The following is a 57671-nucleotide window of genomic DNA, read 5'->3' as shown; positions in this document are numbered from 1 at the left end:
CGATTTTGTCTTTCATTGAAAACTCTCTCACAATTCTTCCTCCTTATCGTGTGGCTTTTTGTTTTCGTTTGTTTACGATGTTCATTATATCTTTATCTGAATAGGAAACATATCCAATTCTTGCTTGAAAACTATCAAAAATTGATATACTATTTATTTTGAATAGTTTTAATAGGGATTTACAGTGATTTTCATATATTTTAACGAGGTGATCATGAAAGAATATATTGCAAAGGAATACAAATATACACAATCAAAATGTAAGAAATTTCCGGCGACTACATATTATACAGTGTTTTTTATTACTGCCGGAAAATGTACATGCAGAAGCAGGGAGAAAACATATTTTTGTGCAACGGAAGAAATCATACTGGTCAATCCGGGTACATCGGTAGAAATTGAATATCCGGCGTCGAAAACTCCGCTGCATTTTCTTCAGATTTCGTTTTCTGCAGAACTGCTGAAACGTTTGTCTGATGAACAAACGGATCTGGAGTCCTACTTTCATGTGGTTCCATATCAGGTTGTAGTCATTCAGGCAGAATCAGAAATCAGTATGCTGATAAAAAATCTTTCGAAAAGGCTTCTGACTCTTCCAAAAGAAACGACAGATTTCGGGCATGCACTGTTTCAGGACAGTATTCTGTCAATGCTGATCGTGCTGCTTTTACGTGCCTGTATTCATGTGGAATTTCACACAAAAAGTAAAACACGATCCCGACTTGCACTGGATGACATTTTTATTTTTATCAAACATCATCTGTACGAAGAAATTTCACTGGAACGTCTGGAAAAGGAATTTTTTATCAGTAAATATCATATTTCCAGAGAATTTAAACGGCAGACAGGAATCACCGTTCATCAGTATATTGTCAAAGCGAAGCTGGATCTGTGCAAACGGCTTCTGGAAAAGGGATATCCTATGACGGAAATCTATAAAATATGTGGACTTGGAAACTATAATAACCTGTTTCGGGCATTTAAAAGGGAGTTTGGAATCACACCAGGAGAATATGTGCGTCAATTCCAGGAGAGACAAAAAACTAAATCTGATGTTCATTAAAATGATTGTTCTCCATAAAACGGGTGACGGTGTCAAGCATTTCCTGTGGTGTGTAGGACTTCACGGTTCCTTTTTTATTATGAGGGAGGGAGTCGCTGTTCATGTTCTTTTTGAACTCATTCGGAGTCTGCCCGGTATATTTTTTAAATGCATTATTCATATAGCGGTAGTCGGAAAATCCGCAGCCGTAGCAGATATCAATCAGAGAAAGTTCACCTTTCATCAGCAGTGCTTTTGCATTGAGATACCGGGTGTAGGTCAGAAATTCACTGAAAGAACGGTGCAGATTTTTCTGAATAAAATGTGATAAATAAGAGGCGGAGAGCTGCATGTGTTTTGCCAGGTCAGACAGAGTCACTCTTTCGGCAGAATGTTCCTCAATGTAACGAATGATTTCAGAGAGCTGGCTGTTTCTCTTGGTAGTGAGCGCAAGTTTGTCTCCATACATTTCATAGTAAGCGCAGCTCTGCAGGATGTCATGCACCATAATGTTGATCAGACCGGCACACTCCAGCTGGTAATAAGGCGCCTGCAGGAGATAAATCTTTAAAAGTTTGCAAAACGAGTAGGTGAACAGTCGCTCATTTTTACTCAAAAGTGTATTTTCCAGAAAGCTGATATGACTCATCTGCGGAAAATATCCTTCAAAATACTGTGGAAGAATATGAAGGGAGAGCAGGGTGGACGGCGCTTTCTCCGAAATAATCTCGTGGAGCTCGTTGGCGTTGATCAGGATGATATCTTTTTCAGAAAAAGACGTAGTATTGCCGTTGATGTTGAATGCCGGATCTCCTTTTAAGACCAGGATCAGCTCAATTTCCGGGTGCAGGTGGGCAGCACGGTATCCTACATCATAGACGGACAGATTCATATTTTTAATTTGGGGATGGTGGATATTTTCAATTTCCAGATGCATAAGAGAACTCCTTTTTTATTGTTGCTTCTATCATAATATAGTGCGCTTTATTATTCAATCAAATTCATAAAACAGCAGGAAAGTGATAGGAAGAAAGCTTAATTGACATATAAAAGAAAACAGGGGATGTGTATAGTAGAACATGTATTGAGCAGAAAGAAAATGTTAAGGAGAGGCTGATTATGAGATTATTAGAACCAATTAAAGTGGGAAAGATCGAGCTGAAAAACAGAGTGATGTTTCCGCCGATGACAACAGGATATGAAGGCAGAGACGGCACAATTGTAGAACAGAGCTTTAACTTCTATAAGAGACTGGCAGAAGGTGGCGTGTCCTATATTGTATTGGGAGATGTTGCTCCTGTAAATACAATCTCACCGACACCGAAGCTGTTCCATGACGGACAGATCGAAGCATTTAGAAAACTGGCAGATGCAGTTCATGAATTTGACTGTAAACTGGGAATCCAGATTTTCCATCCGGAGTATGATGTAGAGGCACTGGCTGAATTATTCCGCAAAGGGGATATGGAAGGCGGACGTGCAAAAATGCGTCATGATATGGTACATTTCATTCAGGAAGTGACGGAAGAGCAGTTGAACAGTATTTTGGATAAGATCGGGGAATGTGTAAAACGTGCACAGTCAGCCGGAGTTGATATTATAGAAGTACACGGAGACCGTCTGATCGGATCATTCTGTTCGACATTGATCAACCGCAGAACAGATTCCTACGGCGGAAGCTTTGAAAACAGAATTCGTTTTGCACTTCGCGTGGTGGATAAGATCAGAGAAGTGGCACCGGATATCTGTATTGATTATAAATTACCTGTAGTAACAGAAAACCCACTGCGCGGAAAAGGCGGTCTGATGATCGATGAGGCAGTAGAGTTTGCAAAAATTCTGGAGAGATCCGGAGTGGATATGATTCATGTAGGACAGGCAAACCATACAGGAAATATGAACGATACGATTCCTGCGATGGGAACACAGCCATATTGTTTCATGTCAAAATATACCAAACAGATCAAAGAAGCAGTCTCTATTCCGGTATCCTCAGTGGGACGTATCGTCACACCGGAGAACGCAGAAGCACTGATCGAAAATGGTGTCTGCGACATCGTGGGTCTGGGACGCTCTCTTCTGGCAGATCCGGATTATGTAAAGAAACTCGAAGCAGGAGAAGGAAGACGCATCCGTCACTGTATGATGTGCAATAAGGGATGTACAGATGCGATCCAGAACCGAAAATTCTTAAGCTGCGTACTCAATGCGGAAAACGGATATGAGTATGAGAGAACGATCACTCCTTCCGATGAGAAGAAAAAAGTAGTTGTGATCGGCGGTGGAGTTGCAGGTATGGAAGCAGCGAGAGTTGCAAGTGTAAAAGGTTATGAGGTTGTTCTGTTTGAAAAAGAAACGACACTTGGCGGTCAGCTCAACATTGCATCGGTTCCTCCGAGAAAATCTGAGATGAACCGTGCACTCCGCTATCTGACAAATGAGATGAAAGAGCTGCATGTAGACTTACGTCTTGGAAGAACAGCAGATGCAGAGATGATCCTGGCAGAGAATCCGGACAATGTGATCGTGGCAGCAGGAGCGCACAATGTGATTCCGCCGATCGAGGGAAGTAAAATGCCGCATGTATTTGATGCATGGAAAGTATTGAATCATGAGGAACTTCCGAGCGGGCGTGTGGTTGTGATCGGAGGCGGTCTGGTCGGAGCAGAGACAGCAGAGCTTCTTGCAGAGATGGGATGTCAGGTTTCTGTAGTAGAGATGATGGAAGAAATCGCAAAAGAAGAATCCAAGACAGTAAGACCGGTATTGTTTGAGAGCTTTGAAAAATATCAGGTTCAGCTGCTGACAGGAACAAAAGTAACAGCCATTACAGCAAACAGTGTGGAAGCAGAAAATGCAGAGGGCAAAGTGTCTCTTCCTTGTGATTACGTAGTACTCGCAGTGGGAGCAAGACCGAATCTGTTTGACGTGCAGGCACTGGAAGACAAAGGCGTACAGGTGAGCTTTGTCGGAGACTGCAATGAGAGAGCAGCAGATATCAATCGTGCAGTAGAAGAAGGGTATCTGGCAGCAAACGTTTTATAAAAAACGTACAGGTGGATGAAACATCCTTCTTTCGCATATACATGAAACAGAGTATATGCGAAAGGGGATGTTTTTTTGAGGTTCAAAAAGGCATTGGGGATACTGCGGACAAAGATTCGTCTGCTGCTGATGATCGGGGTACTTCTGGCGGTGGCAGCGGGATGTCAGTTTGCCGGAGAGTATCTGCACAGTCATTATATTCGGGAGGAAGTATCTGAGACCTCCGGAAATATATCAGAGAAAAAGACGGTTGTGATTGATTCCGGACACGGGGGAAAAGATCCCGGAAAAGTCGGGATCAACGGGGCGCAGGAAAAGGAACTCAATCTGCAGATCGCAGAAAAATTGAAGAAATATCTGGAGGAACATCAGATCACGGTGGTGATGACACGTACAAAGGATGAGGGACTTGCAGATTCTCAGGTGGAAGATCTTAAAGCCAGAGTAGAGTTGATCGACAAAGAATCTCCTGCACTTGCAGTCTGCATTCATCAGAACAGTTATCCACAGGAAAGCGTAAGAGGACCACAGATTTTTTATTTTGCGCACTCGAAGGAGGCAAAGAAAGCAGCAGAGGTAATGCAGACAGAGCTGAAAAATTTCGATCAGGAGCATGCCAGAGAGATTAAGGGAAATACTACATACTATATGCTGAAAAATACAAAGTCACCAATTGTGATCGTAGAATGTGGATTTTTAAGCAGCCCGGTGGAGGCAGGGATGTTGATCGATGAGGCGTATCAGCAGAAGCTTGCCCAGGCAATCGGCAATGGAATCCTGAAATATGTTGAGCGCTGATAAGAAAAATGGTATAATGAAAGCTATGGAAACGATAATTAAGAAAATAGACAAAAACCAAATAGACGAAGATGCAATACGAGAAGCGGGAGAGATTCTCAGAGAAGGAGGACTTGTTGCATTCCCAACAGAGACAGTTTACGGATTGGGGGCGAATGCACTGGACGAGGAGGCAGCGAAAAAAACATATGAAGCAAAGGGCCGTCCTTCTGATAATCCACTGATCGTTCATATTGCAGATCTGGAAGATTTAAGTGAGATTACGGAGAATGTACCTCCGGAGACAGAGCTTCTTGCGAAGCATTTCTGGCCGGGACCTTTGACGATGATCTTTGAAAAAAGTTCTCTGGTTCCATATGGCACGACAGGCGGTCTGGATACCGTTGCTGTGAGGATGCCAAGTGATCTGATCGCGAGAAAGCTGATCCTTGCGGCAGGCGGATATGTATCGGCGCCGAGTGCCAACACATCCGGACGTCCGAGTCCTACTACGGCAGAGCATGTGTGGGAAGATCTGAACGGGAAGATCGAGATGATCATAGACGGAGGAAGTGTAGATATCGGACTGGAGTCTACGATCCTGGATATGACAGTTTCTCCGCCGATGATCTTAAGACCAGGTGCGATCACTGCCGATATGCTGGAAGAAGTGATTGGCGTGGTAAGCGTGGATGAGACGATTCTGGGCAGTGAGAGCAGCCAGGCGCCGAAAGCACCGGGCATGAAATATCGCCATTATGCGCCGAAAGCAAAGCTGACGATCGTAGAAGGAAGCCTCAAGGAGGAAGTGTTTGCCATCCGGCAGCTTGCTTATGAGAAGAGTCGTCAGGGTGTTCAGGTGGGCATTATCGGGACGAATGAAACGGTTGAGTTTTATACCCATGGTCTGGTGAAAAATATCGGTTCCCGTGAAAATGAGAAGACCATTGCAAGGAATCTGTACCGCATTTTGAGAGAGTTTGACGAGGAGGATGTGTCAGAAATCTACAGTGAGTCATTTGCAATCCAGGGAATCGGCAATGCCATTATGAACCGTCTGGAAAAGGCGGCAGGACACTGCAGGATCCCCGCATCAGTTCTTACGAAAGAGCAAAAATACAGAAAAATCGTATTTGTCAGCAATACAGATACCTGTCGTGGGCCGGTTGCGGCAGAGATTTTCAGGCATCAGTCATTAGATCAGGAATATTGGATCGAATCCAAGGGAATGGTCGTTTTGTTTCCAGAGCCGGTAAATCAGAAAGCAGAAGCTATTTTAAAGAGCAATCAGATGACGCTGGAGGGATATACTTCCAGACCGTTTACGGAGAAGAACCTGAATCCGGAGACCCTGATCCTGACGATGGCACAGGCTCAGAAGGAGAAGATACTTTCTGAATATCCGAACGAATATACAGACAATGTATATACACTTACTGAGTTTACGGGAGAAACAGAAGAGATCCCGGATCCATATGGGCAGCCTTTGACTGCATATGGAGAGTGTTATGAGAAGATTACGTTGTTGATAGAAAAATTAGCAGAAATTTTAAATTCATTTACTAAAGGAGGACAATAATGTCAGAAGTACATGTTATGGATCATCCGCTGATCCAGCACAAAATCAGCTATATCCGCAGAGAGGATGTCGGAACAAAAGAATTCAGAGAGGTGATCAGTGAGATCGCGAGTCTGATGTGTTATGAAGCAACAAGAGATCTGAAGCTTCAGGATGTTACAATCAAAACACCGATCTGTGAGATGGTGGGAAAAGAGCTGACAGGAAAAAAACTGGCAGTTGTACCGATTTTAAGAGCGGGACTAGGGATGGTAGACGGAATGTTATCATTGATTCCGGCCGCAAAAGTAGGTCACATCGGTCTGTACCGTGATCCAGAAACATTAGAGCCGGTAGAATATTACTGCAAGCTTCCGGCAGACTGCAGTGAGAGAGAAGTATTTGTAGTAGATCCGATGCTGGCAACAGGCGGATCCAGTGCAGCTGCAATCCAGATGCTCAAGGACAAAGGAGTAAAGCATATCCGCTTTATGTGTATCCTTGCTGCACCGGAAGGGGTCAAGAAGATGCAGGAGGCACATCCGGATGTCGATATGTACATCGGAGCGCTGGATGACCATTTAAACGATCATGGCTACATTGTGCCTGGACTGGGAGATGCGGGAGATCGTATTTTCGGCACAAAATAAAGGAGTTGAAAATCATGTCAGATAAAAGAGAAGATTATCTGACCTGGGATGAGTATTTTATGGGAGTTGCCATGCTTTCCGGGATGCGTTCCAAGGATCCGAATACTCAGGTCGGATGCTGTATTGTGAGTCAGGACAACAAGATTTTGTCCATGGGATACAATGGATTTCCGAAAGGATGCTCAGATGATGAATTTCCGTGGGCGAGGGAAGGCGAAAATCCGCTGGAGACAAAGTATGTGTATTCCACACACAGTGAATTGAATGCCATATTGAATTACAGCGGCGGAAGTCTGGCCGGAGCCAAGCTGTATGTGTCACTGTTTCCGTGTAATGAGTGCGCAAAAGCGATCATTCAGTCGGGAATTAAAGAGGTCATTTATGATTGTGACAAGTATGCGGACACCCCGAGTGTCATGGCATCCAAACGGATGATGGATGCAGCCGGAGTCCGGTATCATCAGTATCATCGATCAAACCGGGAGATTAAAATAAAATTATAGACTGCGCATAAACTACCTTCTGTGGGAATAAGATATATCAGATGTTTCCACAGGAGGTAGTTTTGTTATGAAAAATAAAGCGGCAGCTGTGATTTTAAACTTTTTTCTGAGGGCAGTGATGGGAATCTGCCTGATATATTTTGTTAATCAATACGTCCTGCCGGATCAGGATTCCTGGAAGGTAGGAATTAACGGGCTGTCCTTTTTGACATCCGGAAGCCTTGGTATTCCTGGAGTCTGTATGCTTTATGGAATTCTGGTGTATCAAAGTTTGTAAGGTTTTCACAAAAAACTGCAATTTAGGAAAAGCGTATGGACAAGGCGGGAAACTGCGTTTATAATACATTTCACACAGCAGATCATTCGAGTGCTGTTTTTATCGGACCTGCTTCACAGGTCTTTTGTATCAGGAGATCAGAGGATTCTGATCGTCAGTTATTTTTATTCAGGCTGCGGTTCGCAGCGGTATTTTCATCCAAAAGATTGAATGAATCATACAGAACAGGAGGGATAGGTTGCATCAGAAAAATTTTGTAATCTGTGATCAGGAGGCAGATTATGCGAGAAACCTTATGCAGATGATCGGAGGCAGAAAAGAGCTTGGATTTCAGATGCATATGTTTCAGAAATTGGAACCACTGAAAAAATTCGCAGAACAAAAGCCAATCCAGATCTTGCTGATCGGAGAGGAATATTCGCAGGAAGAAAGACTGGAAATTCCGGCAGCAGAGCGATTTGTACTGGTAAAAGCAGAAGGGAGGTATCTGGCAGACGAAGAAAAGGAGCTTTATAAGTATCAGTCAGTTGATCAGATTCTGACAAAGGTTCTGGAGCTTTCTGTGGACAAGGAACGGGCTGTGGCAAAGACGCTCCGAAAGACAAGGGGAAGTCTGATCGGTGTTTATTCACCCATACACAGGATCGGGAAGACGAAGTATGCGTTGGAACTGGGAAAAGAGCTGGCAGAAAAAGGACCTGTTCTGTATCTGAATCTGGAAGAGTATGCAGGAGGTGAGCATTATTTTTCAAAAGAACAGGAACAGAATCTGGGAGATCTCTTGTATTATTCAAAACAGGAGACCGGAAATCTGGGACTTCGTATCAGCATGATGACAGGCCAGATTGGAAACATGGATTATATACGTCCGATTCCGGTGGTACAGGATCTGCAGGCGGTCACAGCAGAAGAGTGGCTGCAGCTGTTTGAGCAGATTGTGGAAAAAAGTATTTATGAAGTGTTGATCCTGGATTTGGGAGACAGTGTGAACGGACTGTTTTCGATTCTGGAAAAATGTGATTCTGTTCATACGCTTTCGATCGAAGAGCCGGCAGCAAAGGCAAAGCTGCAGCAGTATACGGAGAATCTTTTGCGGACCGGACATGAGAAAATCCTGGAGCATACGGTACAGAAGGTGGTAAGGTCGAGAAACGGCGGTACTGTCATATGAGAAACACAGAGCGATTATATGACCGGGTGATTGAAAAGATGGATATGACCTGCGATATGGAAGACGAGGAACTGCAGGAGCTGATTCATGAAGTGTTGGAGGAGGCTTCAAAAGAAGAGTTTATTCCGCTTCAGGAAAAGATACGGATCAGCAAAGAGTTGTTTAATGCGTTCCGGAAACTGGATATTCTGCAGGAGTTGATCGAAGATGATGAGATCACGGAAATCATGATCAATGGGACGGATCATATTTTTCTGGAAAAAGCGGGGCGTATTTTTGAGTCAGATCGCAGATTTGTGTCAGTTGCAAAGCTGGAAGATGTGATCCAGCAGATTGCGGCAGGTGCGAATCGCTATGTCAATGAAGCATCTCCCATCGTAGATGCGAGACTGGAGGACGGTTCCCGTGTAAATGTTGTACTGCGTCCGGTGGCATTAAACGGTCCGATCATGACGATTCGAAAATTTCCAAAAGAGGCCGTTACAATGAAACAGCTGATCGACTGGGGAAGTATCAGTCAGGAAGCGGTAAATTTCTTAAAAATTCTTGTGGAATCAAAATATAACATTTTTGTCAGCGGAGGGACAGGCTCCGGTAAGACAACATTTCTCAATGCGTTATCAGACTATATTCCAAAAGATGAACGAATTATTACAATTGAAGACAATGCGGAGCTCCAGATCAAGGGTGTTTCGAATCTGGTCAGACTGGAAGCGAGAAACGCAAACCTGGAAGGAGAAGGGGCGGTGACGATCCGTGACCTGATCAAGTCAGCACTTCGTATGAGACCGGATCGGATCATTGTGGGGGAAGTCAGAGGTGATGAAACAGTGGACATGATATCTTCAGCAATGCTTAACGGCCATAGTGGTTCAATGTCTACCGGTCATGCCAACAATCCGATGGATATGCTTCACAGATTGGAGACGATGATGCTGATGGGGATTGAATTGCCTCTGATCGCGATTCAGCAGCAGATCGCTTCTGCTCTGGACGTTATCATTCATCTCGGAAGACTCCGGGATAAGAGCAGAAAAGTACTGGAGATTACAGAAGTACTTGGGTATGAGAATGGAAGGATTCAGTTACAGACATTATATAAATTTCAGGAGGAGGGAATGGAAGATGGAAAAATTAAAGGAACTCTTATGAAGGAAAATGAAATCACTCAGAGAGAAAAACTGCTGGCAGCAGGATATTCAGAAACGGGAATACATGGCGGCAGCGGGTAGAGGAATTCTGATCACGGGGATGACGGCCTATCTGTTTTATGATCATTGGACAGCGTGGATCTTGATGGTTCCGATCGCATTGCTCTATGTGAAGAACTGGGAAGAAGAGTGCTGTAAACAGAAGAAAGAGGAATTCAGAGAACAGTTTCGCGAGAGCATACAGACATTGTCCGCAATTTTAAAAGTCGGGTATTCTGTGGAAAATGCAATCCGGGAAACGTGGAAAGAAATCTGCCCCATTTACAAGAAAAAAACACGAATTATAAAGGAATATGAAACAATGGTCCATCAGCTGGATCTGAATATGACAGCAGAAGAAGTGATGAAGCAGTTTGCCGATCGTGTGAAAGAGGAAGATGTGGAAAATTTTGTAACGGTATTTGGCGCTGCAAAACGTCTGGGAGGAGACAGTATTGCCATTATTCGGCATGCGGCAGACGCAATCGGAGAAAAAATGGAAGTTGAAAGAGAAATACAGGTGATGCTCACTTCAAAAAAGCTGGAATTTAAGATCATGTGTGTGATTCCGTTTGTAATTATTCTGTATATGAGAAGCGCATTTCCTGAGTTTATGGCAGTGCTTTACGGAAATCTTGCAGGCACTTTGTTTATGACAATCTGCCTGATGGTATATCTGACAGCTTATCAGCTGGGCAAAAAAATGACACAAATCGAGGTGTAAGGGGATGGTATGAAAACAGAAAGAAAAGGATATCAAAAGGCAGTACTGGTGATCGCAGTGTTTACGATTCTGGCGGGAGCCTTATATGCGACTGATAATTTTCGGAAAATTCCACAAAACAAATCCGGAAGCAGTATATTAAAACGGAATGAACACGGACAGGGGGAGAAAAATCAAAAGCTGGTCGCAAAAACAAAAGATCAGAAAGCGAAAATCACTGTGGAAATACAGGAACAGTCGTATACACAGGAAGAATTGCAAAGAGTATTTGACACAGCAGGGAAAAAGCTGGAAACGCTTATACTTGGGGAAAATAAGAGTCTGGATGAAGTGAGGTATGATCTGAATCTTGTAAAAACAGTACCGGATACGGGAATCGAGGTATCCTGGGAGTTAAGTGATTACCAGACAGTAAACATTCTTGGCGAACTGCAGGATAAAAATCTGTCGGAAGAGGGAAGGATCATTGAGTTAAAAGCATTACTCACATACGGAGATGCAAAGGCAGAGCATCAGTTTTCGGCAAGAGTGTTTCCGCCAAAGCTGGATGATTCCGGGCAGTTTCAAAGACAGCTGGAAAAGAAAATGAAGGAAGCAGATGAGACAGACCGTGAATCCGGGTATGTGGTGCTTCCGGATGAAATTGAAGGAAAAACAATATCCTGGCATTATGCAAAAGATATGAGAAGTGTGGGAATCTTTGTACTGGGGATTGTGGCAGCGGCCCTGATGCTGGTGCTGGAAAAACAGAATGAAATCCAGAAAAAGAAGGCACGCCGACATCAGCTGGCAATGGATTATCCGGAATTTATCAGTACATTTACATTGTATCTGGGAGCCGGAATGCCTGCACGAAGAGCGTGGTTTCAGATTGCATCGGTTTATCGGCAGCAGGAAAATACGAGATATGTGTATGAGGAGATGGTCTATACCATGCGGGAAATGCAGAGAGGAACTCCGGAGAGTGAATGCTATGAGCATTTTGGAATGCGGTGCGGGCTTCCGGTCTATCGTAAATTTGCGGTGATGCTGTCTCAGAATTTAAGAAAAGGAACAAAGGGACTGGCAGAATTACTTCAGAGAGAAGCGGCGGGAGCGTTTGAAGAGCGAAAAGCAGCAGCCAGAAAACTGGGAGAAGAGACCAGTACCAGACTGCTGGGACCGATGTTTCTGATGCTGGGAGTGGTGCTGATGATCATTGTTGTACCGGCATTTTTGACGATTCAGATTTAAGAAGAAAGGAAGAGGACGATATGTTGAGAAAATTTACAGAGAGCATGAGAGAACGGGTGCAGATGTTTGTGGCAGAGATGCAGGCAGAAACCGGGCTGTCAGTCGTGGAGATGATATTGATATTGGTGGTTATCATTGCACTCGTCTTGATATTTAAAACACAGCTGACGACGCTGGTCAACGATATTTTTGAAAAGATCACAAGTGAAAGTGCGGGAATCTAACGTGAAAAAAGGGGAGATCACAGCATTTTTAAGCCTGATATTTGTACTGATGATCTCATTTGTAACAGCAATTCTGGAAAGTGCATTTGTTCAGGCAGAGAAAAATCAGGCAAGGCTGGATATGGATCGTGCGGTGTATTCGGTATTTGGAGAATATCAGAAGGAATTATTGGAGGAGTATGGAATTTTTGCGGTGGAGGGAAGTTATGAGACCGGTAATTTCTCAGAGAAACAGCTGATCGACAGAATGCACTATTATGGAGCGTCAGGGGTCTGGCCGGAAGTAGAAGGGATTCAATTTCTCACAGATCAAAACGGACAGGCATTTCGGGAAGGAGCTGTCAAATATATGGAAGATCTGTATGGGATTTCGATTATTCAAGGATTGGGGGCCCTGGCAGAAAAGTGGGAACAGCAGGAAATTACCGGGGAACAGACAAAGGATGAGAGTAATCAGAGTCTGGAAGAACTGGATGATATGTTGAATCAGAATCAGAGCTCTCTTCCGATGGAAAATAATCCGCTTCCCCACATCGAACAGTTGAAAAAGTCGGGTCTGATCAGCCTGGTATTTCCGAAAGAAAAGCAGGTTTCCCAAAAGCAGATCCGAGGGGAAGAACAGGCTTCCTCCCGGGCGCTGCGGGTAGGGAGGGGGACATTTTCGGTCAGAAGCGATGTGGATGAGATTACAAAAAAGCTGTTATTTCATGAGTACATTCTTAAAAAATTCGGAAATGCTGTGGAAGAAGAAAAAGAAAAACGATCGCTTGCCTATGAAGTGGAATATCTTCTGGAGGGAAAGACATCTGATCAGGAAAATCTGGAGGCGGTGCTGAACAAGCTGCTTTTGATCCGGATGGGGCTGAATTTTGTATATCTGCAGACGGATACAGCAAAACAGGCGGAGGCAGGAGCTATGGCATTGGCGCTTGCAACGGCAGTAGCGCTTCCGATGCTGGAGCCTGTAGTCAAACAGGTATTGCTGGCAGCGTGGGCATTCGGGGAAAGTGTCATGGATTTACGTTCTCTGATGTCCGGAAAACGCGTTGCTCTGGTAAAAACAGCAGAGAACTGGCAGCTGTCGCTCTCTTCCCTGATGAAGATGGGAACCAGTGAAGATACACAGGAAGGGGCTGATGTAACAGATGGATGGGATTACAAAAGTTATCTGAGAATGCTGTTGTTTTTAGAAAATGGAGATCATCTTACCATGCGTACGCTGGATCGGGTGGAGCAAAATCTGATCTATGAAAAAGGACTTGCCTTTTTTCGTGCAGATGCATGTGTAACAAAGCTCAGACTGCAAAACCTTGTTCAGATCAGAAACGGGTTATCTTATGAATTTCCACTCTATTTCGGATATGAATAAACAACTCCCGCACCCGGCACAGGTGCCCGGATCTACTGCCGAAACGTCCCCTCTGGCAGAGACACTCACAAATTTTAAAGAAAGGAAAAATGATGACACAATCAAATCAAAAACCATCCAATAAGAATCTAAAACGGGCATCTGTGCCGGGGGCGGGAGGAAGTATTACTGTAGAAGCAGCGCTTAGCGTACCGATCTTCTTTTTTGCGGTAGTATGTCTGATCTATTTTATTGAAATTCATAATGTGCAGACAACCATTCGGGCAGCGGCAGTTCATGCGTCCAAGATCTGTACGGAAGATACAGCACTTGTTCCGGTCTTAAATACATCGAAGCTGGAATCGGAAATTGTCAGGAGTATTGGAGCAAAGCGTCTGGAGAACAGTATTGTGAGCGGTGGAAGTAAAGGGATACAATGTGCGGGATCATATTGTAATCCCAATGGGAATGAGCTGAATGTTGTTGTACGATACGGAATCCGGCTTCCGTTTTTACAGTTTGGAAATCTGTCTGCAGAATATAAGGAAGAAATGAAATTCAGCAGTTGGAACGGATTTCAGAAGAAAGGTCTGGAGTCAGGAGATGAACAGATCGTCTATATTACAAAAACAGGGCTGGTTTATCATGAAGATTATCAGTGTACGTATCTGCAGCTTTCTGTCAGGTTTATCCCTTATGCAGACCTGGACGGAATTCGGAACGAAGACGGCGGAAGATATTATAAATGTGACAAATGTGTCCATGGAAGTGCAATGGCAGGAGTTTATATTACAAATACAGGGGGCAAGTATCACAACTCACTCACATGCGGCGGTCTGAACCGGACGATTTATGCGGTTCAGAAATCAAGGGTGATAGGAAGAGGGGGATGTTCACGATGTACGAAATAGGAGAAATTTGTTTTGGAGGATATTTATGTGTTGTTTCCATGTGGGATATCAGAAAAAGAGAAATACCGGTTTGGCTTATTGCGGCAGGTGGGATTCTTTCGGCAAGTCTTGGATATTTTCATGGAAAAATTCCACTGGTACTAATGGTCACAGGCGCGCTTGTGGGCGGAGTGTTTCTTCTGATCAGCAGATTGACACAGGAGGCTTTCGGATATGGTGACAGTCTGATGATCGCGGTGACGGGGGTGTATCTCGGATTTTGGAATGTGTTGTATCTCCTTGTCTGGGCATATGTTCTGGCAGCAGTGTTTGCAGGATACGTGCTGATCAGGAAAGGTTTTCAAAAAGATGCGGCATTTCCGTTTGTTCCGTTTTTGCTGGCTGCGTATATAGGGATCGTCTGTCTGGGAGGGATATAAATGAGGTGTGTAAAAGGGAGTACCACAGTTGAAATGGCATATGTGATGCCGTTGATTTTTCTGGTATTTCTGATCATTGTCCGTACGACATTTTATTATCATGATAAAAGTATTTTAGACGGGATGGCATATGAAGCAGTTACGACAGCGGTTCAGACGGCACGGAATCCAAAAGCGAAAGAAGCGGATGTGGAGACGTTTTGCAGGGAACGGATCAGGTGGAAACTTATTTATTTTTCTATGCCGGAGGTGTCTGTGAATGTGACAGATGATGAGGCAGAGACGACAATTTCCGCGACCAGAGGGAAGATGTGTATCCGGGTAACAAGACAGGTAAAAATCCCGCATCCGGAGAAAAAGATCCGTTTGAAGAAAAAACTGGAAACAATAAAATAGGAGAAGTTGGAAGTGAATACAAAATATGAAAAAGAATTAAACAGAATCTGTCTGCATATTCATGTACCGGAGATTTATGAGGAAGATTATCAGATGCCGATGCTGAGAGCAAATAAAATTCCGGGCATTCTGGAAGTAAACGGCTGCGGAATCGATGGAGAGAGCCGGTATACATATGAAATCACAGGATTAGTTTCCATGGCGGTTTTATTTGAAAACAAGCAGGTTCAAAAAGGGGATATTGAGCAGTTTATCTATTGTCTTCTGGAGAGTATTTCGCAGCTGCAAAAGTATATGCTGCATCCGGGCTGTCTGTTGTTAGAACCGGAATATGTTTTTTGCAGAAAACAGAAATATTTCTTTTGCTATCTGCCTGGAGGGAAACAGGAGCTCTGTGAATCATTTCACCGAATGACAGAGTATTTTGTAGAAAAGCTGGATTATGAAGATGAGAAGGGGATCACGCTTGCTTATGAGCTGCATAAAGCAACACTTGAGGAGAACTATGATCTGGATGCCATTATGCAGGAATACCGTACAGAATGCGAAGAAGCAGAAGAGGAGGAGGAGCCGGATACAGAGGAAGCGTGGGAAGAAGAGGAAATTTCTGATTCTCTGTTTACGTTGGATACGGAAGAGGAATATAAACCAGCAAAGGATACGGAGGTCATCCGGGAATCCGGCGGTGTATGGAGTGCTTGGAAAAAAGCGGCGCATAAAATCAGCAGAGGGAGACTTGGAAGATGGGGAAGCTGGGATGATCTGATATTGGAAACAAATGGACAAGATGAATCCACTCACTTATAATAACTGTATTAAATTGCGCCTGATGAAGGGCGCGGAAAAGAGGGATTCAAATTGCAGAAAAACAAACAGACAGTCTGTACAGCGGCACTGATCGTGATCAATATGGGAATCTTTTTTCTATTGTCATTTCTGGGTAACCCGGAAAATGCGGTATTTATGATAAAATACGGAGCCATGTACCCACCGTTGATTTTTGAAGATGCCCAGTATTATCGGTTGATAACCTGCATTTTTTTACATTTTGGGATCGATCATCTGATGAATAACATGGTAATGCTCGGTGCATTGGGGTGGAATCTGGAGAAGGAGATTGGCAGTTTTAAATTTTTGCTGATTTATTTTGTGAGCGGGATCGGGGCAAATCTGATTTCTCTTGCCATGGATTTTTACACTGGAAATCTGGCAGTCTCAGCAGGTGCATCCGGAGCAATTTTTGGATTGCTCGGGGCACTTCTGTGGGTTGTGATTCGTAACAGAGGAAAGGCCGGAAGGCTCACCGGAAGAGGGATGCTGTTTATGGTACTGTTAAGTCTTTATTTTGGCTTTACCAGTACAGGCGTAGACAATGCGGCCCATGTGGGCGGGCTGATCTGTGGATTTCTGACAGCCGTGCTTTTGTATCACGGAAGGAACGTGCCTAGACAGGAAGTGTAACGGTAAATGTAGTGGATTCCTGCGGAGTGGAAACAGCAGTGAGAGTTCCTTCGTGAGCCTCTGCAATCTTGCGGGAGAATGCCAGTCCAAGTCCGGTTCCGCCCGGTTTGTAGGTGACAAATGGCTGGAAGATACATTCCATCTGCTCCGGAGTGATTCCGCAGCCGGTATCGGTACAGGTGATGGTAATGATATCTCCGCTGCGGGAAGCTGCCAGATGAATGGAGCCTTGTTCGGTGATGGCTTCCTCTGCATTTTTCAGCAGGTTCAGGACAAGTTCCTGCAGTTTGATCTTGTCTCCGGTAAATTCACCGAGAGAGTCGGAGATAGAAGAGGAAAATTCAATATCTGCTTCATTTGTGTCCAGCGAGATTGCAAAAGAGATTGCAACGTTTTTCAAAAGCTGTTCTATAGAGAAGACAGAATAATACAATTCATTGCTGCTGTTAAAGGCAGAAAGCTCTTCTAAAAGCTGAATAATAAAATCGACGTCACCCATTACCTGGCTCCAGTGCGGAATGTCTTTGAGCTCCGGATTTTGTTTTTCCATTACCTGCAGGGCAGAGGAAACAAGAGTAAGGGGATTGCGAATCTCATGTGAGATCGTGGAAATTGTATTTCGGTGATTGCGCAGAAGCTGCGGGATGATCTGCCGTGCATCTTCATTATTGCTCATCAATTTGTTCATTTTATTAATATCGATATTGTATAGCATAGTTATGTCCTCCAAAGTAGTTCTGTTTAAGTGTAGTCTATCATGCGAAAAAGGAGGGTTCAATAAAATAAGTATGACAAAATTCGACAAAAAAGGCGATTTCTGTAAGTAAAATATTCTTCTATTTTCTGGAAAAATGTTTTATACTACAAGTAAACAAAAAAGGAGATGCTTAGATAATGAAAGATGATAACTGTATTTTTTGCAAACTGGCATCAGGTGAGATTCCTTCAGTAACTATTTATGAAGATGCTGATTTTCGTGTAATTCTGGATTTGAGCCCGGCGTCAAAAGGACATGCACTGATCATACCAAAAGAACATTACCGCAATTTATATGATCTGGATGATGAACTGGCAGCAAAAGCGCTGGTGCTGGCAAAAAAGATGATCTGTAAGATGAAAGATATTCTTGGATGTGATGGATATAATATTGTTCAGAATAATGAAGAGCCGGCAGGGCAGACTGTATTCCATTTTCATATGCATTTGATACCGCGTTATGAAGGAGATCAGGTTGGTCTTGGCTGGAAGATGGGTGAACTGACAGAAGCAGACAAGGAAGAGATTCTGAATAAAATCAAGTAATTACTGGAGAAAACATGTTGACGGATAAACAAGATTATGATGAGATATACCAAAAATACAAAAATCTCGTTATGAAGGCAGCATATAAATATTCAGGGAATTACGATATTGCAGAAGATATTACACAGAGTACATTTCTGCAATTATATATGTATATCGATGAATTGAAGGATATCAATATCAAAGCTTGGATGTATACGACTGCAAAGCATATGGCATTGAATTATAACAAGAAAGCAGAAAGAGAAGTTCTCTCGGAAACAGGGGATGATCCTGTTATTTTAGATCTGGAGGACAGCGCAGAAGATACATACATGGAAAGAATGAAGGATGATGAACAGACCAGTCTGCATGAAGAGATTTTTGCAGCCTTGTACAAGCATAATCCACGTTGGTATGATGCAATTCGTTATGTATATTACTTGGAGATTCCGCAGTCTGCTGTTGCAGAAAGAATGGAGATAAGCATAGAAGTGCTGCACAGTTTACTCTACAGAGCAAGAAAATGGATCAGAAAAAAGTTTGGTGTAGAGTATGAGGAATTTTTGGAGCTGTAAACGAACAGGTGTCAAAACGACACCTGTTCAGCTGATTTTAGTGGTGATATAAAACTATCTGCGGGAATTCTCGATGAGATCGATGATTGTATCGATTGAATTTTGCTGATTCGAATCACGCATGGCATCCATAAAACGGCTGCGATCGTTATACAATTTCCGCACTGCCTCTAAAAGAGATTCTTTGGTCAGCTCTTCTTCTTCGAGAACCATGCTGAAGCCCTGACGTTCAAAGGAGCGGGCATTTAAAATCTGATCTCCGCGGCTTGCGTTGGCTGAGAGCGGGATCAGCAGATTCGGTTTTCTCAGAGCAAGAAGTTCGCAGATTGCGTTTGCACCGGCTCTTGAGATCACAATATCTGCAAGTGCAAAGATATCACGAAGCTCATCCTTGATATATTCAAACTGTGTGTAGCCTTTCATAGAAGTCAGAGAGTCATCTACCTTGCCTTTTCCGCAGAGATGGACAATCTGGAAATGCTCTAAAAGTTCCGGGAGTGCCAGACGAACAGCGTTATTTACTGCAACGGATCCAAGGCTTCCGCCGATGACGAGGATGACTGGCTTGTCAGCAGAAAAATGACACAGATCCATAGCCGCGATCCTGTTTCCGGATAATAGTTCCTGACGGATCGGAGAACCTGTTAATACGGCCTTGTCTTTCGGAAGATGCTCCAGAGTCTCAGGAAAGTTACAGCATACCTTTGTAGCAGATGGAATTGCGATCTTGTTGGCAAGTCCGGGTGTCATATCAGATTCGTGAATGATCGTCGGAACTTTATTGTGTTTGCCGGCAAGTACGACAGGAACAGATACAAATCCGCCTTTGGAAAAGATCACATCCGGCTGAAGTTCTTTGATCAGTCTCTTTGCTTCACCGAATCCTTTCAATACGCGGAATGGATCGGTAAAGTTCTGAACACTGAAATAGCGGCGCAGTTTACCGGAAGAGATTCCGTGGTAAGGGATGCCGAATGGCTCGATGAGCTCTTTTTCGATTCCCTGATAAGAGCCAATATACTGAATATCGTATCCGAGTTCCAAAAGACGTGGAATCAGAGCGATATTGGGGGTAACATGACCGGCGGTTCCACCTCCGGTAAGTATGATTCGTTTCATATAAAAACCTCCAGAAAAAATGTGTTAGTTAGTCGGCTGCAACGAAAATAGCCGAGGAAAACATATAATTTCATATTAACCTTATTTAGTGAAATGTCAAGACAAAAGTAGGAACCATAAATAGAATCGTGTAAGGGGTAGAACGATGAAAAAAAAGAACGTGCTTTCACTTCATGAAGAAACAGAAAAAGAAGCGGCAAAAATCGAAAAAGAGATTCTGAAAGACTCCAAACTGGAAGAAATCAAAGTCTCTGATGAAATGGAAAAAAGGCTGGCAGAGCAGATACAGGCATATGAAAAGACACAAAGTCAAAAGAAAAAGAAAGTGCATCGGCACAGTCCGCTTTTCAGAAGAAGAGTAATGGTGGCTGCCGCAGTGCTGATGATCGCGGCTGTTGCAACAAGCGTGACTGCGGTGGGGAGTAAATCTTATCTCAAGGAGATCATTGAGAAGTTTACCGGGGAGACAGGTCAGGCATCGGTGATCAATGTGGAGGATATGGATACGCAGGCAAGTGAGAGTGAAGATGAAACACGAGTATATAGAGAGATAAAAAAAGAGCTGGGAATTCAGGCTGTGAGAATACAGTATAAACCCAAAGGAATGAGATTACAAAAATATATTCTTGATAAGGAACAAGGGAGAGCACAAGTGTTTTATGAATATCAGGGAGAAGTGGTCTGGTATTCTATTTATATGAATGCAGAGGATTCTTCGTTGGGACAGAAAGAATCTGATGAGAATATAGATAAATTTGTAGTAGAGAATAATGGGAAGAAAATAGATGTTATCGAAAGTGATATTGAGGGTTATGAAACGCATCGGTATATTGCAGAATTTGAGAATTATGGTGTTCATTATCAACTGAGAGGAATCATGGAAAAGAAAGAGTTTGAAAAAATTTTAAAAAATTTGAAGTTTTTTTGAAAAAGTGCGTCAGTTTTTCCAGGTTCGATTGTTTACTTAATAGAGGGGGAAGGAGAGAGTTATGAGAATTAGAAAAAAAATGCTGTCTGTATTCTGTGCGGCAATGTTACTGGGAGTGATCACATCAGTCACAGTCCCTCAGGTGCAGGCATCAGATGAGCAGACGAAAAAGGTGGATGGTTCCTATCTAACCATGCAGGAGAGTGCATCGGGTACAAGTCAGAATGAAGATGCAAAAGGTCAGTACATCATGTTAGGAGAGTGTTCTATTACAAAAGCTGGGCGTAATCGAATTTATGTATATGCTGGAACAACGGCTAATCGAACAGTCAATTTTGTTTCTACAATTATATATGTGGATCAGTATAACGAAAAGGATGATGTTTGGGATCAGATTGATGCGTGGAGCAAAGATGCAGAGAATGACTATTTTGTAAGCACTTCGAAATATATTAAGGTGGATCCGGGATATTACTACCGGGTGCGTGCAGAGCATTTCGCAGGTATGGAGTATCCATATGAGGAGGACTATTCCTTCACAGACGGAATTATGATCAAATAGCCAATCACTTACCTTTTATAATTCCATAGTCTCTGAGTGGTTGAAGCAGCCGTCATAGTATGATGCAACTATAAAATAAATTATAAGAGCCTGTACGAAAACACCACAATGAACAGACATGCTTATGACGGCTGCTTCAACCACTCAGGGATACAAAATAATATTGATATGAAATAAGAACAGCAATCGGAATTACTTTCCGATTGCTGTTTTTAATGCTTGTGCGAGCTGATCCGGGCAGGAAGTTGCCTTGAATCCGCAGCGGATTCCTTCTACTCTGTCAATGACTTCCTGAACATCCATTCCTTCTACAAGGCGCGCAATTCCCTGAAGATTGCCGTTACATCCTCCGGTAAAGTGTACATTTTTTACTTTATTGTCTTCGATATCAAATTCGATGTTCTGAGAACAGACTCCAGTTGGTTTGTAATGCATAGTATCAGACCTCCAATTAAAAAATTCATTTGTATGTTATCAGAAGAATTATAACAGACCTGTTTTAGAAATTCCAGAGGAAGTTTATTCACTTTCGTATGTCAGGATTCGAGTGTTTTTGTGGAAAAACGACAATATCTGAAAGTGGACTGTGGATAACTTTCAAAAACGCTCACGCCTTGAAAATCAAGGGAAAGGTGAAGTTTAAAAGGGGAAAAATCCAGGCGGGAAATCAGAGAAAAGAAGCATGGAAACAGACCGAATGTAGAATTATGTAGAACGGTTTTGCGGGCATCCTGGGGAGACTTGTTTTATAATGGCCACAGGCACACAATTGAACGAATTGTGAAAAAGACCATAAACAGGAGGTTTAACTATGTGGAAAGAAGCAGTAGCGGAGACAGGCATCATATTTTATCTGATGCTGGGAGTAGGAATTGTTGGGATACTTGCAAAGGTAATGAATTATGTGACTTTGCGTAAGCTGGTGAATGCGGCCGGGAGTATGTCAAAGAGTACACACAAACTGATGAAGCTTGTTCGTGCAAAATACGAACATGCCTGTATGGTACATGACAGAGTAGAAAATGTGAATGCATTTGTAGAAAAATACATTTATGAGTACAGAGGGTTTTTCCTGAAAATACATACCTGGAGACAGATCCAGATTCAGTCGATCTGGTTTGCGGGAATTCTGGCGGCGATTGGAGCTGTGGGACATTTCATGGCGCATGGATTTTGTGAGCAGGTGTATCAGTATGGTGCGCTTGGGGCAGCAGAGATGGTAGCGTTGTTTGTAATCAGCCAGCTTTCCGATGAATCGTATAAAATCGAGGCGGCGGAGAATTACATGGTGGATTATCTGGAAAATGTGTGTGCGCACCGATACAAACGAATGCGTAAAAATGAAAAAAATCTGGAGGTAATCCGTACGGAGGCAGGAGAATCCCAGAAATTATCCGGCGCCCAGAAAGCATCGCAGAGAGCGGCGGCTGTAGTGAAGAAACAGGATGAGGAGCTTGCCATCAATATAGAGGAAGAACCGAAAAAATTCAAGAAAGAACTGGAGAAGACGATGGAAAAAGAGGATCTGGAAGAACCGGCGCTCAAAGAGGAGGCGATTCGTCAGATTTTGGAAGAATTCCTTGCCTAACAAAGTCAGATTTGATAAAATGGGCTTGTAAATTTATAGAAGTTAGAGAGGAAGGATAAACAATGGCTAATAAAGTAACATTTGATTATTCAAAAGCAGCTGGTTTTGTTCAGGAGCATGAAATGGCATATATGAGCGAGCTTGTGGCACAGGCAAAAGAGAAGCTTGTGGCAAAGAGCGGAGCAGGAAATGATTTTCTTGGATGGATCGATCTTCCGGTTGATTATGATAAAGAAGAGTTTGTACGTATTCAGAAAGCAGCAGAAAAGATCAGAAAAGATTCAGAAGTACTTCTTGTGATCGGAATCGGCGGATCTTATCTCGGAGCGAGAGCTGCCATTGAATTTCTGGGACATTCTTTCGCAAATGTGGTATCCAAAGAGATCAGAAAATCTCCGGAGATCTACTATGTAGGAAACAGCATCAGCAGTACATATATCAAACATCTGATCGATGTAGTGGGAGACAGAGATTTTTCTATCAACATGATCTCAAAATCCGGAACAACAACAGAGCCGGCCATTGCCTTCCGTGTATTTAAAGAGATTCTGGAAAAGAAATACGGAAAAGAAGAAGCAGCAAAGAGAATTTATGCAACAACTGACAAAGCAAAAGGTGCACTGAAGAACCTTGCAACAGAAGAGGGATACGAGACATTTGTAGTACCGGATGATGTAGGAGGACGTTTCTCTGTACTGACAGCAGTTGGTCTGCTTCCGATCGCAGTAAGTGGTGCTGATATCGAGAAACTCATGGAAGGTGCAGCAGCAGGAAGAAAAGAAGCTCTGGAGAATGATTTCGCAGAGAACGGAGCACTTCAGTATGCTGCGATCCGTAACATTTTGCTTAGAAAAGGAAAGACGATCGAAGTTCTGGCAAACTATGAGCCAAGCCTTCACTATGTATCTGAGTGGTGGAAACAGCTTTACGGAGAGAGCGAAGGAAAAGACCAGAAAGGAATCTTCCCGGCATCTGTAGATCTGACAACTGATCTGCACTCTATGGGACAGTTCATTCAGGATGGAAACAGAATCCTGTTTGAGACAGTTATGAATGTGGAGACATCCAAAGAAGAGATCATCATCAATGAAGAGCCTGTAGATCTGGATGGACTGAACTATCTTGCAGGAAAAACAGTTGATTTCATCAACAAGAGCGCGATGAACGGAACAATCCTTGCTCACACAGATGGTAATGTACCGAACCTGATCGTGAACATTCCGGAACAGAACGAATACTATCTGGGACAGTTATTCTACTTCTTCGAATTCGCATGTGGAATCAGCGGATATCTGCTCGGTGTGAATCCATTCAATCAGCCGGGAGTTGAGAGCTATAAGAAAAATATGTTCGCACTCCTTGGAAAACCTGGATTTGAAGCAGAGAGAGAAGAGCTGTTGAAGAGACTGTAATAGGAAAAGAATAAAGTAGGACAAGTAGAAAGCCTCCGGCGGGGAAGATAAGATTCTTTCCCCAGCCGGGGGCTTTTTCATTGCTGCATTTTAAAAATTCTGTTTTTATATTCTTTTGGAGAAATACCATATTGTTTTGTAAAAGCTTTGTAAAAAACGGAATAATCAGAAAATCCACATAGTTCAGGCAATTTTTTTAATGGTGTCTGACTGGAAATTAAATTTTTAGCTTCGATCAGGCGGCGTTGTGTAATATACCGATAAAGGCTCAAACTGATCTGTTTACTGAACAATTGATTGATAGAAGATTCACTGACCAGAAAGTGCGCTGCGATTCGTTTCGCACTTAATTCTTCGGAAAGATGATTTTCTATAAAGTGAATGATCTCGTCCAAAAGAATGGTTTTTTCCGGCTTTAGAGGATTTATTTCATGAGAATTTAAAAATTGATGAAATAAAGTAACGATTTGCGCAGACAAACCAATCTTATAGAGTTCTGCACCCGAAAAATCAGGAGGAATGTTTAACATTTTTTCGTAAAGTTCTTCTACCTGATATAGAATATTTCCGGATAGAAGGAATACATTTTGCGGTAGCAAACAGGACGATTTTTCGATTGGATCATTGTTCAAAAGGTTCATATATTGATGATAGATTTTATTGCTGATCCACATCACAGTTCTGCGGTAAGGTTCTGAAAGCTGTTCCAGATAAAGCGGACAGTGGCTGACACCGGGAGGAATGCATACAATGGAATTTTTAACCAGCTGATAACGGGTATTGCCGACCATATATTGTAAAGAACCACTTTGACAAAATAAAATTTCAAAAAAAGTATGGCTGTGTAAATCTACATTGTCTTTCGAGTAACTGATATCTTCATGTACATCCACATAGTCGCTGTCCATTTCTAATTCCTGATAAGTAATGGAATCGATGGAAAATGTGGGGTCATTTAATAATAATTTAGCTTCGTGAAGTTTCATAAAAATCCTCTCATGTTTTTGTGCAAATAATATAAAACGATAAAATTAAATGTTAGATTTGCAATGTAATTTGATGAATTTGCAATATAAATTGCAATTATTATAACTTATAATTAGGATAACACAAATCACGTGAATTGAAAAGAAAAAGAAAAGAGGACAAGCAGGATGAACAAAAAACAAATTCGCCCGTTCGGGGTGAAGGATGAAATCGGGTATGTATTTGGAGACATGGCGGGCAGCTTTGTAAATTTATTTGTAGATGCATATTTTCTGATTTTTTGTACCAATGTATTGGGAATCAGCGCAGGATGGATGGGAACGTTATTTTTAGTGGCCAGATTATGGGATGCGATCAATGATCCGATTATGGGATCTTTCCCAGATCGTTGGATGATTGGAAAGTCCGGAGATAAATTCAAACCATGGATTAAGATTTTTATGCTTCCACTGGCATTATCTGGTGTGCTTTGCTTTTTTAATGTTCCATTGGAAGGGATTGCACTTCATGCTTATGTAGCATTTGCATATGTTCTGTATGGAATGAGCTACACAGGAACTTCCATGCCATTTGGTGCGATGGCCAGCGTTGTAAGTGATGATCCGATCCAGAGAAGTAAGCTTTCCAGAGCAAGAAGTATCGGTGGAACGATCGTAGGAATCGTAGGACTTTCCATCGTTCCTGTTGTCTGCTTTGACAAGCAGAGCAATATTCTTCCGGAACGTTTTACACTAATCGCGGTAATCTTCGGTGTTTTAAGTATTATCAGCTATTTTGTTCTGCTGAATTTTACACAGGAGCGTATTCGACAGAATTCTGAAAAAGCAGAGAAATTTAATTATGGAAAAGTATTAAAAGCAACCGTACACAACAGACCATTGATCGGAGTTATGGTGGCAACATTAGGAAGTATGCTCTTTATCACTGGATCAAACCAGGTAAGAAGCTACATTTTTAAAGAGTACTATGCAAGAACAGATGTAATGTCTATTATCAGTCTTGCGACAATCCCGATTTTGGTGATCTGTTTCCCATTGGTTCCGAAATTGGTAGCAAAGTTTGGAAAAAAAGCAACTTTAATGGCAGCCATTGTTTCCAGTACAATCTTTAGTGTCATCCCGGTTGTCATGGAAATTAAAAATGTATATGTGTATTCGGCATTGGTTGTATTGGGAACGATCGGACAGACAGTATTTACAATGTTGATCTGGGCGCTTGTTACAGACTGTCTGGATTACAGCGAATGGAAATTTAATGAAAGAAGCGATGGTTCTATGTATTCTTTATATACATTTAGTAGAAAAATAGGTTCGACCATTGCCTCTACAGGAGTTTCTTTCGGATTGGCAGCAATCGGATTTGTTTCCGGTTCTAATGTCGTGCAGACAGCGGAAGCAGTGAATGGAATTTATTTCCTGGTCAATATCATTCCAGTGGTAACTTGCGCTTTAGAGTTGATTGGAGTAGGGCTGATCTTTAATTTGAATAAAGAGACTACAGAACAGATGTATGCAGAATTAAAGGCAAAATAAAGTACAGAAAATGAGGCTGAGTATGCTATGAAAAAAATAGATATTCATTTACATGCAGCGCTAGATCCGGTTCTGGGAACAGAAAAATTCAAGATATCAACAGGCGAAGAAATGCTTGCTCATCTGGAAGAGCTTCAGATTGAAAAAGCGGTTGTTATGTCATCCGGAGAGACAGAAGGAGCAATGGCTTCTGTCTCCGGAAACCAGAAATGCAGAGAACTGGCCAGAAGATTTCCTGAAAAATATGTATGGATGTGTAATCTGGATGAAAATTGTGAAGAAACCATTGAAGAGAGGCTCAGGGAATATCAAAGGCAGGGAGCTGTAGGAATTGGTGAGTTTATGATCTGTAGAAAAATAAACCATCCTTTTGTTCAGGCTGTATTTCAGGCGGCGGAAAAACTGGGAATGCCAATCCTGTTTCATATGAGTCCGCAGGAGGGATATGAATATGGCATTGTCGATGAACCGGGACTGCCGATGTTGGAAGAAGCTTTAGAAAAATATCCCGGATTAAAATTCATAGGGCACAGTCAGCCGTTCTGGCATGAAATCAGTCAGGATGCGAAGCCGGATCTGAAATCTCGAATGGAATGGGGCAGAGGTCCTGTCAGGGAAGGCGGCAGATTGGTCTGTCTTATGAGAAATTATAAAAACTTATACGCAGATCTGTCTGCAAACAGTGGTGGATGTGCTATTATGAGAGATGAAAAGTTTGGTTTACAATTTTTGGAGGAATTTCAGGATCGTCTGATGTTCGGTACAGATATGGTAAATACGGATATGGTATTTCCATTGGGAGAATGGCTGGACAGACAGTATCAGGAAGGAAAATTATCTGCACAGGCCTACCGGAAAATTTGTTTTGAGAATGCCAAAAAGATATTTCAGTTATAAGAGGAAAGGTGAAAAATGAGAACAAGAATTATACCAAAGATGTTGAATGATGAAGTGGAAGAATATCTTACACGAAATGATATTGTGATCGTTCCGGTCGGAACTGTGGAAATGCACGGGGGATTTCCTCTGGATTCGGAAACCGTAGTCAGTGAAGCGTTTGCACTTAAAATGGCGGAGGCATGTGACGGACTTGTATTAACTGGCCTTCCATATTTTTATGCAGGAGCGACTGCAAGTGGAAGAGGAACGGTTCAGGTCAGCATTCAGGAAGGAATTCGTTATCTGACAGGAATTGCGGAAAGTCTTTTACGCCAGGGATTTAAAAGACAGATTTATATCAGTGCACATGGTCCGGCACATATGACAGTGAGTCCGATGGTAAGAGATTTTATGGATAAAACAGGAACTCCGATTTTGTATATGGATATGATCATGCAGCTGATGAGAAATGGACAGGATGTTTTTAAATCTGCAGATACATTCCATGCAATTACGGTGGGCGCTTATGATATGCTGGGCAGATTGGAAGATGTACCGCTGACTACAAAATATGAGCATCAGGAGAAGCAGAGCTGTGCGGAGTTTGATGATGTATTCGCATTGGCATATCAAAGTGGTTCGATCGGATATTATTTTGGAGATCCGAAAGACCACATGAGTACACCGTCAATTCCTACGGAAGAAAGACGTAAAGAACTGGCTGAGGAAGGAAAAGAGACAATTCAGGTTCTTGTGGAACGGATGAATGTGCCTCATATTGCAGAACAGATGAAAAATCTGGAAGCATATAATCAGGAAATTGCAAAACGCTGTCCGTGGGTTCCTTTTGCGCAGTAGAGTGGATCGAACAAGATAAATTTTCTTCGTCTTTCGCTTGCCCTCATTCTGAAAGTATAGTAAGATACCTTCAGAGGAGTTGATAGGAATTATGTTGTATTGGGTAATTATCGGAATATTGATCGCAGCGATCATAGCAGTAATCTTCTTTACGATTTCAAAATTATTAAAAGAGAAAAAAGATTATAATCAGTTTGAACGGAGATATCATTCTGAAGATGATTATGATGATGACTATGATGATGACTATGATGACGAAGAAGATGATGATGAGGAAGAGGATGATTATGAACCAGAACCGAGATGTCGTCCGGTGAGAGAACAGGCAGAACGCCGTACATCTTCTGCCCCGGCGAAGAGACGCTGGAAGATCATTCTGGAAGATGTGGATCAGCAGGATCAGTATAGTTTTATTTTTTATGATTCGCTGGGAATCGGAAGGGTCAGTGCATCGTCAGAGTATGACAAGTTTTTGTCCCTGCCGGAAGATTTAAGAGTATCAAAGGTACACTGCGCGATCATCCGAAGTGGGGATAAGCTGTACTTGAGAGATGAAGGTTCAAAAAACCATACATATTTGAATGGAAAACAGATTCATAAGCCAATTGTGATCCAGAAAGAAGATGTGATCACGGTCGGGGAGACCAGACTGGAAGTTGTAAAAATTCTGCGGGAGACAAGATAATCCCGCAGAATTTTTTTGCAATTCCCTCTTTAACATGCTAAAATGATAAACAGTTAGTGAAATTATTGGAAAGACAAAGGAGGTTACCATGATTAAATTATATGATAACGGTGTGTACTTGTTAAACGGCACAGAAATCCTGGAAGATACGGGAAATGTGTCACTTCCTGTCTCGAAAGAAGAGGCTGCAAAGAATACGATTGCCTATGGAATCCTGGACAGTCATAATACTTCAGGCAATATGGAACGCCTGCAGATTAAATTTGATAAATTGACATCCCACGATATTACGTTTGTGGGAATTATTCAGACGGCAAGAGCTTCCGGACTGGAAAAATTTCCGGTACCGTATGTTTTGACAAACTGTCATAACAGTCTCTGTGCAGTTGGTGGAACGATCAATGAGGATGACCATATGTTTGGGCTTACCTGTGCGAAAAAGTACGGTGGTGTGTATGTTCCGCCTCATCAGGCAGTCATCCATCAGTTTGCAAGAGAGGTTCTTGCAGAGTGCGGCAAGATGATCCTTGGTTCTGACAGCCATACCCGCTACGGAGCATTGGGAACCATGGCAATGGGAGAAGGCGGACCGGAGCTTGTAAAACAGCTTTTGAATAAGACATATGACATCAAGAAACCAGAAGTGATCGGAATCTATCTGGATGGAGAGCCGGCAAAAGGAGTCGGACCTCAGGATGTTGCTCTGGCGATTATCGGAGCTACATTTGCAAATGGATATGTGAACAATAAAGTCATGGAGTTTGTCGGACCTGGAGTCTCAAAACTGAGCGCAGATTACCGAATCGGAATCGATGTTATGACAACAGAGACAACTTGTCTGTCTTCTATCTGGAAAACAGATGAGAAGATTCAGGAATTCTATGAGATCCACGGAAGAAGCGAAGGATACAAAGAACTGAATCCAGGAGCAGTGACTTACTATGATGGAATGGTTTATGTCAATATGAGTGAGATCAAACCAATGATCGCGATGCCGTTCCATCCGAGCAATGTCTATACGATCGATGAAGTAAATGCAAACCTGGCAGACATTCTTCACGAAGTTGAGAAGAAAGCGCTGATCAGTCTGGATGGAGCAGTAGATTACTCTCTCCAGAGCAAGATCGTGAATGGAAAACTGTATGTAGATCAGGGAATTATTGCCGGTTGTGCAGGCGGTGGATTTGAAAACATCTGTGCGGCAGCGGACATCATCAAAGGAAGAAATATCGGTGCGGATGAATTTACATTCAGCGTGTATCCGGCAAGTACACCGATTTATATGGAACTTGTGAAAAATGGAGCGATCGCAGATCTGATGGAGGCAGGAACCGTTGTGAAGACTGCATTCTGCGGACCATGCTTTGGTGCCGGAGATACGCCTGCAAACAATGCGTTCTCAATCCGTCATACAACAAGAAACTTCCCGAACAGAGAAGGTTCCAAGCTGCAGAACGGTCAGATTTCTTCTGTTGCATTGATGGATGCCCGTTCGATTGCGGCAACAGCGGCAAACAAAGGATTCCTGACACCGGCGACAGCAATGGATGTCGAGTACAAGGGACAGAAATATCACTTTGATCAGAACATTTATGCAAATCGTGTATTTGACAGCAAGGGCGTGGCAGATCCAAGTGTAGAGATCAAGTTTGGTCCGAATATCAAAGACTGGCCGGAAATGTCAGCACTTCCACAGAATCTGGTTCTTAAGGTTGTATCTGAGATCCACGATCCTGTTACGACAACAGATGAACTGATTCCGTCCGGTGAGACTTCTTCTTATCGTTCGAATCCGCTGGGACTGGCAGAATTTGCACTTTCCAGAAAAGATCCTGCATATGTAGGACGCGCCAAAGAAGTACAGGCAGCACAGAAGGCGATCGAAGCAGGAAAATGTCCGCTTGAGGTGCTGGAAGAATTAAAACCGGTCATGGCGAAGGTTCAGGAGAAATTCCCACAGGTCGGAGAAGGAAATGTAGGAGTCGGAAGTACGATCTTTGCAGTGAAACCGGGAGACGGTTCTGCACGTGAACAGGCTGCATCCTGCCAGAAAGTACTGGGCGGATGGGCAAACATTGCCAACGAGTATGCTACAAAACGTTATCGTTCAAACCTGATCAACTGGGGAATGCTGCCGCTTCTGACAGATGCGGATGACAAAGCACTTCCATTTAAGAATGATGACTATATCTTCATTCCGGATGTGAGAAACGCAGTAGAAGAAAAGGCAGATGTGATCAAGGCCTATGTTGTAGGAGATGAACTGAAAGAAGTAGAGTTCCGTCTGGGTGATCTGACAGATGCCGAAAGAGAGATTATTTTGAAGGGCTGTCTGATCAATTACTATAGAGGTTAGAGATTAAACAGATGAAAAAATCAGGGAGAAACAAAAAATCTCCCTGATTTTTTATTTTCCATGCAACAAAACTTCACTTGAAAGACTCTTATGTGTGACAAAAGAGTTATTGTGAACAGTAACACAAACAAAAAAGAAAGAGAGGGGATGCGGATGTACGATTATCAAAAAAGTGCGGAAGCAGTTCTGATACGACGTGCAAAGCGCGGGGACGTCAAAGCGTTTTCGGAGTTGTATTCCAGAATCTATGTGGAACTTTATAAATTTGCACTCTATACTCTGAAGCATCCGCAGGAGGCGGAGGATGCAGTCAGTGATACTGTGGTGACAGCTTATGAAAAGATATCCAGTCTCAAAAAGGAGGAGTCTTTCAGAAGCTGGATCTTTACCATATTGAGCAATCATTGTAAGAACCAGTTTCGAAAGAGAGCCCAGACACATGAGTTGGATGAGACTTATCCATCAAAAGAGTCAGACTATGCTGTCTCACAGGATGTAAAGAGTGCATTCTGGAAACTGGATGATGAAGAACGTCTGATTGTTTCATTTTCAGTATTTGGAGGATATCAAAGTGATGAGATCGGTCAGATGCTGGATATGAATCCGGTTACGGTTCGTTCCAGAAAAAAGAGAGCTCTGGAGAAGATGCGAGTGGTTCTTCAGGAAGTGGAGGTATAAGGATGGAAAATAAAAGAGACAGACATTTTACAGAAGAGGAAATAAAAGACAAGATTGTGCAGTCAGCAGAGGGGATGGAAGTGCCTGATTCTTTAAAACCTGAGAATATTGAAAAGAAACTGGCACAGAAAAAGAAAAAACGGACACCAGTTTATGGAATTGTGGCAGCAGCGGCATGTTGTTGTCTTGTTGTGGGGGTAGTTGCACTTTCCGGACGTGGAATGATGCAGGATAAGGAAGCACAAAAAGCAGCGGAAAAGGCTGCAGACGATACAGTCGCTGAGTCGATTGCTGCGTTGGCAAGTGCGAAGGATTATGATCAGATTTACAAGTACGTTCAGGCAGCGGCAGAAGAGGAAGAGATCATGTATGGCACAGGGGGAGCTGATGGAGCGGCTCTTTATACAGGGGAGAAAGCAGTCGCTGATCAGGCTGTATCACATTCCGATACGAATGTGCGGACAGAGGGGGTCGGTGAAGGTGATGTCGTCAAGACGGACGGAAAGTATCTGTATATCATGAGCATGGATAAGGTGCAGATCCTGAATATTGAATCTGAAGAGATGAAGCAAGTAGGAACCATTTCCATGGATGCAAATGATTATCTGATCGAGATTTATTTAAAAGATGAAAAACTGGTCTGTGTGTATGCGAGAACCACCGATGAGACAGACAGTCAGGGAGTCGTCAGAAGTGTGACACATACTGTGGCGGAAGTTTTTGATGTGAGCAATCCGGAAAAGCCAAAATCTTTGGGAGAGATGTCACAGAGCGGAAGTTTCCATACTATGCGTGTATCCGGAGATTACGTGTATCTGCTTAGTACGTTCTATGCCGATATTTCCGGGTCAAAGAATGATGTCAGCAGTTATGTACCGGAAGTGCAGGGGAAAGTGATGGACAGCAGTTATATTTTACTTCCGCAGCAGGAAAAGGGACGAGTTTATACAGTAGTGACTTCATTCAGTCTGAAAGACCCGACAGAGCAGATCGATCACCTGGCATTCTTCGGAGATGGCAGTCAGTGCTATGTAAGTGAGAATAATATTTATGTGTATGACACAATCTATGACGCAAAAGTCTCTCCGGTGACACAGACAGAGATTCGAAAAGTTTCTTATAAAAATGGAGAGCTGGATGGAACGGGCGATGTTGTGATCGATGGTATGGTCAATGATTCTTTTAGTATTGATGAATACAACGGATATCTGCGGGTTGTGACCACAATCCGTGAAAATGATGATACATCCGGCGGTGTGAATCCATTACTGAGGACGGATAGTGCAAGCAATACAGGCAGTCAGGGAGCAGATTCTACAAATGCACTTTATATTTTAGATAAAGACTTGAAAGAAACAGGAAAACTGGATAATCTGGCAGAAGATGAAAGAGTATATTCAGCAAGATTTATGGGAGATACCTGTTATTTTGTAACTTACAAGCAAGTTGATCCACTCTTTTCCGTAGATCTGTCTGATCCGAAAAAGCCGAAAGTACTGGGCGAACTGAAGATACCGGGATTTTCTGATTATCTGCATCCGTATGGAGACGGGCTGCTTCTTGGAATCGGAATGGATGTGGAGGAAGATGGGACAACAGTGAATGGCGTAAAACTGTCTATGTTCGATATTTCGGATCCGAAAGACGTAAAAGAAGTTGCGAAAACAGTGCTGGAGGAGTGCTATTCAACAGATGTATCCTATAATTATCGGGCAGCGTTTGTAGATACGGAGAAGAACCTGATTGGATTCCCGGGATACAAGAACCAGCAGGAATACTACATTTATTCCTATGATAAAGAAAAAGGGTTTACTTGTGTATTTGAGAAAAAGTTGAGCGGATATTCAGAAGTGAGAGGCTTGTACGCGGGAGAAAGATTTTATCTGGTGACAGAGGCGACAGTGGAGTCTTACAGATTGGATAATTTTGAAAAAGTGGATGATGTGGTGTTGTAAGAGGAGATAATTTCAAAGACCAGATATCAAGGTATACTTGCTGTACTTGATATCTGGTCTTTTATGTATGAAATTTTTTAGAGGATCTTTATGAAAATTTCATTGTATCCTCAAAAAATTTCAAGTATAATAAAATTCATCTTGAAAGGAATCCCTTTCAATTTTCAAATATGGCAGAGAGACTGCCATTCAAAAAATTATTCCCAGATAAAGAGTAAAGAGATGGATAAAAGAAGTTATTGATCGGGGTGAACAGTAACTAAAGAGCGGGAGTTTGTCTGTATTTGCGATTGTGAAACATCGCGTCAAAGGATATAATAAAATCAGAAATACAAGTACATGCTCATCGAAATATTTTAAATTCCATCAGAACAAAGGAGGAGCATGTATGGAGAATAAAAAACCAACACAATTTTTAATGAAGCCAAAAGTAGATTTCTGTTTTAAAGAACTGATGGAAGACGAAGAGGTGCGTAACGCATTTCTGGCAGCAGTACTTGGGATCAATCTGAAGGAAATCAATGAGAGTAAGATTTTGCCGTCCCATTTGCGTCAGAAGGATAAAGACGATAAGCTGGGGATTCTGAATTTTATAATGTTTGATGATGAAGAATATTATTGCCGTTTTCATTTCTGGTCAGATAAGGGGAGGAAGTTGTATAGTGATAAATTTGAGATTCATACACTGGAACTTCCGAAGCTGGCAAAACATGATTATCCAGAGACAGAGCTGCTGAAATGGCTTCAGTTCATCAATGCAGAGACAGAGGAGGAATTTGAAATGGCAGCAGAAAAAAGTGAATACATTAAGAAGGCATATGAGGATCTGAATCGGATCAGCGCAGATGAGGAAAAGCGTCTGGAATATGAGGAGAGAGAGCGTGCGATTCGGGATCACCAGTATTTTTCCACGGTTTATAAAAACACCGGTCTAAAAGAGGGACGACGTGAAGGCAGACAAGAAGGTAGACAAGAAGGCATACAGGCTGTTGTGGAGCTGCTTCAGGAAATGGAACTGGAAAAAGAAGTGATATGTGGAAAAGTTCAGGAAAAGTTTCACATTTCTTCACAGGAAGCAGCACAGGAAGTGGAAAAATATTGGAAGTAGGGTCAATGGGCGACTGGGAATATCCACATAAAATGTTCCAGGCTTTCATGTCAAACCAGTTCGCAGATTGCAGGGATACTAAGTGTGGTCTCACGTAGCGCCTAGTATGCCTGACTCAGTTTGATATCTTTGATAATCTGTAGAAACGTGCGTCCGATTTCGTAAATCATGTGAGATAATTGAGAGTCCTGCATTGAACATTTTCAGGCAGTATGGTATTATTTTAAATAGAAAACGGTAAGGAAAGAGGAGAGAAAACAAGACAGATTCTCTCCTTTTTCCGTATATCCGCGAAAAGAGGTTAAATGCAGATGATTTTTGATACACATGCACATTATGATGACAGACAGTTTGAAGAAGACAGAGAAGAATTGCTTGGTTCTATGCGGGAAAATGGCGTAGAGCTGATCGTAGATGCAGGTTCTGATATTGCGTCCTGGGACAAGATTGAGCAGCTGACAGACAGATATCCGTTCATTTACGGTGCGATCGGGGTACATCCGGACGAAGTGGGTGAACTGGACGAGGAGAAGATGAAGCGGATGGAACAACTGCTTGCCAGGGAAAAGATGGTCGCTGTCGGAGAGATCGGACTGGATTATTACTGGGATAAGGAGAACCGGGATTTACAGAAAATGTGGTTTATCCGGCAGCTGGAACTTGCGAAACAACTGGATTTGCCGGTGATCATTCACAGCCGGGAAGCAGCCGCAGATACGATGGAGATTATGAAGCAGTATGCAGGAGAATTAAGCGGTGTGATCCATTGTTTTTCCTATTCCCCGGAGCAGGCGAAAGAGTATGTAAAGATGGGATTTTATCTTGGAATCGGCGGTGTCGTAACCTTTAAAAATGCAAAGAAATTAAAAGAAGTGGTGCAGGAGATCCCTTTGGAGTCACTGGTTCTTGAGACGGACAGCCCGTATCTGGCTCCTGTTCCGAATCGTGGAAAACGCAATAGTTCCCTGAATCTTGTGTATGTTGCAGAAGAGATCGCAGGATTAAAGGGGATTTCTTACGAAGAGGTTGTAAGACAGACAACAGAAAATGCAAAAAAATTATATCGTTTCAAAAAGTAGAGAAAGAGGTGTGCAGATGAAAGAACCAACACTTGGAAATCCGCAGAATACGATCGCGGTGCTTCAGAAGTATAACTTTGTGTTTCAGAAAAAATTCGGACAGAATTTCCTGATAGATACGCATGTACTGGATAAGATCATCGGATCTGCAGAGATTACTAAGGATGATTTTGTGCTGGAGATCGGACCGGGAATCGGAACGATGACACAGTATCTGGCATGCGCTGCGGGAAAGGTAGCGGCAGTAGAGATCGATAAGGCATTGATTCCGATTCTGGAGGATACTCTGGATGGCTATGACAATGTGCAGGTCATCAATGAGGATGTGTTAAAAGTGGATATTGCTGAGCTTGCAAAACAGGAGAATGAAGGAAAGCCGATCAAAGTTGTGGCAAATCTTCCATATTATATTACGACTCCGATCATCATGGGATTGTTTGAAAATCATGTTCCAATGAAGAGTATTACAGTCATGGTTCAGAAAGAAGTAGCAGATCGGATGCAGGTAGGACCGGGAACGAAGGATTACGGAGCGCTGTCACTTGCGGTCCAGTATTACGCAAAACCATATATTGTAGCCAATGTACCGCCGAACTGTTTTATGCCGCGCCCGAAGGTCGGTTCTGCAGTCATCCGTCTTGACAGATATGAAGAACCACCGGTGCAGGTAAAAGATGAAAAACTGATGTTTCGGATCATCCGGGCTTCGTTCAATCAGAGAAGAAAAACGCTTGCGAATGGCCTGAAGAATTCACCGGAGCTGGATTTTACGAAGGAGCAGATCGAAGCGGCGATCGGACATCTCGGCAGAGGCGCGAGTATCCGTGGAGAAGCCCTGACTCTGGAAGAATTTGCAGAGCTTGCGAACTATTTAAGTGATCAAATCGCATAATGATTTCTGTGCAGGTCCAAACAGAATAAACAGCAATAGTTCATAAATATTTAATACACAGTTAATTGTATAGGAGCAAAATCTTTAGTATAATAAAGAAATATAAAACAAATGACGGAAGGAGAGGCTATATGCAGAGAGACATTGAGAACATCATTTTTGAAAATACACCCAAGATTCAGGAGCTGGCACATATTTGTGAGACGAATACAGCGATTGACAAAGAACTGTATACCAAGTATGAGGTGAAGAGAGGTCTTCGTGATTTAAATGGAAAAGGTGTACTTGCAGGTCTGACCAACATTTCAGATATTGTAAATACCAAAGTCGTAGACGGCAAAGAAGTTCCGTGTGAAGGAAGCCTCTACTACCGTGGATATAATATCAAAGAGCTGATCGGCGGATTTTTAAAAGCAGAGCACCCGGGATTTGAAGAGACAACATATCTCCTTTTGTTTGGAGAACTTCCGACAAAGGTGCAGCTGGATGAATTTCGGGCCATGATCGCAGAGCGCCGGACACTTCCGCCGAACTTTGTACGGGATGTAATCATGAAAGCGCCGAGCAGTGATATGATGAACAACATTTCCCGCTATATCCTGAGTATGTATACATACGATGACAAAGCGGATGATATTTCGATTCCGAACGTACTTCGTCAGTGTCTGAATCTGATCAGTCAGTTCCCAATGTTTATGGTATATGCCTACCATGCATATAATTACAGAAGAGGTGAGGATCTTTATATTTATGCACCTCATCCGGAGCTTTCCGCAGCGGAGAATATCCTGATGATGCTTCGTGAAGACAGAAAGTATACAGCGCTTGAGGCAGAGATCCTGGATATGGCACTTGTGCTTCATATGGATCATGGCGGTGGTAATAACTCCACCTTTACGACTCATGTAGTTACTTCTTCCGGTACCGATACGTATTCTACGATTACAGCAGCGATGGCTTCCCTGAAAGGACCGAAGCATGGCGGTGCGAATGTAAAAGTGACACAGATGTTTGAGGATATGAAGGCAACACTGACAGACTGGACTGATGAAGAGCAGATCCGTCAGTATCTGGAAGCACTGTTGGATAAGAAAGCCTTTGATAAAAAAGGTCTGATCTACGGAATGGGACATGCGGTTTATTCCATTTCTGATCCTCGTGCAGATGTATTTCGTGCGTTTGTAAAGCAGCTTGCACAGGAGAAAGGCTGCGAGGCAGAGTATGCGCTTTATGAGAAGGTAGAGCATATGGCTCCGGAAGTAATCGCCGAGAAGCGCAAGATTTACAAAGGTGTCAGTGCGAATGTGGACTTTTACAGTGGTCTGGTGTACAGTATGCTGGATCTTCCTCCGTCACTGTATACACCGATCTTTGCGGCTGCACGTATTGTAGGATGGAGTGCACACCGTCTGGAAGAGCTGAAGAATGCGGATAAGATCATCCGTCCGGCATATAAGCCGCTGGCTCCTCATCGGGAATATATAAAATTAGATGACAGGTAGAGAGAAAGATGAAAGATGAATTTTACTTTCCATCCAAAGATGGAAATACAGAGATTCATACAATTGAATGGAAACCGGAAGGACAGGTAAAGGCAGTCTTGCAGTTGAGTCACGGGATGGTTGAGTATGTTGACAGATATTCGGAGTTTGCAGAATATCTCTGCGAAAAAGGATTTTATGTAGTCGGCAACGATCATCTGGGACATGGAAAGTCAGTACAGAGTAAGTCAGAGTATGGATTTTTTAATGAAAAATATGGAAATGCATGTGTTCTTGGAGATTTACATACATTGAGACAGCGGACGATGAAAAAATACCCGGACGTGCCTTATTTTATGCTTGGACACAGCATGGGATCGTCTCTGCTGAGACAATATATTCAGATGTATGGCAATGGACTCAGTGGAGCGATCATCATGGGGACCATGTCAGAGCAGAATAAGACGGAACTCAAGCTTGGAAAAGATCTGTGCAGGATACTGGCAGTTTTAAAAGGATGGCATTATCGAAGCAAGCTGGTAGACAAGATGGTGAATGGACCTTTCTGTAAAAAATTCAAGCCGGCAAGGACGAGGGCAGACTGGGTGACCAGTGATACGGAAAAGCTGGATCAGTATGTTTCCGATCCGCTGTGTTCGTTTGTATTTACAGTAAATGCCTACTATCAGATGTTCTGCGGAATTCAGCAGACGCAGAAGCGGGAAAGCATCTATATGATACCGAAGACGCTGCCGATTTTTATGGTGTCCGGTTCGGACGATCCGGTCGGAGGATTCGGCAAAGGTGTCAGAAAGATCTATGAGAAGTATCGGGCGGCCGGAATACAGGATGTGACTTTGCGGCTGTATGCCGGAGACCGACATGAGATTTTGAATGAAACAGACCGGGAGCAGGTATATCAGGATTTATACGAATGGATGCAGAGTAAGATGGAAGTATAATCAGAATCCGCTGAAAGTGTTTCAACGTTGCACTTTCAGCGGATTTTTTATTTACCGGCATCCATATAGTTATATAATGTGAATTTTGAGATGCCGAGTATAGAAGCTACCTTATCTCCGGACTTCGTGATCAGAAAAGCGTCGGCATCATTTAAATACTGAACCACTTTGATTTTTTCGTCTTTTGTCATCAGTGCTGCCGGTTTCCCGATATTGGAGATAGCCTGTTCGATCAGGGTATCCAGAAGCTCGGTGACATTGTGTGTAATCTGAGGAGTCGCACTGCGGGAAGCGGATGGCTCGGCGGGATTCTGTGTCTGGATAAAGGACTGCAGGAACTGATTCGCTGCAGCCAGTGCGGTAATATCATAATTGATAGAAAAAATATAGGCAAGCGTTCCGGATTCGTCCTTAATGTAAAAGGTCGAAGACTTCAGCAGACGTCCGTCATTTGTTTTTGTCAGATAAGCGTACTGATCCTGCAGTGTGGACGGATCGGCTTTGATCGCTTCCAGTACGACATTGGATGCACTGTCACCGGATTTTCGGTCAGTGACATGTCCGTTTTCAATATATAAGATTGTGTTTTCGATTCCATGGCGTACATCGTGGATCACGATTTCGCAGGAATCACCGAACTGCTGTGCAAGTCCGTGCGCAATTTGTTTTAATAGATCTAAAGAGTATCCCATTGTTTACATCCTCTCCTGATAAATGTGTAATCGTCTTCTATGATATCATGATTCGTTAACGCTCATTATATCATAAAAAGAAAACAGAAGCTAAAAGAAATTTAGACATCTGAAAATATTTCAGAAATCAGGTTGAATTCATGTGCTGATAAGAGTATTCTATAAATATCAAATGAACAGATAGAAATGCCGGAAAAAGGAGGAGTCCTATGAAATTATTAGTAAAAAATGGTATGATCGCAACAGAGTCGCAGGTATTTCAGGGGGATATTCTGATCGAAGATGAAAAAATAAAGTCCATAGGAACAGTTTTGGAAGAGGAGGATGCCGAGGTGATCGATGCCACAGGCAGATATGTGATCCCGGGGGGTGTGGACGTACATACGCATATGGATCTGCAGTCAGGAAAGTATCGTGCAGTGGATGATTTTTATGATGGAACGGTGGCAGCAGCCTGTGGAGGAACAACGACGATCGTGGATCACATGGCGTTCGGCCCGAAGGGATGCAGCCTGTGGCATCAGGTGGAAGAATATCATCGTCTGGCAGATGGGAAATCAGTCATTGATTATGGATTTCATGGGGTGATCCAGCATGTCAATGCATCCATACTGGGGGAGATGAAAGAGATTGCCGAAAATGATGGAATTACAAGTTTTAAGGTATATACGACATATGATGACATGTTGACTGATGACGAGATTTTTCAGGTACTCAAAGAAGCAAAAAAGGACGGGATAGTGATCGCAGTGCACTGCGAGAATGATGGTGTGATCAATTATCTTAGGAAGACATACCGCGAGTCGGGATGTACAGAGCCAAAGTATCATCCGCTCAGCAGACCGGCGCGTTGTGAGGCGGAGGCAGTGGACCGTCTGCTGCATCTGGCAGCCATGGCAGGTGATGCACCGCTGTATATTGTACATTTGTCCAGCAAAGAAGGGCTGATGGAGGTTATGAAAGCGCGGGCATCCCACCAGAAGAATTTTGCAGTGGAGACCTGTACGCAATATCTGACTCTCACGGATGAGATGTATGAAGATCCCAAGGAAGGGCTGAAAGCGATCATGTCTCCGCCGCTTCGCAAAAAAGAGGATCAGGATGCATTATGGCAGGCATTAAAGGATGGCGTGATCGATGTTGTGGCAACAGATCACTGCCCGTTTCACTTTGGGAAAGAAAAGCAGGCAGGAGCGCAGGATTTTACAGCTTGTCCAAACGGTGCACCGGGAGTTGAAGAGCGGATGCGCATTCTGTTCTCTGAGGGTGTGATGAAAGGCAGAATTACACTGCCGCAGATGGTGCATTATCTGTGTACGAATCCTAGCCGGATGTATGGATTATATCCGCAGAAGGGAACTCTGCTGCCGGGTTCAGATGCGGATCTGATTCTCTTAAATCCGGAGAAAGAGCGCATACTGACACATGCGGATATGCACAGTGCAGTAGATTATACCTGTTATGAGGGGATGGCAGTGAAAGGTGAGATTGAACTGGTCATGCAGAGAGGGCATGTGATCGTGAAAGAGAATCAGTTCTTAGGTAAAAAAGGAGACGGAAAATATCTGAAACGGCATAAGAGCGTATTGGCAGAATAAAGAAAAGGATGGACAGTGATGGAATTTACAATTAGAAATATGATGGAACAGGATAAACAGGAAGTATTGGATATGATGCGGGTATTTTACGCATCTCCCGCAGTGCAGAGTAATGGATCGGATGAGATTTTTGAGAATGATATCAGAACATGCATAGGAGGGAGTCCATATCTGGAAGGATATGTGTTTGAAAATGAAGGGCAGCTTTTGGGGTATGCCATGGCAGCCAAAAGCTTTTCCACAGAGTTTGGAAAGCAGTGTGTCTGGATCGAAGATCTGTATATGAAGCCAGAAAGCAGAGGACTTGGTATCGGAAGTAAGTTTTTTGAATATATAGAAGAAAAATACGCAGACGTGGTAGTTCGCCTGGAAGTGGAAGAAGAAAATGAAAGAGCAGTTCATGTCTATAAAAAAGCAGGATATGAAGTACTGCCATATATGGAGATGATCCGTAAATAAATAATAGAGAAGACCTGAAAGTGGAAGTGATATACTCCCTTTCGGGTCTTTTTTTGAGTTGTTTGTTTTGCACTGAAATGATATAATTGAAATATGATTTTAGTGCAAAATGCTCAAAATTAGTTTGGGTAAAAGATGTCGTAAAACAGGAGGTGCAAAAACATTGAAATGCGATGAAAAGTTAGTCAGACTGGAAGAAACCTATGGGGATTGGGTGAAACAGGAAAAAGAAAACTGCAGGATGAGCTCCGGGGAGATGACGAAGGAATTGTATCCGTATCAGGCCCTGTTTTCTCCGATTCAGGTGAATAAGACTATGATCAAAAACCGCGTGGTAATGGGACCGATGGGGAATCTGAATATGTGTGAAGAGTCAGGACGTCCCAATGACAAGATGCTTCAGTACTTTTTCGCCCGTGCAAAAGGGGGGACAGGGCTTTTGACAACAGGGCTGATTCCGGTCAGTCACGGAATCGATCCGACGGTGACAGAGGTGGATGATCTGTCACTGTTTCCGAGAATCGATCATGCCAGAACAGTGTTTGCAGGTTGGAGAGATCTTGCACAGGGAGTACATGCGTATGGAAGTAAAATCTTTATTCAGATTACACCGGGACTTGGAAGAGTAGGACCACCGACTTGTGTGATGACAAAACATAAGATTCCGGTTTCTGCGTCCGTGAATCCGAGCTTTTATATTCCGCAGCTTCCATGTATTCCGCTGACAGATGCCAATTTGAAAAAAATTGTAAAAAACTGCGGGCAGGCGGCAGCAGATGCAAAAGAGATGGGATTAGACGGTATCTACCTGCATGGGCATGAAGGATATCTGCTGGAACAGATGACGAATCCGGCATTTAACAGAAGACAGATGGGACGCTATAAAGATTATGAAATGTTTGGGCTTGATATCATCCGTGAGATTCGAAAGAGGGCGGGAGATTCCTTCCCGATCATGTATCGGATTGACCTCTCACTGGCACTGAACGAAACATATCAGGAACGGATGAATGAAGTCAGCAGTCTGAAGCGGTTTAAAAATGGAAGAACGATTAAGGATACCCTGCATTATATGGCGAAACTGGTCCGTGCCGGAGTGGATCTGTTTGATGTGGATCTGGGCTGCTATGACAACTGGTGGCTGCCGCATCCACCGGAGGGAATGCCGGCGGGATGTTTCCTTGATATGTCCAAGATCGCAAAAGAATTCTTCCGCAGAAATCGTATCAAATCGAATACCGGAGTGGACGTTCCGGTTGTTGCAGTCGGAAAACTGGGGTATCCGGATATCGCAGAAAAAGCGATCCGGGATGGTGACTGCGACATGGTGATGCTTGCCAGACCACTGCTTGCAGATCCGGACTGGTGCAACAAGGCGTTTGCCGGCAATGTGGAGGAGATCCGGCCGTGTATCGGCTGTCAGGAAGGCTGCGTTAATGAGTTTATTCTGGGAGGGCATCCTCAGTGTGCAGTTAATCCGCGAACCGGATTCGAGGAACGTTTTCCGGAAACCTTTACACCGGCTGAGAAAAAGAAAAACATTGCTGTTGTGGGAGGCGGGCCGGCAGGAATTACATTTGCATTGATCGCGGCAAAACGCGGACACAACGTAACCTTGTATGAAAAATCAGAGAAGCTGGGCGGCAAGATTGCTGTAGGAAGTATTCCGAAGATCAAATTTGACCTGCGCAACTATCTGGCATACCTTGAGAAACAGGTGGAGCTTTGTCAGGAGCAGTATCAGCTTCAGGTACATAAAAATACAACGGTGACTGCAGAACTTCTAAAAGAAAAAGCATATGATTCAGTTATTTTTGCGTATGGAACAAAGGAAATCTTTCCGCCGTTTGAAGGCAGAGAGGAGGCAAATCTAATCCTTGGAACAGACCTTCTGGAACATCCGGAAAAAGCGGAAGGTGCAAATAATATCGTGATCGTAGGCGGTGGAGTGGTAGGCTGTGAGACTGCACACTGGCTGGCAAATGAATATGGAAAGAACGTTACGGTTCTGGAAATGCTGCCTCATTTTATGATGGGGGTCTGTACAGCAAACCGAGGACATTTGCTTCATTATCTGGAAAAATCAGGGGTGCGGCTGTATAACTGTACAAAGGTAAAAGCGCTTGCAAAAGACGGCGTTTATGTGGAACAGAATCAGTCCCAAACTGTGCCGGATCCGTATAATACCTGGCAGCCGCTGCTTCCTCCGAATATTCCGAACCCGATGGAGAAAGCAATCAAAGAAGAAATCGTGGAGAAGAAGATTCCGGCAGATCTGATCGTGTTGGCAATGGGGGGAAAAGCGGATGAGACATTTTTCTTTGAAGCGGGAGAAGAACATCTGGCAAAAGAGATTTATAACATTGGAGACAGCAGCCGGGCAGGAAGAGTTCTGGAGGCAGTACGCGGTGCATATCATCTTGCAGTGCGGATTTAGTGGAAAGGAAGAAAAGGTATGAGCAGAGAGACAAAAATTATCGCATTGACCGGAAAAGGGGGCGTGGGAAAGACTTCTATTTCCGCAGCTCTTGTAAAGCTTCTGGTTGAGGAATTTCCGGAGGAAAAGATCCTTGCCATTGATGCAGATCCGGCGATTGGTCTGGCTACAGCACTGGGAATTGAGCCCAAACTGACGCTGGATGACATTCGAAACGAAATTGTTGCGAATGTGGAGGATGGAAATACAAAGGAAGCAATGGAATTGTTGTCTGAGTCCAGGTATAAGATCGCAGAGGCAATCGTCGAAAAAGAAGGTTTTGCGTTTCTTGCAATCGGACGTCCGGAGTCAGCCGGATGTTATTGCCGCATCAATTCATATTTAAAAGAAGTGATCACGATGATCTCAGAGCAGTTTGATTATGTGGTCATTGACGGAGAGGCAGGCATTGAGCAGATCAACCGCCGTGTAATGGAGAAAGTGACCCATCTGCTTTTGATCTCGGATACCAGCAAAAAGGGATTGGAAGTCATCAAGACAATTGAAAATGTTGCAATGGAGCTGGTGAAATATGACCGCATCGGTCTGATCGTGAACCGGGTGGAGGACCCGGCGATGATCGAAAGACTGGATACCAGAGGTCTGGAGCTTTTGGCAGCGATCCCGTCAGACAAAAAACTGGCATTGTATGATTTTGAAGGACGCAGCATTATGGAGCTTCCAGAAGAATCACCTGTGGTAGTCAATGTGCGGGATGCAATGCAGAAGTTCGGCATTCTGCTGTAAGTGTCAGGAGGGCTGTTATGAAAGATCTAAAACATATGATCTATTTTGAAAAGTTACTGGACAGTGCCTGTAACGATCTGGTCCGGGAAGCGCAGAAGGAGAACCGGGTCGCTGTTGGGTACACCTGTTTTCATATCCCGGAAGTGCTGCTGAATCTGGATCACTGTTTTTCTGTCAGACTACGGGCTCCGTATATGGGTTCTACAGAGATTGCAACGTATTATCTGGCAAGCAGTGCCTGTGAATTTTCCAGAGCATTGCTGGAACGGGCAATCGAGGGCGGATTTCAGTTTCTGGATGCGATTGCCGGGGTTGATATCTGTGAATGCATGAACCGGTGTTACGAAAATATGGAACTGCTGGAGATCCAGGGGAAAGAGAAAAAGAATTTCTTTATCAGCTATGTGGATGTGCCGGGAAAAGATGAAGAAATCACGGTGGAGCATGTGGTAGAGCAGCTGCGAAGAAAGGTGCTGGAACCGCTGCATGAACGGTATGGAACGGATATATCCGATGCGGCGATGAGAAAAGCTGTGGAGAAGCACAATGAGATCTGCAGGATCATTTCTGAGATGGGAGAAATGCGAAAAGCAGAAAATCCGGTGATCACAGGCGCAGAATTTCACAAGATTGTTCTTGCAACCTATGTCTGTCCAAAAGATCTGATCCTGGATAAATTGTATGAAACACTGGAGGAACTCAAACACAGGGAGCCGGATAAAAAATCAAAATTCCGTGCAAGAGTTGTGATCGTGGGCGGAGAGATCGATGATCCGGATATGATCGAACTGGTGGAAGACAGCGGTGCTTATGTTGCCGCAGACCGGTTCTGTTATGGATCGATCCCGGGCCGTCAGGAAATTGTATTAAATGATACGGAGGATGTGCTCACTCAGATTGTGCGGATCAATATTGATCAGACCTCCTGTCCGAGGTATGTCACGCCAAATAAGATCAAGTACAGACAGGATCAGGCGGCGAAACTGGTGGAGGAATATCATGCAGACGGTATTATTTATGAGCAGATGAAATTCTGTTCCTACTGGTCTTTTGAGAGAACACTGCAGAGTCATGTTCTTGCCGAAGAATATAAGATACCGACCTTATCAATTGACCGGCCGTATCAGGCAAAATCAAGCGGACAGCTTCGAACCCGGGTACAGGCATTTGTGGAGAGTCTGGAAATCAAGAAGATCAAAGCTCGCAGAGAGGAGGCCGGAAAATGAGACGAGGAACAAAAATCCAGAAGTTGAAACAAGCACTTCCGGGGATTGTAAAGGATGTCAGGCATTATGCAAAACCAAGGGTAAAGCTGCATAATGAAGGGCTTGGAGATTACTATACGGAAGGGTACCGTTCTCTGAACCAGAGGGAGTGGAAAGGGGTAAGAGATACAGCGTATGATTTTGCCTCCTGGCTGAAGGTATATGGATATATGGCAGTGACACTCGGAAAGCATCCGGTGGCGCTGACGAAATCCTTTGTGCGTTACCCGTGGATGGCTTCTTATCTGACGGTGGCGAATATGCTGGACCGCCATAAGCTGGGACTGCGCGGAAAACAGCTCCGTTATACGCAGGAACAGTTTTACGGAGTGGTACATAACTCGGTAGATGTGATCGCCAAGATCATTGAACGAGATGAGAATCTCAATTCACCAAATAATAAACGTGCTGCAAAATTACGTGCAAAGACGGTGATGTTTGACGAGATGACCCCATCGATCATTATGGCAGGTTTTCCGATGCTGGACTGGATCGATATTGCCATGTCACCGGTCTGCCTTCCGGGAGAGGTTGATCAGAACGCAAATATTATGTATGTAGATGCGGCAGAGCGTATGGGACTGGCGGCAGATGTGTGTCCGCTTCCATCCGCAGAGGTTGGATGTGCGATTGTAGATGACTATCCGCAGGTGGGGAGTTCTTTTATCACAAGTTCTATGCCGTGTGACGGATCTCTCGGCGCGGCTCTGTTTATGGACCGCTATATGAAAAAACTGCCGAGCTTTACGCTGACCCCGCCGCAGCGGTTTAATGAGCCTGAGACGAATGCGTATGCAGTCAAGGATCTGAAGAACTGTATCCGGTTTATCGAAGAGACTTACGACGTGAAGTGGGACTGGGATGCATTCTGGAAAAAGGCAGAAGAATATAATAAGACAACACAGTGCATGCTGGACAAATGGGATGTCAACTGTACGCCTTATCCGCAGGTCATAGGAAGTGCGCTGTCCCTTCAGAGAGAGTATGAATTCCAGACAGCGGCCTGTCTGGATCCGTTTATGACAAAGCAGGATGAAAAAGTGACAAAGATGATGCTCAAAGGATATGAAAAGGACCGGGAAGCAGACAGAAGAGATTATAAATACCGCGCCATTGTATGGTGCTGTCCGGCACATTACTACACCCATTTTACAACCTGGGCGGAACATACGTGGGGAATTCGCACTCTGGTCGATATGGAAAGTATGCTGAGTTATCATTTTTATCATATCGGGGACAAAGAACAGGCGCTGACGGATATGGCAATGGCATATGAGCGGATGATGATGCGTTCCCACAGCAACGGCGGATATGTTAATGCGCTGGATGAGTGCTGGAAGATGTGCGAGAAATTTAATGCGAATATTGTGATCATGTACGATCATGTTTCCTGCAAAAACTTTGGCGGTCTTCATGGATTGTTTGAAGATCAGGCAAGAGAGCGGGGCATTCATCTGATCTGGGTACAGCATGATCTGATGGATCCGAGAACCGTGTCCAGAAAAGCAATGCGCGATGCAGTCAACAAATATATGTCAACGGTGTTCAGGGAAGAACCACTGGATCCGACCTATCTGGATTATAGTGATGAACTGACCTGGTAAGGAGGGAAAAAGATGAAATATTTCGGGGGATGTGATGTAGGTTCGACCTATACGAAAACGGTGATCCTGGATGAAAACGGGGCGATCGTTGCAGCAAATACGATCAAGAGTAAGATCAACAGTGCGCAGAGCGCCAAGGCAGGGCTGGATCAGGCGATCGCGGATGCCGGTCTGAAGGAGATTTCCGATCTGACGTATCTGATCGGAACCGGATACGGGCGAAACAAAGTACCGCAGGCAGATGAAAATATTTCCGAGATCAGCTGTCATGCAATGGGTGTGCATGTGACAGATCCGTCGGTGCGGGCGATCATTGATATCGGCGGACAGGATGTAAAAGGAATTGCGGTTGATACGGACGGAACGGTGAAAACATTTGCGATGAATGACAAATGTGCGGCCGGTACAGGGCGTTTCTTTGAATCCATGGCGAATGCGTTCGAGATGTCTCTGGAAGAATTTTCGAAGCTGAGTCTTACAGCGGAAAATGTGATCCCGATCACGGCACAGTGTACGGTATTTGCAGAGTCTGAGGTTATCACACTGGTCGGAGAAGGAAAACCGCAGAATGAAATTGCGGCAGGAATTCAGCAGGCGGTTGCAAAACGCTGTTTTGTAATGGCGAAAAAAGCCGGAGCGAAAGATGCGATCACACTGACGGGCGGATGTGCGAAAAATCAAGGATTAAAAGCAGCGATTGAGAAGGTGCTCCGTATGAAGGTCATAGAACTTAAGATCGATCCGCAGCTGATGGGTGCGCTCGGAGCGGCAGAATATGCGAGACAAAAGGGATTAGACTTATAAGGAAGGGGCGATCCGGATGAAAAAAACAGTCAGATTTTTTGCAAAAGTGTTTCTTGCCGTGAGTGCAGTGACAGCGGTTTTGTTTACCATCTATATGACCAATGCAGATTCCAAGCTGATCGAATTTATTTATGACAAGCTGCTTCATTATCATGAGACGAAAAAAGTAGAGGATCACATTTAGTTATGCAAGTATATGATAAAGTTATCGAGACAACAAGAGAATTACTGAAGCCTTTCCCGGTAAAAGAGCTGAACAGGAATCATGCAAAACCATGGAATCTGCTCAAAGAAAATGAATTCCTGCTTCAAAAAGAAGTGGCGTTTGAGCTGGGAATCCGTTCGCAGCCGTCCACGTGTTATCAGGCGGTGACCTCTTCGAAAGAGTTACTTCCCGAAGACAAGATTCTTTTATATGGACCGGATCTTCCGGAGATCAAAAAGAATGTTCCGTTTACCAGGATCACGTGGATCCAGATTGATCCGATCGAAGATCAGGATAAAGCGTACCAGCGGATCAAAAAACTGGAATTCGCAAAATTTAAGATCATTCCGGAAGGGTACATGATGCTGTCGTCCAGCATGGATCAAAAAGAACAGGTGCGGGTGAGCAAAAAAGCAATGAAAAAAGCACTGGACTTTGCGACCGTGGGAAATCTGATGATCCAGAAATATAAAGAAGAATTTCAGGCAAAGCATGTCCAGATTCTGTTTATCACACGGGAGCTTCCGGTGATGGACCAGCTCATCGCACAGGGGAAAAAGGTGGATGAGATCACAAATGCATTTGACCATATTTTGAAAAATATTATTCTGGATTGCGATCTGTGTCCGTTGCATCCGATCTGCGATGATGTAGAGGAACTGCGGCAGATACATTTTGCCAGAAAGTAAGAGAATGTCCCGTAGAAATCAAGTAACTTCTGCGGGACATAATAAAGCGTGTAGTATAGAGGAAATACATCAAACTCTCAGACATTGTCTGTGTGACAATTCATGTGTCTGGAACATGGTTTCTAAACAGTTCAAATTCAAAGGCAGTTTCGCTGAAAGAAAAATAGTTATCTAAAGAGGAAATAGGTACTATTGAACTAATTTATATAGTATTATAATGTGTTAAAAAGTCCGAAAACAGTTTGAAATGTTTACATATTTACAAAGTTACATGTTTACAATGTGCTTAACGGGTGGTATATTATAGATATAAATAAGGCACTACTGATAGTTGGTTAGTCCAGATTTAATAAGTTACAAAAAAGTAACCGCAATCCTTTGGCTGAGGGGCGGTTACTTTTTTGATTGATTAATATATGCAATCAGAGGGTTCAGTCCCCCTGTTGAAGGACTAACCGCCTACCATTCTCATGTAGTGCCTTGTCTTATTTTATCAAACACATTGTTGCATGACAAGATATTTTGTCAGAATCCATATATGCAAGTAATTTGAAATATAAGTGGCAGCTATGAAAATTATGTTAGTATTATCAAATGCAGAAGGAGATTGTAATAAGCCAATACAACTTACAGACAACAAAGCAAAATCAGAAATGGAAAAGTTGCAAAACTTATAGGAAGATATTATTTAAAGAATAAAATCAACAGATATTCTTTTAGAAAAATTTGCCCAAAAGACATTTGGGGGAGATGCAGGAACAGCGAAAACCCGCTAACCTTTCGGCTAACGGGTTTCGTTGTTTTATAGTTATCTAAAGGAATGAGGGATTATCGAACTGGTTTATATTGTGTTACAAAGTGTTGTAAAGCCCGGAATTACAGGCTTTTTTAAAATTGACTTACATATAAAGTGTTATATTTATTTATCCTGATTTGACCGAAATTTGCCCCGAGATTCTTTGTTTGGATTTGTTTGAAAATAGTTTGATAAAAATAAAATAGAATGAAATATTTGAAATAAACATAAAAAAATATAGACAAAATAGGGAATAAGATATAATATTAAAGTAAATATATAATCTAAGGAGGAAGGATATTTATGAGAAAAATTTTTAAACGATTTGCTTCACTTTTGACAATCTTTATATTGACTATTATGTCAATAGTTCCTGTCCATGCATCGGAGAATACTTCTGTTGTAAATGTTACGGATGATTTGGCGATACAGATGGCAGAACGTTTTGCAAAGGGAATAGGAGAAAATAGCAATATTGTTGCTAATAATCCGAGAAAATTTTATGATACAACAGGTCAAGCTATTGGATATATTGTAAATTACAATTTAGAAAACAAACCATATGGATATGTAGTTTTTGATACTACGTGTGAATCTTTGATATCAGAATACTCATTTGGTAATAATTCAGCAAATCCATATGAGGTGATTTATCAAAGTGAAGCAAATGTATTTAGTGAAAAAGCAAATACCTCTGAAATATATAAAATAGCTCCGTTTGAATATGGTATTGTTGATAATTTGGGAAAGATTAGAACGAATTATGGTGAAACATTAGAAAAAACAGTACTGTCCTTGAATGAGAGTAGGGGAAAAGACCCAGCTACTTGGGATGAGGTTTTGCTAGATATTGATGAAGTTTATGAAAACTACACGCTTGTTTCAACAAATCATCTTCAAGAATTTATTTCCTTTAATGAGCCGTATATAGAAAGTGTAACAGGACATTATGCATGTGCAGTTAGTGCATTATTAGCATGTGGTGCATATTATAATGCTGTTGATTATACAGATATTGCAGGTGATTATATGGATATTTGGGATTCAACAGGAACGACAGTTTCATCGGAGAGTGGAGGAATAACATATGGTTCAACAACTATTGGCAATATTGGACCTGGATTTGTGGACTTTTGTGCTGGAAAGAATGTTTCTGTAACACAAAATACTGACTATAGTCCCAATTATAATTTTTTCACTAATTGCATTGATAGAGGAGATATAGCAGTTGTCCATTGTGGTATAATTAGCAGTGATACTGGAGAACGTGCGGGGCATTCAATGGCAGCAGAGGGATATGCAACTTTGCGAGCATATAATTCTGGAAATACAGTACATACATTGATGGTATTTGATGGATGGGGGGATACAGTACGTTATTTGAATTTTGATTTTGATAGTTGGACAGACATATCGGGGACTACATTTAATGGATAAGAAACGATTGATTTTGTTAATCATACTTTTGCTTGCAATAGTATTAATTGTGCTTGGCGTAAAAGGAAATGTTTTTAAGGAGAATCGTCAAAATATGGAGTTGCGTTCTAGTGGAGATGATAATTCTCATTGGTTTCATTTGAGTGGGGTTGTTGTAGAGAAAACTTTTGATACACTTTTAATAGAACTAAATGAGAAGGAAGAAAGTAGTCTATTTTTTGATACGACAAAAGTTAGTTTAGATTGTACTAAGTGTAAAGGTGATCTAGAACAAGTATCAGAAGGAAATGTTATTAAATTTTATTTTTTTAAGTATAATATTGATGGTGAAACGGTAAAAATTGAAAGAATAGTAAGATAAAAGTATAAGTAAGAGTTCTGCTATCAGAACATTATTATTAGTGAGGTAAAGGAACAAGGCGAAGCCGAGACGCCGTAGGGCAGTCCTTTACGGAACGGACACAGCCAATACCATCATGATACATAAGAGGACTTGAAAGGTCACAAACCTTGCAAGTCCTCTTGTTTATCTTATGGGTTACTTCTGTCGGATTGCATTTTCCAATAGACCGCTTCTTTCGTGGCTTCTCGGAAAAAGCTATCCTGTCTGGTATATGACAGATGTTCATTCTGGATATAAGCGTCTGATTCGCAATCATATTCGTAAGGGATTACCTGTGCTGTTCCCTGTTTTTCATCAATTCCATAGATAATTACTTTGGAATCTCTCAATGCCAGTCCGAGTGTCAGAAAGCCGGAAGTGAAATAATTGTTGTTGTGTGGAGCGGTTATGCTTTTCAGTGCATGAAAGAAGTCTGCTACTTCCTCAGTCTGTCCATTCTCAAAAGCCGGAATGATATGTAAGGTGTTGTTTGCCTTATCTGCATATGCCCGGCAGACCAGAACGGAAGAATCCGCTTTTTGTATGATACCGTCAAAATAATCGCCGGAGTATGCAGTTGGCTGATAGAAAATGGCGGTTTCTTTTGTTGTAAGGTTATGATAAGTCAGAAAGCCGTTTACAAGCCGGACAATCTCGATATCATCCCCGTAGGTAAATCCGTTCTGCTCTAAAAGAGAATAGAAAGTTCTGGTAAATTCTTCCGGCAGTTCAATCCCCAGTTTTTCTGTGATAAGCATATCTACATATTCTTTAAATGAACCATACAGAAGTTCATTCAGCGTCATATTGCCCAACGTGGCAATCTGCTTCAAGCGTTTCTCATTGGGAAGATTCACACCCTTTTCCCAACTGTTTACAGAGCCTTTCGGGGCATTATCTATGATTTCCCCAAACTTCTGCATACTGTAACCGTATTTCTTGCGTATCTGTAAAATTCGTTTTCCTACTGCTTCTTTATTCACAAACATATGCACACCTCGTTTCTGTTTTCATCATAACACAAGATAAGGATAAATGTAAGGGTAAAATTATAATAAGTTATAAAAAGATATAGTTAAGCGTTTGAAATACAAAAATAAAAAGTAAGGGAAAAAGTAAAATAATTGTTGACAAGAAGAAAAAACAGGTCTATGATGAGGTTAAGAGGTAAGGAGAAAAGTAATGAAATAAATATAGACGTGGATATGAAAAGGACTTGTCACACTTACAGACACTCATTCACCATGATTTCAAAAAAGGAGAAATGTAGCATGCAGATTACATTGACAAAAGAACAGGTCAGAGAAGCGTTCGGGGAACTCCGTTACATGGGAGCAGACTACTGCTACAAGTATGATAAGGAAACCCGGAAGAAAACCGAGGAAGTGGAAGCATTGAAACTTCACCTCGGAAGCATGAAACTTGGAAACAGCGTAGATATCCGTCTGGAAGCAACAGAACTTCCAAAGGTAGAGCCTTACACAGTGGTAGAACTAGAAGAAGCGGTATATGCCCCTTATGTGCAGAGAGGAAACTTCCCGGTATTGGTGGACAGAATCTCCTGCAAGGGTATCCGTGTTGTTACCGGAAAAGGAAACGTGTAGAGACTGTTCCCGGAAATTCTCTGCGGACTGCTCCGTACAGCGTGAAAGGAGCAAAGGGAGTAGAGAAGTTCCGGGAACGTGGCGAAAGCCACGGCATACTACGAAAGGCAGGGATGATGATAACAGAGGTAATGAAAATTTCAGAACCCCCCTATACTAACAGGGGGGTAACTCGTCAGAAAGAAGATTTGACAGCACTGATTGACTGGTGTCAGATTACTGTCAAAGGTGTAGACGTGTTCATAATCATAGAAGATATCTTGCGGATTCCACTGAGTTTTATGGAACTGCATGGTAAGGAAAAAGGAATTGCTGGACACGAACTGATAGCAAGATTTGACAATATCAAGATTCTGAAACCGACAGGAAATGCACAGTATGAGGGATTTCAGATTCTTATGAGTGGTTCGGGGTGCAGGAATTATGAAAATTTCCTTATGATGAATAAGGAAACATGGTTTGATTTTCTGGAAAGAGTTTGCAGATACCCGGTGAATTTTCCGAGGATAGACTTGGCAATCGACGATACAAAGCCTTATCTGTCTATCCCGGAATTGATTCGTCTGAAAAACGAGGGGCTGATATCTAGTCAGTTGCGTGATACAGCAGAGAATCGTTCTGATAGACTGAAAGAGGATGAAATAGAAGCGCAGGGAAAAACACTATATCTCGGCAGTAAACACAGTGATTTTCGGATTACATTCTATGAAAAGGGATATGAACAGGCAGAAAAGTTCGGAAAAGAACTCAACCCGGACTGGAACAGATATGAACTTCGATTCCGGCACAAAAAAGCGGTCAGATTAGTAGAAGAACTTCTGAAAGACAGGGATGTGGCACGGATTGCGTTGTCTGTATTAAACGAGAAAGTGCGGTTTTTACAGAAGCCGGAAAACAGCACGGTTACAAGAAAACGGCTTTATCCTACTTATTCCCCGTGGGAAGAACTCATGCAGGATGTAGGGAAGATAAAGTTGACCATGAATCCAGAGAAAAAGACACTGGAACGAACATGGCAGTGGCTGAACGTAGCAGTTTCGCCCTCTTTAAAGCTAATGGATAAAATCGGAAAACTGGATAACAGAGATTATATCCGCCAGCTAATAGAACGGGGGCAGATGAACGAAGAACAACAACGCATATATGAGGACTATAAAAAATCTTTCCTTTTGAGGGAAGAAGAAAGGAGAATCTTTGACAGAACATACACAGAAAACGATACAGACAAAGAAAGCCCTTACAGTGAATGAAGCGTCAGAGTATACGGGAATTGGAAGAAATAATCTGCGAAAGCTGATTACATGGCAGAAGATTCCGGTCATAAGGATTGGAAATAAGATTCTTATACGCTCTGAGGTTTTAGACCAGTTTTTGAAGAAAAACGAAGGGCATAATCTGAAAAATAAATATGAAGTAATTGCAGTATAAACACAAATAAGCATATAATACTGTCAGACCAGTTCTGATAGTCCTTGCACGGAAAGGAGCGTGCAGATTGGGCAAGGACTTAAAAGGAAATCCATTACCGCCGGGAATTATGCAGAGAAAAAGCGGAATTTACAGAGGGCGGTTTTATTACAAAGGAGAAACGTATACAAAAGATAATGCGGACTTAAAAAAGTTAGTTCAAGAAATGGAAGATTTACGCTATGAAGTCAAGCATGGGTTGAAAGGAAAGGGCGATAATATCACTCTGGATACATGGTTTGATATCTGGCTGAATACCCATAAGAAGCGGACTATCAAGGAGAGTACACAAGTACGTTATGATGATTTTTACAGACGTTACATAAAGAAGCAGATAGGAAAACAACGTGTGGCAGATTTTAATCCGATTATTTTGGAACGTCTGCTTCAGAATATGGCAGATGATGATTACAGCACAAAGACTATACGGGATGTGTATAATATTCTCAATGCTATGTTCAAATATGCAGTGCATAACAGGATTCTTACATTCAACCCATGTGCAGGAGTGGAAGTTCCCAAAACAAAGACAAAACAGATACGGGTACTGACTGTGAAAGAACAACGGGAAGTATTGGAACACGCAAAGGAGAGAATACACGAGAATCTCATACAGGTAGCACTCGGAACGGGAATGCGTGGCGGAGAACTGCTTGGGCTTACATGGGATGATGTAGATTTTCGGAAACGGGAAATTTCTGTAAATAAAACGTTGGTGTATATCAAAGATAAGGAAACAAAGAAGTATGTATTCAAGTACCAGACACCAAAGACAAAGAACAGTATACGGACGATTCCCATGCAGGACAGTGTGTATAAGGCTTTAAAACGTCAGTGGATTCAGTTGAAAGAAATGCAGTTGTCAGCTAGTGAATGGCAACCATTAGAGGGATTTGAAAATCTTGTGTTTGTTGGAAAGAACGGAAAACCGATTACAGAACACACCTTTCAAGTGACGTTAGACTGGATAGAAAAATCTATCAATAAGGAACGAAAAAAGCAGGCAGAGAAAAACAAGACAGTGTTTATACCGATTCCGCATTTTTATCCACATGCACTTCGTCATACTTTTGCAACGCGTTGTTTTGAAGCCGGGATTGACGCAAAGGTAGTACAAGGATTCCTCGGACATTATTCCATAGCAATCACACTGGATTTGTATACGCACGTCACAGATGATAAAGCAAAATCGGAAATGGATAAATTACAGAATTTGTATAAGGAAATCATATAATCAGAACAAGAATAAGAAAGAGAATAGAAAAGGTGCAACATTTCTTTAGAAAATTATTTGACCGAGATTTGACCGAAGCGGATTTTGCAACAAGTACAGAACAGCGAAAACCCGCTAACCACAAGGGCTAACGGGCTTCGTTGTTTTATAGTTATCTAAAGGAATGAGAGTAAAGTGTGACATCTTGGGTCGCCCCAAGATGCCGTTACTTTATGAGGGGGGAGATAGTTGTTTATCAACTATCTGAGTATTAGTATACGGAATAAATGTGTCCAAAGTATGTTGAATCTATTAAAGAAATAGAAAAATTCTTATGAAATTCTTAAAACATGTCAGGATTTTGGAATCCGTATTGTATTCCCG

60 protein-coding genes (2 of these 60 only partly in view) are annotated in these 57671 nt (G+C 42.7%); 51 read left to right on the top strand and 9 right to left on the bottom strand.

The window, feature by feature from the left end:
- A protein-coding gene (locus FXV78_RS05855; RefSeq protein WP_039960013.1) for an MFS transporter crosses the window boundary here: on the bottom strand, positions 1-31 show its beginning. 1331 nt of this gene lie to the left of the window's left edge; 31 of the gene's 1362 nt are visible here — the first part of the coding sequence; its start codon is at positions 29-31; its stop codon lies beyond the left edge, outside the window.
- 183 nt (positions 32-214) lie between these two features.
- On the opposite strand from FXV78_RS05855, the gene FXV78_RS05850 reads away from it, so the two are divergent.
- A complete protein-coding gene (locus FXV78_RS05850; protein WP_004844173.1) occupies positions 215-1063 on the top strand; it encodes an AraC family transcriptional regulator in 849 nt (282 codons plus the stop codon).
- Here FXV78_RS05850 and FXV78_RS05845 read toward each other — a convergent pair.
- Positions 1044-1979, bottom strand: a complete 936-nt coding sequence (locus tag FXV78_RS05845) for an AraC family transcriptional regulator (protein WP_004844172.1) — start codon at positions 1977-1979, stop codon at positions 1044-1046. The two genes, FXV78_RS05850 and FXV78_RS05845, sit on opposite strands and share 20 nt — an antisense overlap.
- Before the next feature lie 182 nt (positions 1980-2161).
- Here FXV78_RS05845 and bilR point away from each other — a divergent pair, with 182 nt between their 5' ends.
- The 17 genes from bilR (at position 2162) to FXV78_RS05760 (ending at position 16929) form a co-directional block, all read left to right on the top strand.
- The gene (gene bilR, locus FXV78_RS05840; protein ID WP_039960010.1) at positions 2162-4087 is read left to right on the top strand and encodes a bilirubin reductase, long form; all 1926 of its coding nucleotides are present in this window, start codon (positions 2162-2164) and stop codon (positions 4085-4087) included.
- Between the two features lie 75 nt (positions 4088-4162).
- Positions 4163-4885, top strand: a complete 723-nt coding sequence (locus FXV78_RS05835) for an N-acetylmuramoyl-L-alanine amidase family protein (protein ID WP_233447358.1) — start codon at positions 4163-4165, stop codon at positions 4883-4885.
- 25 nt (positions 4886-4910) lie between these two features.
- Positions 4911-6443 (top strand): L-threonylcarbamoyladenylate synthase, encoded by a 1533-nt coding sequence (locus FXV78_RS05830; protein ID WP_172624261.1) that lies wholly within the window; start codon positions 4911-4913, stop codon positions 6441-6443.
- Positions 6443-7072, top strand: coding sequence for a uracil phosphoribosyltransferase (gene upp / locus FXV78_RS05825; RefSeq protein ID WP_004844168.1), 630 nt, complete (start codon positions 6443-6445; stop codon positions 7070-7072). The genes FXV78_RS05830 and upp overlap by 1 nt, the downstream gene beginning before the upstream one ends.
- A 14-nt stretch (positions 7073-7086) precedes the next feature.
- The gene (locus FXV78_RS05820; protein WP_004844167.1) at positions 7087-7575 is read left to right on the top strand and encodes a deoxycytidylate deaminase; all 489 of its coding nucleotides are present in this window, start codon (positions 7087-7089) and stop codon (positions 7573-7575) included.
- A 67-nt stretch (positions 7576-7642) separates the two neighbouring features.
- Positions 7643-7852, top strand: a complete 210-nt coding sequence (locus FXV78_RS05815; protein WP_004844166.1) for a pro-sigmaK processing inhibitor BofA family protein — start codon at positions 7643-7645, stop codon at positions 7850-7852.
- 238 nt (positions 7853-8090) lie between these two features.
- Positions 8091-9023 (top strand): P-loop NTPase family protein, encoded by a 933-nt coding sequence (locus FXV78_RS05810; RefSeq protein ID WP_004844164.1) that lies wholly within the window; start codon positions 8091-8093, stop codon positions 9021-9023.
- On the top strand, positions 9020-10255 hold the full coding sequence (locus FXV78_RS05805; RefSeq protein WP_004844163.1) for a CpaF family protein: 1236 nt from the start codon (positions 9020-9022) through the stop codon (positions 10253-10255). Before FXV78_RS05810 ends, FXV78_RS05805 begins: the two co-directional genes overlap by 4 nt.
- Positions 10239-10937 carry a type II secretion system F family protein gene (locus tag FXV78_RS05800; RefSeq protein ID WP_004844162.1) on the top strand — a complete coding sequence of 233 codons (699 nt, stop codon included), beginning with the start codon at positions 10239-10241 and terminating at the stop codon, positions 10935-10937. The genes FXV78_RS05805 and FXV78_RS05800 overlap by 17 nt, the downstream gene beginning before the upstream one ends.
- Before the next feature lie 9 nt (positions 10938-10946).
- A complete protein-coding gene (locus FXV78_RS05795) occupies positions 10947-12170 on the top strand; it encodes a type II secretion system F family protein (RefSeq protein WP_004844161.1) in 1224 nt (407 codons plus the stop codon).
- Positions 12171-12232: 62 nt separating this feature from the next.
- Complete coding sequence (locus tag FXV78_RS05790; protein WP_373120645.1) at positions 12233-12394, top strand: Flp1 family type IVb pilin; 162 nt, start codon at positions 12233-12235, stop codon at positions 12392-12394.
- 1 nt (position 12395) lies between these two features.
- Complete coding sequence (locus tag FXV78_RS05785) at positions 12396-13763, top strand: DUF5702 domain-containing protein (protein WP_004844159.1); 1368 nt, start codon at positions 12396-12398, stop codon at positions 13761-13763.
- An 89-nt stretch (positions 13764-13852) separates the two neighbouring features.
- Complete coding sequence (locus tag FXV78_RS05780; RefSeq protein WP_004844158.1) at positions 13853-14653, top strand: pilus assembly protein; 801 nt, start codon at positions 13853-13855, stop codon at positions 14651-14653.
- On the top strand, positions 14641-15072 hold the full coding sequence (locus FXV78_RS05775) for a prepilin peptidase (RefSeq protein ID WP_004844157.1): 432 nt from the start codon (positions 14641-14643) through the stop codon (positions 15070-15072). The genes FXV78_RS05780 and FXV78_RS05775 overlap by 13 nt, the downstream gene beginning before the upstream one ends.
- Positions 15073-15468, top strand: a complete 396-nt coding sequence (locus FXV78_RS05770; RefSeq protein ID WP_004844156.1) for a TadE family protein — start codon at positions 15073-15075, stop codon at positions 15466-15468.
- A gap of 12 nt (positions 15469-15480) precedes the next feature.
- Positions 15481-16275 (top strand): DUF6382 domain-containing protein, encoded by a 795-nt coding sequence (locus FXV78_RS05765; protein WP_004844155.1) that lies wholly within the window; start codon positions 15481-15483, stop codon positions 16273-16275.
- Positions 16276-16326: 51 nt separating this feature from the next.
- On the top strand, positions 16327-16929 hold the full coding sequence (locus FXV78_RS05760) for a rhomboid family intramembrane serine protease (RefSeq protein ID WP_004844154.1): 603 nt from the start codon (positions 16327-16329) through the stop codon (positions 16927-16929).
- On the opposite strand, the gene FXV78_RS05755 is transcribed toward FXV78_RS05760, so the two are convergent.
- Positions 16913-17644 (bottom strand): ATP-binding protein, encoded by a 732-nt coding sequence (locus FXV78_RS05755; RefSeq protein WP_004844153.1) that lies wholly within the window; start codon positions 17642-17644, stop codon positions 16913-16915. The genes FXV78_RS05760 and FXV78_RS05755 overlap by 17 nt on opposite strands.
- Before the next feature lie 179 nt (positions 17645-17823).
- Here FXV78_RS05755 and FXV78_RS05750 point away from each other — a divergent pair, with 179 nt between their 5' ends.
- Both FXV78_RS05750 and FXV78_RS05745 read left to right on the top strand, forming a co-directional pair.
- A complete protein-coding gene (locus FXV78_RS05750) occupies positions 17824-18231 on the top strand; it encodes an HIT family protein (protein ID WP_004844151.1) in 408 nt (135 codons plus the stop codon).
- 14 nt (positions 18232-18245) lie between these two features.
- Positions 18246-18788, top strand: coding sequence for an RNA polymerase sigma factor (locus tag FXV78_RS05745; protein ID WP_004844150.1), 543 nt, complete (start codon positions 18246-18248; stop codon positions 18786-18788).
- Positions 18789-18842: 54 nt separating this feature from the next.
- Here FXV78_RS05745 and FXV78_RS05740 read toward each other — a convergent pair whose 3' ends face one another.
- Positions 18843-19907 (bottom strand): undecaprenyldiphospho-muramoylpentapeptide beta-N-acetylglucosaminyltransferase, encoded by a 1065-nt coding sequence (locus tag FXV78_RS05740; protein ID WP_004844149.1) that lies wholly within the window; start codon positions 19905-19907, stop codon positions 18843-18845.
- A gap of 145 nt (positions 19908-20052) precedes the next feature.
- Between FXV78_RS05740 and FXV78_RS05735 the strand changes: the two genes are divergently transcribed.
- Together FXV78_RS05735 and FXV78_RS05730 are read left to right on the top strand one after the other, a co-directional pair.
- Positions 20053-20835, top strand: a complete 783-nt coding sequence (locus FXV78_RS05735) for a DUF4367 domain-containing protein (protein ID WP_004844148.1) — start codon at positions 20053-20055, stop codon at positions 20833-20835.
- Between the two features lie 61 nt (positions 20836-20896).
- Entirely contained in the window at positions 20897-21397 is a 501-nt protein-coding gene (locus tag FXV78_RS05730; RefSeq protein WP_004844147.1) for a DUF6147 family protein, read from the top strand.
- A gap of 192 nt (positions 21398-21589) precedes the next feature.
- Here the strand turns inward: FXV78_RS05730 and FXV78_RS05725 are convergent, their stop codons facing one another.
- Positions 21590-21832 carry a TIGR03905 family TSCPD domain-containing protein gene (locus tag FXV78_RS05725; protein WP_004844146.1) on the bottom strand — a complete coding sequence of 81 codons (243 nt, stop codon included), beginning with the start codon at positions 21830-21832 and terminating at the stop codon, positions 21590-21592.
- Between the two features lie 376 nt (positions 21833-22208).
- Between FXV78_RS05725 and FXV78_RS05720 the strand changes: the two genes are divergently transcribed.
- Together FXV78_RS05720 and FXV78_RS05715 are read left to right on the top strand one after the other, a co-directional pair.
- Positions 22209-22985 (top strand): hypothetical protein, encoded by a 777-nt coding sequence (locus FXV78_RS05720; RefSeq protein ID WP_004844144.1) that lies wholly within the window; start codon positions 22209-22211, stop codon positions 22983-22985.
- 62 nt (positions 22986-23047) lie between these two features.
- Positions 23048-24397 (top strand): glucose-6-phosphate isomerase, encoded by a 1350-nt coding sequence (locus FXV78_RS05715; RefSeq protein ID WP_004844143.1) that lies wholly within the window; start codon positions 23048-23050, stop codon positions 24395-24397.
- 77 nt (positions 24398-24474) lie between these two features.
- On the opposite strand, the gene FXV78_RS05710 is transcribed toward FXV78_RS05715, so the two are convergent.
- The gene (locus FXV78_RS05710) at positions 24475-25383 is read right to left on the bottom strand and encodes an AraC family transcriptional regulator (protein WP_004844142.1); all 909 of its coding nucleotides are present in this window, start codon (positions 25381-25383) and stop codon (positions 24475-24477) included.
- A 168-nt stretch (positions 25384-25551) separates the two neighbouring features.
- Here FXV78_RS05710 and FXV78_RS05705 point away from each other — a divergent pair, with 168 nt between their 5' ends.
- The 12 genes from FXV78_RS05705 (at position 25552) to FXV78_RS05650 (ending at position 39849) form a co-directional block, all read left to right on the top strand.
- Complete coding sequence (locus tag FXV78_RS05705) at positions 25552-26916, top strand: MFS transporter (protein WP_004844141.1); 1365 nt, start codon at positions 25552-25554, stop codon at positions 26914-26916.
- 27 nt (positions 26917-26943) lie between these two features.
- A complete protein-coding gene (locus tag FXV78_RS05700; RefSeq protein WP_004844140.1) occupies positions 26944-27813 on the top strand; it encodes an amidohydrolase family protein in 870 nt (289 codons plus the stop codon).
- 15 nt (positions 27814-27828) lie between these two features.
- A complete protein-coding gene (locus tag FXV78_RS05695) occupies positions 27829-28653 on the top strand; it encodes a creatininase family protein (protein WP_004844139.1) in 825 nt (274 codons plus the stop codon).
- 91 nt (positions 28654-28744) lie between these two features.
- The gene (locus FXV78_RS05690) at positions 28745-29338 is read left to right on the top strand and encodes an FHA domain-containing protein (RefSeq protein ID WP_004844138.1); all 594 of its coding nucleotides are present in this window, start codon (positions 28745-28747) and stop codon (positions 29336-29338) included.
- 88 nt (positions 29339-29426) lie between these two features.
- Positions 29427-31694: a hydratase gene (locus tag FXV78_RS05685; protein WP_004844137.1), complete on the top strand. Its 2268-nt coding sequence runs from the start codon at positions 29427-29429 to the stop codon at positions 31692-31694.
- Positions 31695-31847: 153 nt separating this feature from the next.
- A complete protein-coding gene (locus FXV78_RS05680; protein ID WP_009244212.1) occupies positions 31848-32372 on the top strand; it encodes an RNA polymerase sigma factor in 525 nt (174 codons plus the stop codon).
- A gap of 2 nt (positions 32373-32374) precedes the next feature.
- Entirely contained in the window at positions 32375-34327 is a 1953-nt protein-coding gene (locus FXV78_RS05675) for a beta-propeller domain-containing protein (RefSeq protein WP_004844135.1), read from the top strand.
- A gap of 388 nt (positions 34328-34715) precedes the next feature.
- Complete coding sequence (locus FXV78_RS05670) at positions 34716-35435, top strand: Rpn family recombination-promoting nuclease/putative transposase (RefSeq protein ID WP_004844133.1); 720 nt, start codon at positions 34716-34718, stop codon at positions 35433-35435.
- 311 nt (positions 35436-35746) lie between these two features.
- Positions 35747-36514 carry a TatD family hydrolase gene (locus tag FXV78_RS05665; protein WP_039960022.1) on the top strand — a complete coding sequence of 256 codons (768 nt, stop codon included), beginning with the start codon at positions 35747-35749 and terminating at the stop codon, positions 36512-36514.
- Positions 36515-36530: 16 nt separating this feature from the next.
- Positions 36531-37406: a 16S rRNA (adenine(1518)-N(6)/adenine(1519)-N(6))-dimethyltransferase RsmA gene (rsmA, locus tag FXV78_RS05660; RefSeq protein WP_009244207.1), complete on the top strand. Its 876-nt coding sequence runs from the start codon at positions 36531-36533 to the stop codon at positions 37404-37406.
- 131 nt (positions 37407-37537) lie between these two features.
- The gene (locus FXV78_RS05655; RefSeq protein ID WP_004844128.1) at positions 37538-38908 is read left to right on the top strand and encodes a citrate/2-methylcitrate synthase; all 1371 of its coding nucleotides are present in this window, start codon (positions 37538-37540) and stop codon (positions 38906-38908) included.
- An 8-nt stretch (positions 38909-38916) separates the two neighbouring features.
- Positions 38917-39849, top strand: a complete 933-nt coding sequence (locus FXV78_RS05650) for an alpha/beta fold hydrolase (RefSeq protein ID WP_004844127.1) — start codon at positions 38917-38919, stop codon at positions 39847-39849.
- A gap of 47 nt (positions 39850-39896) precedes the next feature.
- On the opposite strand, the gene FXV78_RS05645 is transcribed toward FXV78_RS05650, so the two are convergent.
- A complete protein-coding gene (locus FXV78_RS05645; protein WP_004844125.1) occupies positions 39897-40541 on the bottom strand; it encodes a helix-turn-helix transcriptional regulator in 645 nt (214 codons plus the stop codon).
- A gap of 209 nt (positions 40542-40750) precedes the next feature.
- On the opposite strand from FXV78_RS05645, the gene hydA reads away from it, so the two are divergent.
- From hydA to FXV78_RS05595, 11 genes are all read left to right on the top strand, one after another.
- A complete protein-coding gene (gene hydA / locus FXV78_RS05640; protein ID WP_004844124.1) occupies positions 40751-42139 on the top strand; it encodes a dihydropyrimidinase in 1389 nt (462 codons plus the stop codon).
- A gap of 18 nt (positions 42140-42157) precedes the next feature.
- Positions 42158-42598, top strand: a complete 441-nt coding sequence (locus tag FXV78_RS05635) for a GNAT family N-acetyltransferase (protein ID WP_004844123.1) — start codon at positions 42158-42160, stop codon at positions 42596-42598.
- Positions 42599-42761: 163 nt separating this feature from the next.
- Positions 42762-45035: an oxidoreductase gene (locus tag FXV78_RS05630; RefSeq protein ID WP_039960006.1), complete on the top strand. Its 2274-nt coding sequence runs from the start codon at positions 42762-42764 to the stop codon at positions 45033-45035.
- Between the two features lie 18 nt (positions 45036-45053).
- Positions 45054-45821 carry an ATP-binding protein gene (locus tag FXV78_RS05625; RefSeq protein WP_004844120.1) on the top strand — a complete coding sequence of 256 codons (768 nt, stop codon included), beginning with the start codon at positions 45054-45056 and terminating at the stop codon, positions 45819-45821.
- Positions 45822-45838: 17 nt separating this feature from the next.
- The gene (locus FXV78_RS05620; RefSeq protein WP_004844119.1) at positions 45839-47047 is read left to right on the top strand and encodes a 2-hydroxyacyl-CoA dehydratase family protein; all 1209 of its coding nucleotides are present in this window, start codon (positions 45839-45841) and stop codon (positions 47045-47047) included.
- Positions 47044-48690: a 2-hydroxyacyl-CoA dehydratase family protein gene (locus tag FXV78_RS05615; protein ID WP_004844118.1), complete on the top strand. Its 1647-nt coding sequence runs from the start codon at positions 47044-47046 to the stop codon at positions 48688-48690. Before FXV78_RS05620 ends, FXV78_RS05615 begins: the two co-directional genes overlap by 4 nt.
- A 12-nt stretch (positions 48691-48702) precedes the next feature.
- Positions 48703-49494, top strand: coding sequence for an acyl-CoA dehydratase activase (locus FXV78_RS05610; RefSeq protein WP_004844117.1), 792 nt, complete (start codon positions 48703-48705; stop codon positions 49492-49494).
- 16 nt (positions 49495-49510) lie between these two features.
- Positions 49511-49678: a hypothetical protein gene (locus tag FXV78_RS17815; RefSeq protein WP_004844116.1), complete on the top strand. Its 168-nt coding sequence runs from the start codon at positions 49511-49513 to the stop codon at positions 49676-49678.
- A gap of 2 nt (positions 49679-49680) precedes the next feature.
- Positions 49681-50388: a hypothetical protein gene (locus FXV78_RS05605; protein WP_004844115.1), complete on the top strand. Its 708-nt coding sequence runs from the start codon at positions 49681-49683 to the stop codon at positions 50386-50388.
- Between the two features lie 1099 nt (positions 50389-51487).
- A complete protein-coding gene (locus tag FXV78_RS05600; RefSeq protein ID WP_004844113.1) occupies positions 51488-52621 on the top strand; it encodes a hypothetical protein in 1134 nt (377 codons plus the stop codon).
- Entirely contained in the window at positions 52614-52982 is a 369-nt protein-coding gene (locus tag FXV78_RS05595; protein ID WP_004844112.1) for a hypothetical protein, read from the top strand. The genes FXV78_RS05600 and FXV78_RS05595 overlap by 8 nt, the downstream gene beginning before the upstream one ends.
- A gap of 170 nt (positions 52983-53152) precedes the next feature.
- Here FXV78_RS05595 and FXV78_RS05590 read toward each other — a convergent pair whose 3' ends face one another.
- Complete coding sequence (locus tag FXV78_RS05590; protein ID WP_004844111.1) at positions 53153-53992, bottom strand: helix-turn-helix domain-containing protein; 840 nt, start codon at positions 53990-53992, stop codon at positions 53153-53155.
- Positions 53993-54274: 282 nt separating this feature from the next.
- Between FXV78_RS05590 and FXV78_RS05585 the strand changes: the two genes are divergently transcribed.
- The 4 genes from FXV78_RS05585 (at position 54275) to FXV78_RS05570 (ending at position 57308) form a co-directional block, all read left to right on the top strand.
- A complete protein-coding gene (locus FXV78_RS05585; RefSeq protein ID WP_009244196.1) occupies positions 54275-54607 on the top strand; it encodes a hypothetical protein in 333 nt (110 codons plus the stop codon).
- A gap of 131 nt (positions 54608-54738) precedes the next feature.
- Entirely contained in the window at positions 54739-55857 is a 1119-nt protein-coding gene (locus FXV78_RS05580; protein ID WP_233447357.1) for a replication initiation factor domain-containing protein, read from the top strand.
- Entirely contained in the window at positions 55850-56035 is a 186-nt protein-coding gene (locus FXV78_RS05575) for a helix-turn-helix domain-containing protein (RefSeq protein WP_004844108.1), read from the top strand. The genes FXV78_RS05580 and FXV78_RS05575 overlap by 8 nt, the downstream gene beginning before the upstream one ends.
- Positions 56036-56102: 67 nt before the next feature.
- Positions 56103-57308: a tyrosine-type recombinase/integrase gene (locus FXV78_RS05570; protein WP_009244191.1), complete on the top strand. Its 1206-nt coding sequence runs from the start codon at positions 56103-56105 to the stop codon at positions 57306-57308.
- 332 nt (positions 57309-57640) lie between these two features.
- Here the strand turns inward: FXV78_RS05570 and FXV78_RS05565 are convergent, their stop codons facing one another.
- Positions 57641-57671, bottom strand: the 3' portion of a protein-coding gene (locus FXV78_RS05565; protein WP_004844106.1) for a GH25 family lysozyme. 776 nt of this gene lie beyond the right edge of the window; only the last 31 of its 807 coding nucleotides appear in the window; its start codon lies off the right edge, out of view; its stop codon occupies positions 57641-57643.

The sequence above is a fragment of the Mediterraneibacter gnavus ATCC 29149 genome (assembly GCF_008121495.1).
GTDB classification, from domain to species: Bacteria; Bacillota; Clostridia; order Lachnospirales; family Lachnospiraceae; genus Mediterraneibacter; species Mediterraneibacter gnavus.
This window is presented reverse-complemented; position numbering and strand designations above follow the sequence as displayed.

Coding starts and splice junctions, on each gene's coding strand:
- FXV78_RS05850 (WP_004844173.1), top strand. CDS start 215: ATGAAAGAATATATTGCAAAGGAATACAAATATACACAATCAAAATGT.
- FXV78_RS05845 (WP_004844172.1), bottom strand. CDS start 1,979: ATGCATCTGGAAATTGAAAATATCCACCATCCCCAAATTAAAAATATG.
- bilR (WP_039960010.1), top strand. CDS start 2,162: ATGAGATTATTAGAACCAATTAAAGTGGGAAAGATCGAGCTGAAAAAC.
- FXV78_RS05830 (WP_172624261.1), top strand. CDS start 4,911: ATGGAAACGATAATTAAGAAAATAGACAAAAACCAAATAGACGAAGAT.
- upp (WP_004844168.1), top strand. CDS start 6,443: ATGTCAGAAGTACATGTTATGGATCATCCGCTGATCCAGCACAAAATC.
- FXV78_RS05820 (WP_004844167.1), top strand. CDS start 7,087: ATGTCAGATAAAAGAGAAGATTATCTGACCTGGGATGAGTATTTTATG.
- FXV78_RS05815 (WP_004844166.1), top strand. CDS start 7,643: ATGAAAAATAAAGCGGCAGCTGTGATTTTAAACTTTTTTCTGAGGGCA.
- FXV78_RS05805 (WP_004844163.1), top strand. CDS start 9,020: ATGAGAAACACAGAGCGATTATATGACCGGGTGATTGAAAAGATGGAT.
- FXV78_RS05800 (WP_004844162.1), top strand. CDS start 10,239: ATGGCGGCAGCGGGTAGAGGAATTCTGATCACGGGGATGACGGCCTAT.
- FXV78_RS05795 (WP_004844161.1), top strand. CDS start 10,947: ATGAAAACAGAAAGAAAAGGATATCAAAAGGCAGTACTGGTGATCGCA.
- FXV78_RS05790 (WP_373120645.1), top strand. CDS start 12,233: ATGTTTGTGGCAGAGATGCAGGCAGAAACCGGGCTGTCAGTCGTGGAG.
- FXV78_RS05780 (WP_004844158.1), top strand. CDS start 13,853: ATGATGACACAATCAAATCAAAAACCATCCAATAAGAATCTAAAACGG.
- FXV78_RS05775 (WP_004844157.1), top strand. CDS start 14,641: ATGTACGAAATAGGAGAAATTTGTTTTGGAGGATATTTATGTGTTGTT.
- FXV78_RS05770 (WP_004844156.1), top strand. CDS start 15,073: ATGAGGTGTGTAAAAGGGAGTACCACAGTTGAAATGGCATATGTGATG.
- FXV78_RS05755 (WP_004844153.1), bottom strand. CDS start 17,644: ATGCTATACAATATCGATATTAATAAAATGAACAAATTGATGAGCAAT.
- FXV78_RS05750 (WP_004844151.1), top strand. CDS start 17,824: ATGAAAGATGATAACTGTATTTTTTGCAAACTGGCATCAGGTGAGATT.
- FXV78_RS05745 (WP_004844150.1), top strand. CDS start 18,246: ATGTTGACGGATAAACAAGATTATGATGAGATATACCAAAAATACAAA.
- FXV78_RS05740 (WP_004844149.1), bottom strand. CDS start 19,907: ATGAAACGAATCATACTTACCGGAGGTGGAACCGCCGGTCATGTTACC.
- FXV78_RS05735 (WP_004844148.1), top strand. CDS start 20,053: ATGAAAAAAAAGAACGTGCTTTCACTTCATGAAGAAACAGAAAAAGAA.
- FXV78_RS05730 (WP_004844147.1), top strand. CDS start 20,897: ATGAGAATTAGAAAAAAAATGCTGTCTGTATTCTGTGCGGCAATGTTA.
- FXV78_RS05725 (WP_004844146.1), bottom strand. CDS start 21,832: ATGCATTACAAACCAACTGGAGTCTGTTCTCAGAACATCGAATTTGAT.
- FXV78_RS05720 (WP_004844144.1), top strand. CDS start 22,209: ATGTGGAAAGAAGCAGTAGCGGAGACAGGCATCATATTTTATCTGATG.
- FXV78_RS05715 (WP_004844143.1), top strand. CDS start 23,048: ATGGCTAATAAAGTAACATTTGATTATTCAAAAGCAGCTGGTTTTGTT.
- FXV78_RS05710 (WP_004844142.1), bottom strand. CDS start 25,383: ATGAAACTTCACGAAGCTAAATTATTATTAAATGACCCCACATTTTCC.
- FXV78_RS05705 (WP_004844141.1), top strand. CDS start 25,552: ATGAACAAAAAACAAATTCGCCCGTTCGGGGTGAAGGATGAAATCGGG.
- FXV78_RS05700 (WP_004844140.1), top strand. CDS start 26,944: ATGAAAAAAATAGATATTCATTTACATGCAGCGCTAGATCCGGTTCTG.
- FXV78_RS05695 (WP_004844139.1), top strand. CDS start 27,829: ATGAGAACAAGAATTATACCAAAGATGTTGAATGATGAAGTGGAAGAA.
- FXV78_RS05690 (WP_004844138.1), top strand. CDS start 28,745: ATGTTGTATTGGGTAATTATCGGAATATTGATCGCAGCGATCATAGCA.
- FXV78_RS05685 (WP_004844137.1), top strand. CDS start 29,427: ATGATTAAATTATATGATAACGGTGTGTACTTGTTAAACGGCACAGAA.
- FXV78_RS05680 (WP_009244212.1), top strand. CDS start 31,848: ATGTACGATTATCAAAAAAGTGCGGAAGCAGTTCTGATACGACGTGCA.
- FXV78_RS05675 (WP_004844135.1), top strand. CDS start 32,375: ATGGAAAATAAAAGAGACAGACATTTTACAGAAGAGGAAATAAAAGAC.
- FXV78_RS05670 (WP_004844133.1), top strand. CDS start 34,716: ATGGAGAATAAAAAACCAACACAATTTTTAATGAAGCCAAAAGTAGAT.
- FXV78_RS05665 (WP_039960022.1), top strand. CDS start 35,747: ATGATTTTTGATACACATGCACATTATGATGACAGACAGTTTGAAGAA.
- rsmA (WP_009244207.1), top strand. CDS start 36,531: ATGAAAGAACCAACACTTGGAAATCCGCAGAATACGATCGCGGTGCTT.
- FXV78_RS05655 (WP_004844128.1), top strand. CDS start 37,538: ATGCAGAGAGACATTGAGAACATCATTTTTGAAAATACACCCAAGATT.
- FXV78_RS05650 (WP_004844127.1), top strand. CDS start 38,917: ATGAAAGATGAATTTTACTTTCCATCCAAAGATGGAAATACAGAGATT.
- FXV78_RS05645 (WP_004844125.1), bottom strand. CDS start 40,541: ATGGGATACTCTTTAGATCTATTAAAACAAATTGCGCACGGACTTGCA.
- hydA (WP_004844124.1), top strand. CDS start 40,751: ATGAAATTATTAGTAAAAAATGGTATGATCGCAACAGAGTCGCAGGTA.
- FXV78_RS05635 (WP_004844123.1), top strand. CDS start 42,158: ATGGAATTTACAATTAGAAATATGATGGAACAGGATAAACAGGAAGTA.
- FXV78_RS05625 (WP_004844120.1), top strand. CDS start 45,054: ATGAGCAGAGAGACAAAAATTATCGCATTGACCGGAAAAGGGGGCGTG.
- FXV78_RS05620 (WP_004844119.1), top strand. CDS start 45,839: ATGAAAGATCTAAAACATATGATCTATTTTGAAAAGTTACTGGACAGT.
- FXV78_RS05615 (WP_004844118.1), top strand. CDS start 47,044: ATGAGACGAGGAACAAAAATCCAGAAGTTGAAACAAGCACTTCCGGGG.
- FXV78_RS05610 (WP_004844117.1), top strand. CDS start 48,703: ATGAAATATTTCGGGGGATGTGATGTAGGTTCGACCTATACGAAAACG.
- FXV78_RS17815 (WP_004844116.1), top strand. CDS start 49,511: ATGAAAAAAACAGTCAGATTTTTTGCAAAAGTGTTTCTTGCCGTGAGT.
- FXV78_RS05605 (WP_004844115.1), top strand. CDS start 49,681: ATGCAAGTATATGATAAAGTTATCGAGACAACAAGAGAATTACTGAAG.
- FXV78_RS05600 (WP_004844113.1), top strand. CDS start 51,488: ATGAGAAAAATTTTTAAACGATTTGCTTCACTTTTGACAATCTTTATA.
- FXV78_RS05595 (WP_004844112.1), top strand. CDS start 52,614: ATGGATAAGAAACGATTGATTTTGTTAATCATACTTTTGCTTGCAATA.
- FXV78_RS05590 (WP_004844111.1), bottom strand. CDS start 53,992: ATGTTTGTGAATAAAGAAGCAGTAGGAAAACGAATTTTACAGATACGC.
- FXV78_RS05585 (WP_009244196.1), top strand. CDS start 54,275: ATGCAGATTACATTGACAAAAGAACAGGTCAGAGAAGCGTTCGGGGAA.
- FXV78_RS05580 (WP_233447357.1), top strand. CDS start 54,739: ATGAAAATTTCAGAACCCCCCTATACTAACAGGGGGGTAACTCGTCAG.